68 protein-coding genes, 3 pseudogenes and 1 other annotated feature (1 of these 72 only partly in view) are annotated in these 56667 nt (G+C 38.1%); of the genes and pseudogenes, 62 read left to right on the top strand and 9 right to left on the bottom strand.

Features of this window, described 5'->3' with window-relative positions; translation table 11 throughout:
* The first annotated feature begins 108 nt into the window (after positions 1-108).
* From BLR79_RS00005 to BLR79_RS00235, 47 genes are all read left to right on the top strand, one after another.
* Positions 109-1161: an IS30 family transposase gene (locus tag BLR79_RS00005; RefSeq protein WP_092083667.1), complete on the top strand. Its 1053-nt coding sequence runs from the start codon at positions 109-111 to the stop codon at positions 1159-1161.
* A gap of 384 nt (positions 1162-1545) precedes the next feature.
* On the top strand, positions 1546-2556 hold the full coding sequence (locus BLR79_RS00010) for a bile acid:sodium symporter family protein (protein ID WP_092083669.1): 1011 nt from the start codon (positions 1546-1548) through the stop codon (positions 2554-2556).
* 23 nt (positions 2557-2579) lie between these two features.
* A complete protein-coding gene (locus tag BLR79_RS00015) occupies positions 2580-3590 on the top strand; it encodes a bile acid:sodium symporter family protein (protein ID WP_092083671.1) in 1011 nt (336 codons plus the stop codon).
* Positions 3591-3894: 304 nt separating this feature from the next.
* Positions 3895-4203: a 30S ribosomal protein S10 gene (rpsJ, locus tag BLR79_RS00020; RefSeq protein ID WP_092083672.1), complete on the top strand. Its 309-nt coding sequence runs from the start codon at positions 3895-3897 to the stop codon at positions 4201-4203.
* Between the two features lie 28 nt (positions 4204-4231).
* Complete coding sequence (rplC, locus tag BLR79_RS00025; RefSeq protein ID WP_092083673.1) at positions 4232-4858, top strand: 50S ribosomal protein L3; 627 nt, start codon at positions 4232-4234, stop codon at positions 4856-4858.
* 24 nt (positions 4859-4882) lie between these two features.
* Positions 4883-5506, top strand: a complete 624-nt coding sequence (gene rplD / locus BLR79_RS00030; RefSeq protein WP_092083674.1) for a 50S ribosomal protein L4 — start codon at positions 4883-4885, stop codon at positions 5504-5506.
* On the top strand, positions 5506-5799 hold the full coding sequence (gene rplW / locus BLR79_RS00035; protein ID WP_092083675.1) for a 50S ribosomal protein L23: 294 nt from the start codon (positions 5506-5508) through the stop codon (positions 5797-5799). Before rplD ends, rplW begins: the two co-directional genes overlap by 1 nt.
* 32 nt (positions 5800-5831) lie before the next feature.
* Entirely contained in the window at positions 5832-6662 is an 831-nt protein-coding gene (gene rplB / locus BLR79_RS00040) for a 50S ribosomal protein L2 (RefSeq protein WP_092083676.1), read from the top strand.
* A gap of 40 nt (positions 6663-6702) precedes the next feature.
* A complete protein-coding gene (gene rpsS / locus BLR79_RS00045) occupies positions 6703-6984 on the top strand; it encodes a 30S ribosomal protein S19 (RefSeq protein WP_092083677.1) in 282 nt (93 codons plus the stop codon).
* Positions 6985-7002: 18 nt separating this feature from the next.
* Positions 7003-7359: a 50S ribosomal protein L22 gene (gene rplV / locus BLR79_RS00050; protein WP_092083678.1), complete on the top strand. Its 357-nt coding sequence runs from the start codon at positions 7003-7005 to the stop codon at positions 7357-7359.
* Between the two features lie 3 nt (positions 7360-7362).
* Positions 7363-8025, top strand: a complete 663-nt coding sequence (rpsC, locus tag BLR79_RS00055; protein WP_092083679.1) for a 30S ribosomal protein S3 — start codon at positions 7363-7365, stop codon at positions 8023-8025.
* A 2-nt stretch (positions 8026-8027) separates the two neighbouring features.
* A complete protein-coding gene (gene rplP / locus BLR79_RS00060; RefSeq protein WP_092083681.1) occupies positions 8028-8462 on the top strand; it encodes a 50S ribosomal protein L16 in 435 nt (144 codons plus the stop codon).
* Positions 8452-8646, top strand: coding sequence for a 50S ribosomal protein L29 (gene rpmC / locus BLR79_RS00065; RefSeq protein WP_092083683.1), 195 nt, complete (start codon positions 8452-8454; stop codon positions 8644-8646). The genes rplP and rpmC overlap by 11 nt, the downstream gene beginning before the upstream one ends.
* A gap of 20 nt (positions 8647-8666) precedes the next feature.
* Positions 8667-8933, top strand: a complete 267-nt coding sequence (rpsQ, locus tag BLR79_RS00070) for a 30S ribosomal protein S17 (protein WP_092083684.1) — start codon at positions 8667-8669, stop codon at positions 8931-8933.
* Between the two features lie 34 nt (positions 8934-8967).
* Positions 8968-9336, top strand: coding sequence for a 50S ribosomal protein L14 (rplN, locus tag BLR79_RS00075; protein WP_092083686.1), 369 nt, complete (start codon positions 8968-8970; stop codon positions 9334-9336).
* A 28-nt stretch (positions 9337-9364) separates the two neighbouring features.
* On the top strand, positions 9365-9670 hold the full coding sequence (gene rplX / locus BLR79_RS00080; protein ID WP_092083688.1) for a 50S ribosomal protein L24: 306 nt from the start codon (positions 9365-9367) through the stop codon (positions 9668-9670).
* 24 nt (positions 9671-9694) lie between these two features.
* Complete coding sequence (rplE, locus tag BLR79_RS00085; protein WP_092083690.1) at positions 9695-10237, top strand: 50S ribosomal protein L5; 543 nt, start codon at positions 9695-9697, stop codon at positions 10235-10237.
* An 18-nt stretch (positions 10238-10255) separates the two neighbouring features.
* Positions 10256-10441, top strand: coding sequence for a type Z 30S ribosomal protein S14 (locus BLR79_RS00090; RefSeq protein ID WP_092083692.1), 186 nt, complete (start codon positions 10256-10258; stop codon positions 10439-10441).
* A gap of 27 nt (positions 10442-10468) precedes the next feature.
* On the top strand, positions 10469-10867 hold the full coding sequence (gene rpsH, locus BLR79_RS00095; RefSeq protein ID WP_092083694.1) for a 30S ribosomal protein S8: 399 nt from the start codon (positions 10469-10471) through the stop codon (positions 10865-10867).
* A gap of 29 nt (positions 10868-10896) precedes the next feature.
* On the top strand, positions 10897-11433 hold the full coding sequence (gene rplF / locus BLR79_RS00100) for a 50S ribosomal protein L6 (RefSeq protein WP_092083696.1): 537 nt from the start codon (positions 10897-10899) through the stop codon (positions 11431-11433).
* Positions 11434-11487: 54 nt separating this feature from the next.
* Positions 11488-11838, top strand: a complete 351-nt coding sequence (gene rplR, locus BLR79_RS00105) for a 50S ribosomal protein L18 (protein ID WP_092083697.1) — start codon at positions 11488-11490, stop codon at positions 11836-11838.
* A gap of 19 nt (positions 11839-11857) precedes the next feature.
* Positions 11858-12361, top strand: coding sequence for a 30S ribosomal protein S5 (gene rpsE / locus BLR79_RS00110; RefSeq protein ID WP_092083698.1), 504 nt, complete (start codon positions 11858-11860; stop codon positions 12359-12361).
* A 13-nt stretch (positions 12362-12374) separates the two neighbouring features.
* Positions 12375-12554 (top strand): 50S ribosomal protein L30, encoded by a 180-nt coding sequence (rpmD, locus tag BLR79_RS00115; RefSeq protein WP_092083699.1) that lies wholly within the window; start codon positions 12375-12377, stop codon positions 12552-12554.
* A 32-nt stretch (positions 12555-12586) separates the two neighbouring features.
* Positions 12587-13021 carry a 50S ribosomal protein L15 gene (gene rplO, locus BLR79_RS00120; RefSeq protein WP_092083700.1) on the top strand — a complete coding sequence of 145 codons (435 nt, stop codon included), beginning with the start codon at positions 12587-12589 and terminating at the stop codon, positions 13019-13021.
* Positions 13021-14310, top strand: coding sequence for a preprotein translocase subunit SecY (secY, locus tag BLR79_RS00125; RefSeq protein WP_092083701.1), 1290 nt, complete (start codon positions 13021-13023; stop codon positions 14308-14310). Before rplO ends, secY begins: the two co-directional genes overlap by 1 nt.
* Positions 14311-14341: 31 nt before the next feature.
* On the top strand, positions 14342-15013 hold the full coding sequence (locus tag BLR79_RS00130) for an adenylate kinase (RefSeq protein WP_092083702.1): 672 nt from the start codon (positions 14342-14344) through the stop codon (positions 15011-15013).
* Between the two features lie 41 nt (positions 15014-15054).
* Positions 15055-15273, top strand: a complete 219-nt coding sequence (gene infA, locus BLR79_RS00135) for a translation initiation factor IF-1 (protein WP_092083703.1) — start codon at positions 15055-15057, stop codon at positions 15271-15273.
* 30 nt (positions 15274-15303) lie between these two features.
* A complete protein-coding gene (gene rpmJ / locus BLR79_RS00140) occupies positions 15304-15417 on the top strand; it encodes a 50S ribosomal protein L36 (protein ID WP_092083705.1) in 114 nt (37 codons plus the stop codon).
* Between the two features lie 18 nt (positions 15418-15435).
* A complete protein-coding gene (gene rpsM / locus BLR79_RS00145) occupies positions 15436-15798 on the top strand; it encodes a 30S ribosomal protein S13 (RefSeq protein WP_092083706.1) in 363 nt (120 codons plus the stop codon).
* A 26-nt stretch (positions 15799-15824) separates the two neighbouring features.
* On the top strand, positions 15825-16220 hold the full coding sequence (gene rpsK, locus BLR79_RS00150) for a 30S ribosomal protein S11 (RefSeq protein WP_092083707.1): 396 nt from the start codon (positions 15825-15827) through the stop codon (positions 16218-16220).
* 75 nt (positions 16221-16295) lie between these two features.
* Positions 16296-17243 carry a DNA-directed RNA polymerase subunit alpha gene (locus BLR79_RS00155; protein WP_092083708.1) on the top strand — a complete coding sequence of 316 codons (948 nt, stop codon included), beginning with the start codon at positions 16296-16298 and terminating at the stop codon, positions 17241-17243.
* 23 nt (positions 17244-17266) lie between these two features.
* On the top strand, positions 17267-17650 hold the full coding sequence (gene rplQ / locus BLR79_RS00160; RefSeq protein ID WP_092083709.1) for a 50S ribosomal protein L17: 384 nt from the start codon (positions 17267-17269) through the stop codon (positions 17648-17650).
* A gap of 316 nt (positions 17651-17966) precedes the next feature.
* Positions 17967-18806, top strand: coding sequence for an energy-coupling factor ABC transporter ATP-binding protein (locus tag BLR79_RS00165; protein WP_092083711.1), 840 nt, complete (start codon positions 17967-17969; stop codon positions 18804-18806).
* Entirely contained in the window at positions 18776-19660 is an 885-nt protein-coding gene (locus BLR79_RS00170) for an energy-coupling factor ABC transporter ATP-binding protein (RefSeq protein WP_092083713.1), read from the top strand. Before BLR79_RS00165 ends, BLR79_RS00170 begins: the two co-directional genes overlap by 31 nt.
* Entirely contained in the window at positions 19650-20447 is a 798-nt protein-coding gene (locus tag BLR79_RS00175; protein WP_092083715.1) for an energy-coupling factor transporter transmembrane component T family protein, read from the top strand. The genes BLR79_RS00170 and BLR79_RS00175 overlap by 11 nt, the downstream gene beginning before the upstream one ends.
* A 12-nt stretch (positions 20448-20459) precedes the next feature.
* A complete protein-coding gene (gene truA / locus BLR79_RS00180; RefSeq protein ID WP_092083717.1) occupies positions 20460-21239 on the top strand; it encodes a tRNA pseudouridine(38-40) synthase TruA in 780 nt (259 codons plus the stop codon).
* Complete coding sequence (locus BLR79_RS00185) at positions 21239-21748, top strand: GNAT family N-acetyltransferase (RefSeq protein ID WP_200778850.1); 510 nt, start codon at positions 21239-21241, stop codon at positions 21746-21748. The genes truA and BLR79_RS00185 overlap by 1 nt, the downstream gene beginning before the upstream one ends.
* Positions 21745-22587, top strand: coding sequence for an aldo/keto reductase (locus BLR79_RS00190; protein ID WP_092083721.1), 843 nt, complete (start codon positions 21745-21747; stop codon positions 22585-22587). The genes BLR79_RS00185 and BLR79_RS00190 overlap by 4 nt, the downstream gene beginning before the upstream one ends.
* 321 nt (positions 22588-22908) lie before the next feature.
* The gene (locus tag BLR79_RS00195; RefSeq protein ID WP_092083723.1) at positions 22909-24069 is read left to right on the top strand and encodes an ABC transporter substrate-binding protein; all 1161 of its coding nucleotides are present in this window, start codon (positions 22909-22911) and stop codon (positions 24067-24069) included.
* A 341-nt stretch (positions 24070-24410) separates the two neighbouring features.
* Positions 24411-25565: an ABC transporter substrate-binding protein gene (locus BLR79_RS00200; RefSeq protein ID WP_092083725.1), complete on the top strand. Its 1155-nt coding sequence runs from the start codon at positions 24411-24413 to the stop codon at positions 25563-25565.
* An 81-nt stretch (positions 25566-25646) separates the two neighbouring features.
* Positions 25647-26525 (top strand): branched-chain amino acid ABC transporter permease, encoded by an 879-nt coding sequence (locus tag BLR79_RS00205; protein WP_092083726.1) that lies wholly within the window; start codon positions 25647-25649, stop codon positions 26523-26525.
* A gap of 9 nt (positions 26526-26534) precedes the next feature.
* The gene (locus BLR79_RS00210; RefSeq protein WP_092083727.1) at positions 26535-27503 is read left to right on the top strand and encodes a branched-chain amino acid ABC transporter permease; all 969 of its coding nucleotides are present in this window, start codon (positions 26535-26537) and stop codon (positions 27501-27503) included.
* Complete coding sequence (locus BLR79_RS00215; protein WP_092083728.1) at positions 27500-28276, top strand: ABC transporter ATP-binding protein; 777 nt, start codon at positions 27500-27502, stop codon at positions 28274-28276. The genes BLR79_RS00210 and BLR79_RS00215 overlap by 4 nt, the downstream gene beginning before the upstream one ends.
* Positions 28276-28980, top strand: a complete 705-nt coding sequence (locus BLR79_RS00220; RefSeq protein WP_092083729.1) for an ABC transporter ATP-binding protein — start codon at positions 28276-28278, stop codon at positions 28978-28980. The genes BLR79_RS00215 and BLR79_RS00220 overlap by 1 nt, the downstream gene beginning before the upstream one ends.
* A gap of 2 nt (positions 28981-28982) precedes the next feature.
* On the top strand, positions 28983-29645 hold the full coding sequence (locus BLR79_RS00225) for a CBS domain-containing protein (RefSeq protein WP_092083730.1): 663 nt from the start codon (positions 28983-28985) through the stop codon (positions 29643-29645).
* 155 nt (positions 29646-29800) lie between these two features.
* Complete coding sequence (locus tag BLR79_RS00230; protein ID WP_092083732.1) at positions 29801-30490, top strand: AzlC family ABC transporter permease; 690 nt, start codon at positions 29801-29803, stop codon at positions 30488-30490.
* The gene (locus BLR79_RS00235; protein ID WP_092083734.1) at positions 30487-30816 is read left to right on the top strand and encodes a branched-chain amino acid transporter permease; all 330 of its coding nucleotides are present in this window, start codon (positions 30487-30489) and stop codon (positions 30814-30816) included. The genes BLR79_RS00230 and BLR79_RS00235 overlap by 4 nt, the downstream gene beginning before the upstream one ends.
* A gap of 51 nt (positions 30817-30867) precedes the next feature.
* Here BLR79_RS00235 and BLR79_RS00240 read toward each other — a convergent pair whose 3' ends face one another.
* The 3 genes from BLR79_RS00240 to BLR79_RS00250 form a co-directional block, all read right to left on the bottom strand.
* Positions 30868-32496, bottom strand: coding sequence for an ABC-F family ATP-binding cassette domain-containing protein (locus BLR79_RS00240; RefSeq protein ID WP_092083736.1), 1629 nt, complete (start codon positions 32494-32496; stop codon positions 30868-30870).
* A 114-nt stretch (positions 32497-32610) separates the two neighbouring features.
* Entirely contained in the window at positions 32611-35064 is a 2454-nt protein-coding gene (locus tag BLR79_RS00245; RefSeq protein ID WP_092083737.1) for a heavy metal translocating P-type ATPase, read from the bottom strand.
* A gap of 15 nt (positions 35065-35079) precedes the next feature.
* The gene (locus BLR79_RS00250; RefSeq protein ID WP_092083738.1) at positions 35080-35526 is read right to left on the bottom strand and encodes a BlaI/MecI/CopY family transcriptional regulator; all 447 of its coding nucleotides are present in this window, start codon (positions 35524-35526) and stop codon (positions 35080-35082) included.
* 219 nt (positions 35527-35745) lie between these two features.
* Here BLR79_RS00250 and nrdI point away from each other — a divergent pair, with 219 nt between their 5' ends.
* The 4 genes from nrdI to pta all read left to right on the top strand — a co-directional run bounded on the left by nrdI (position 35746) and on the right by pta (position 40455).
* Positions 35746-36129, top strand: coding sequence for a class Ib ribonucleoside-diphosphate reductase assembly flavoprotein NrdI (nrdI, locus tag BLR79_RS00255; RefSeq protein WP_092083739.1), 384 nt, complete (start codon positions 35746-35748; stop codon positions 36127-36129).
* Positions 36104-38281 (top strand): class 1b ribonucleoside-diphosphate reductase subunit alpha, encoded by a 2178-nt coding sequence (gene nrdE, locus BLR79_RS00260; protein WP_092083740.1) that lies wholly within the window; start codon positions 36104-36106, stop codon positions 38279-38281. The genes nrdI and nrdE overlap by 26 nt, the downstream gene beginning before the upstream one ends.
* A 94-nt stretch (positions 38282-38375) precedes the next feature.
* The gene (gene nrdF, locus BLR79_RS00265) at positions 38376-39314 is read left to right on the top strand and encodes a class 1b ribonucleoside-diphosphate reductase subunit beta (protein ID WP_234970745.1); all 939 of its coding nucleotides are present in this window, start codon (positions 38376-38378) and stop codon (positions 39312-39314) included.
* 151 nt (positions 39315-39465) lie between these two features.
* Positions 39466-40455 carry a phosphate acetyltransferase gene (gene pta / locus BLR79_RS00270; RefSeq protein WP_092083744.1) on the top strand — a complete coding sequence of 330 codons (990 nt, stop codon included), beginning with the start codon at positions 39466-39468 and terminating at the stop codon, positions 40453-40455.
* Positions 40456-40539: 84 nt separating this feature from the next.
* Here pta and BLR79_RS00275 read toward each other — a convergent pair whose 3' ends face one another.
* Positions 40540-41223: a DUF4430 domain-containing protein gene (locus tag BLR79_RS00275; protein ID WP_092083746.1), complete on the bottom strand. Its 684-nt coding sequence runs from the start codon at positions 41221-41223 to the stop codon at positions 40540-40542.
* A gap of 125 nt (positions 41224-41348) precedes the next feature.
* On the opposite strand from BLR79_RS00275, the gene tsaE reads away from it, so the two are divergent.
* The 9 genes from tsaE (at position 41349) to BLR79_RS00320 (ending at position 48564) form a co-directional block, all read left to right on the top strand.
* Positions 41349-41828: a tRNA (adenosine(37)-N6)-threonylcarbamoyltransferase complex ATPase subunit type 1 TsaE gene (gene tsaE, locus BLR79_RS00280; protein WP_159427545.1), complete on the top strand. Its 480-nt coding sequence runs from the start codon at positions 41349-41351 to the stop codon at positions 41826-41828.
* Positions 41821-42342 (top strand): GNAT family N-acetyltransferase, encoded by a 522-nt coding sequence (locus BLR79_RS00285; protein WP_092083749.1) that lies wholly within the window; start codon positions 41821-41823, stop codon positions 42340-42342. The genes tsaE and BLR79_RS00285 overlap by 8 nt, the downstream gene beginning before the upstream one ends.
* A 19-nt stretch (positions 42343-42361) precedes the next feature.
* The gene (murB, locus tag BLR79_RS00290; RefSeq protein ID WP_092083750.1) at positions 42362-43264 is read left to right on the top strand and encodes a UDP-N-acetylmuramate dehydrogenase; all 903 of its coding nucleotides are present in this window, start codon (positions 42362-42364) and stop codon (positions 43262-43264) included.
* 132 nt (positions 43265-43396) lie between these two features.
* Positions 43397-44497 (top strand): ABC transporter ATP-binding protein, encoded by a 1101-nt coding sequence (locus BLR79_RS00295; RefSeq protein ID WP_092083751.1) that lies wholly within the window; start codon positions 43397-43399, stop codon positions 44495-44497.
* The gene (locus BLR79_RS00300) at positions 44494-45306 is read left to right on the top strand and encodes an ABC transporter permease (RefSeq protein ID WP_092083752.1); all 813 of its coding nucleotides are present in this window, start codon (positions 44494-44496) and stop codon (positions 45304-45306) included. Before BLR79_RS00295 ends, BLR79_RS00300 begins: the two co-directional genes overlap by 4 nt.
* The gene (locus BLR79_RS00305) at positions 45303-46100 is read left to right on the top strand and encodes an ABC transporter permease (protein WP_092083754.1); all 798 of its coding nucleotides are present in this window, start codon (positions 45303-45305) and stop codon (positions 46098-46100) included. Before BLR79_RS00300 ends, BLR79_RS00305 begins: the two co-directional genes overlap by 4 nt.
* Entirely contained in the window at positions 46097-47167 is a 1071-nt protein-coding gene (locus BLR79_RS00310; RefSeq protein ID WP_092083756.1) for an ABC transporter substrate-binding protein, read from the top strand. Before BLR79_RS00305 ends, BLR79_RS00310 begins: the two co-directional genes overlap by 4 nt.
* Before the next feature lie 17 nt (positions 47168-47184).
* The gene (locus tag BLR79_RS00315) at positions 47185-47577 is read left to right on the top strand and encodes a GtrA family protein (protein ID WP_092083757.1); all 393 of its coding nucleotides are present in this window, start codon (positions 47185-47187) and stop codon (positions 47575-47577) included.
* Positions 47578-47598: 21 nt separating this feature from the next.
* The gene (locus BLR79_RS00320; RefSeq protein ID WP_092083758.1) at positions 47599-48564 is read left to right on the top strand and encodes a glycosyltransferase family 2 protein; all 966 of its coding nucleotides are present in this window, start codon (positions 47599-47601) and stop codon (positions 48562-48564) included.
* Positions 48565-48595: 31 nt separating this feature from the next.
* Here BLR79_RS00320 and BLR79_RS00325 read toward each other — a convergent pair.
* Positions 48596-49497: pseudogene (locus BLR79_RS00325) on the bottom strand (1,4-dihydroxy-2-naphthoate polyprenyltransferase).
* Between the two features lie 81 nt (positions 49498-49578).
* On the opposite strand from BLR79_RS00325, the gene BLR79_RS00330 reads away from it, so the two are divergent.
* Together BLR79_RS00330 and BLR79_RS09340 are read left to right on the top strand one after the other, a co-directional pair.
* Positions 49579-50271, top strand: coding sequence for a polyprenyl synthetase family protein (locus tag BLR79_RS00330; protein WP_327020410.1), 693 nt, complete (start codon positions 49579-49581; stop codon positions 50269-50271).
* Entirely contained in the window at positions 50241-50552 is a 312-nt protein-coding gene (locus tag BLR79_RS09340; protein WP_327020411.1) for a polyprenyl synthetase family protein, read from the top strand. Before BLR79_RS00330 ends, BLR79_RS09340 begins: the two co-directional genes overlap by 31 nt.
* An 82-nt stretch (positions 50553-50634) precedes the next feature.
* Here the strand turns inward: BLR79_RS09340 and BLR79_RS00335 are convergent, their stop codons facing one another.
* From BLR79_RS00335 to cydD, 4 genes and pseudogenes are all read right to left on the bottom strand, one after another.
* Entirely contained in the window at positions 50635-51921 is a 1287-nt protein-coding gene (locus BLR79_RS00335) for an O-acetylhomoserine aminocarboxypropyltransferase/cysteine synthase family protein (protein ID WP_092083759.1), read from the bottom strand.
* Positions 51922-51941: 20 nt separating this feature from the next.
* Entirely contained in the window at positions 51942-52871 is a 930-nt protein-coding gene (locus BLR79_RS00340; protein WP_092083760.1) for a homoserine O-succinyltransferase, read from the bottom strand.
* A gap of 75 nt (positions 52872-52946) precedes the next feature.
* Positions 52947-53181 (bottom strand) — a binding site (T-box leader).
* Positions 53182-53298: 117 nt separating this feature from the next.
* Positions 53299-55067: pseudogene (gene cydC / locus BLR79_RS00345) on the bottom strand (thiol reductant ABC exporter subunit CydC).
* Positions 55051-56667 (bottom strand): annotated as a pseudogene (gene cydD, locus BLR79_RS00350) (thiol reductant ABC exporter subunit CydD); it runs 126 nt beyond the window's last position. The pseudogenes cydC and cydD overlap by 17 nt, the downstream one beginning before the upstream one ends.

The following is a 56667-nucleotide window of genomic DNA, read 5'->3' on the forward strand; positions in this document are numbered from 1 at the left end:
ATGGTGTGTTGTAAAATGAATTGCAACACTCAGTAATTTCTGAAATACAAAAAGACATGAAGATTCGTTATACTTAAATCACCACAAAATAAGCAAAGGAGAATCTTCATGTCCACAAATAATTATAACACAAATCAGAACCGATCATTTACTCATTTAGACTTTAAAGAAAGACAGCTAATAGAAAAATGGTTAAATGAAGATGTTAGTAAAGCAGAGATAGGCAGACGCCTTGGACGTAACCGCTCCACAATCCATAGAGAAATTAATCGGGGCACTGTAGAACAGATCAAGCAGATTAATGGCTATAATAAGAAAGTCTCTGTGTACTACTCAGATTCCGGTCAATCTGTTTATGAAAATAGACGTTTAAAGTGTGTCCGCAAAAAGATTGTTTCTTTCTCGAGCGCTTTCTTCTCTGCGCTGGAGGATGCCTTCACTAAAGGATTGTTTAAAGGTAAACAGCGACTCTACAACATAAAGACATTTATAGCTCTTTATAGAAAAAAGCATCCTGTAGAGAATATACCAACGTTTAAAACCGTCTATTCTTATATACGCCAAGGTCTTTTGTCTATCAAACCACATGACTTGCCTGTCATGTATCGTCTGAAACCAAGAAAAAACCAGCATAGTAACCCTAAGGGCAAAAACAAAAGAATCCTAGGTACCAGTATCACCGATCGTCCAGAGGACGTCTTATCAAGAGAAACATTTGGACACTGGGAAGCTGATCTGGTTAAAGGGAAGAAAACGAAAAATGAACCGGCAATCATTACCTTGGTAGAGAGAAAAACACGCTATGCCATTACTAAGAAAATCAGCGACTATAAAAGTCAAACGGTTAAAAATGCCTTTGAAGAGATTCTAGCAGATAACCCTAACCTATTTGCTTCAATAACTTTTGATAATGGTTCTGAATTCTCCTTAATGTCTGAACTCAATACAGACGTATATTTTTGTCATGCCTACGCATCCTGGGAACGGGGCTCAAACGAAAACTTCAATAAACTATTGAGGGAATTCATCCCTAAAGGAAAATCCATCCATCTTTTTTCAGAAATGGATATCGATCAAGCCACTCAGGCAATCAATAAAAGGATTAGAGAAGTGATAGGACTACGTTCATCAGAAGAGTATTTTCAACAATGTCGTATTTAAAATTTTTCTTCTCCTAGGGGAAGAAGTAAAGAGATTTTAAGTTCATCGAATCATGTAACAGAAAGTGTTGCATTTAACTTTACAACTCAAGAAAAGATATAAATTAAAAATAAATGAAATATTTTATTGACATTCTAATTATTTAACAGTAGAATAAGAATTAAGATTTCTTATGGAGTGATCAAGATGTTCGCATTTAACGCAATTATTATTATTAACATTAATAAGGACTTGTATTAGAGCTTAATAGCTGTAATGGAAGTCCTATTCCGGCGTTAAATGAAATAGGACTTCTAAGAAACTCTATGAGAAGAGCAGATGATTAGACTTCCTATTTCGCTATTGAAGTAGGAAGTCTATTTTTTGTTTAAAGGAGTTTTTATAATGAAGACATTTTCAACACTGAACCGTTTGTTTCAAAAATATTTGCCGGCCTTTGTTTTAGTTACAGCGGTCATTGCTTTAATTAAGCCTGGTCCATTTGTTTGGATAGCAGGTATTGTTCCTTATATGTTGCAGTTTATTATGTTTACGATGGGAATGACAATGAAGCCTAGTGACTTTAGTGAAATTTCTCGTCGACCTTGGCGTGTGTTATTAGTTACTGGTTTGCAATTTACGGTCATGCCATTGACGGCCTACTTGTTATCTATTTTATTCAAATTACCAAGCGAAATTGCTTTAGGTTTAATTTTGGTAGGTTCGGTACCTGGTGGAACTTCTTCTAATATCATGGCTTATTTGGCTAAAGGAGATGTGCCTTTATCTGTTACAGCCACTAGTGTATCAACATTATTATCGCCGTTTATGACTCCTGTTTTGTTATCATTTTACGGAGGGGCTTTTGTTCCCGTAGAGTTTTGGCCAATGTTTCTTTCGATCATCCAAATCGTTTTATTACCTATTATTGGCGGTTTAATTATCAGTCGTTTACTAGGAGCTTATACTGAGAAAATTAAAGATACATTGCCTTCTCTTTCAACATTAGCCGTTTTAGGAGTGTTAGCAGGAACAGTTTCTGTGAACCAAGAGTTATTAGTTTCTACAGGAATTGGTATTTTCTTTGTTGTTGCTCTTCATAATTTATCGGGCTATTTATTTGGCTATATCGTTTGTTACTTAACTGATCAGACTTATACTGTGACTCGTGCTGTGGCGATTGAAGTAGGAATGCAAAATACGGGATTAGCCGCTAGTTTAGGTATGCAACACTTCACGCCAGCTGCCGCTTTAGCAGGAGCTGCAGGCGTGTTGATTCATAACTTAATCGGGACACTATTTGCTAACTTTGTTAGTCGTAGAGATGTGGACTTAAATATGACTTTAAGAACTCAAACAGATGCGCAAAAAGTTCCAGCACTAACTAAAGCTTATGCTCGTCAATCAGTAAGATAATTTCACACTAAAGGAGTACTAAAATGAAAACTTTTTCTACGATGAATCAATTGTTTCAAAAATATTTACCAGTCTTTGTTTTGCTAACAGCAGCGGCACCTCTATTGAATCCTGAGCCATTTATTTGGATCGCTGGAATGGTACCTTATATGTTACAGTTTATTATGTTTACGATGGGAATGACGATGAAACCCAGCGATTTTAGTGAAATTTCTCGTCGACCTTGGCGTGTTTTATTAGTGACAGGGTTACAGTTCACTTTTATGCCTCTATCAGCCTATTTATTAGCACGAGCCTTCAACTTACCGAGTGAAATTGCTTTAGGCTTAATTTTGGTAGGGTCTGTGCCCGGAGGTACTTCTTCAAACATTATGACTTATTTAGCTCAAGGTGATGTAGCTTTATCCGTTACGGCGACCAGTGTATCTACCTTATTGTCACCTTTTATGACGCCGATATTATTATCTTTTTACGGAGAAGCCTTTGTTCCCATTGAATTTTGGCCGATGTTTGTCTCCATTATTCAAATTGTATTGTTACCTATTGTAGGTGGACTAGTAGTCAGTCATTTACTTGGAACTCATACAGAAAAAATTAAAGACCTTTTACCTTCTTTTTCAACACTAGCTGTGTTAGGTGTTTTAGCAGGGACGGTGGCGGTTAACCAAGAACTTCTATTAACAACGGGAGTGACGATCTTTTTAGCCGTTTGGTTACATAATCTTTCTGGTTATGCGATGGGCTATGCCATTTGTTATTTAACGAATCAAAGTTATGCGGTCACTCGTGCCGTCGCGATTGAAGTGGGATTACAAAACACAGGGTTAGCAGCCAGTTTAGGACTACAACATTTTTCACCAGCAGCAGCTTTAGCAGGAGCAGCGGGTGCGTTGGTTCATACGTTGTTCGGAACGTTATACGCTAACTTTGTTAGTCGTCGTAATGTCCAACCAGACGAAGCTATTAGAAAATCTACTTATTATATAGCGCCGCAACGGGTAGCAACAAGCTATGCTCGCCAGTCAAATCGATAAGTAAATTAACGACAAATCTTCTATAATATAGAAGGTTTGTTTTTATTTTTTTCATAAAACCGCTTACATCGAAAAAATCCTAAAAATCCCTTGCAATCGTTGGAAGGCTTAGGTATACTAATCATGTTGTCTTAGAAACAATGTTAGTTTCTTGCGGACAAAAATAGAACACATCTTTTACAAGTGAAGATGTGATAGCTAAGAAGCGAGAGGTTGCGACACACCCGGACGCTTTGCCACAGACGGGCGCGTCGGAAATTTTCGTGGAGCGAGTCATTTTTGAAATTGACGAGGAGGGAATACAATGGCAAATCAAAAAATTCGTATTCGCTTAAAGGCTTATGAGCACCGCGCTCTAGACCTATCAGCGATGAAGATCGTAGAATCAGCACAAAGAACAGGCGCAAAAACAGCAGGTCCAATTCCATTACCTACTGAGCGTTCACTATTTACTGTGATCCGTTCGCCTCATAAATATAAAGATTCACGTGAACAATTTGAAATGCGTACACACAAACGTTTAGTTGATATCATCGAACCCACATCTAAAACAATCGATGCTTTAATGAAACTAGACTTACCAAGTGGTGTAGACGTAGAAATTAAATTATAAAAATAAACATTAAAACGGAGGTGTACTCATGACCAAAGGAATCTTAGGAACAAAAGTCGGTATGACTCAATTCTTCACGGAAGAAGGAGAACTTATCCCTGTAACAGTTGTTGAAGCTGCTCCAAACGTTGTTTTACAAGTTAAAACAAACGAAACAGACGGTTACGAAGCTGTACAAGTAGGTTTCCAAGACAAACGTGAAGTATTAGCAAACAAACCTCATAAAGGTCATGTAGCAAAAGCAAATGCTACTCCTAAGCGCTTCATTCGCGAGTTTCGCAATGTAGAGCTTGGAGAATACGAAGTAGGACAAGAAATCACTGTTGAAACTTTCGAAGTTGGTGACATCGTCGATGTGACGGGTACATCTAAAGGTAAAGGTTTCCAAGGTGTTATCAAGCGTCACGGACAAAGTAGAGGATATATGTCTCACGGTTCACGCTTCCACCGTCGACCAGGTGCGATGGCAATGGCGGCAGACCCATCACGCGTTCTAAAAGGTAAAAAATTACCAGGACAAATGGGTGGCAACCAAGTGACAATCCAAAACTTAGAAGTGGTTTCGGTTGATGCTGAAAATAACGTTATCTTAATTAAAGGTAATGTTCCAGGACCGAAAAAATCATTAGTAACAATTAAATCATCAGTTAAATAATAATAAGAGGGGAGGAACGAAAGAATGCCAAAAGTTACTTTATTTAAACAAGATGGTTCAACAAACGGTGAAGTATCACTAAACGAAGAAATCTTCGGAATTGAGCCAAATAATTCAGTAGTCTTTGAAGCTGTTATGATGCAACGCGCAGGTATGCGTCAAGGAACTCATAAAGCAAAAACTAGAACAGAAAGACGCGGAGGTGGCCGTAAGCCATGGCGTCAAAAAGGAACTGGACGTGCTCGTGCAGGTTCTACTCGTTCACCAATTTGGGTAGGCGGAGGAATTGTCTTTGGACCAACACCGCGCTCATATGGTTACAACTTACCAAAGAAACAACGTCGTTTAGCAATTCGTTCAGTACTTTCTCAAAAAGTATTAGATGATGCATTAGTTGTTGTTGAAGGTTTAAGTTTTGACGCACCAAAAACAAAAGACTTCAAAGAAGTATTATCTAACTTAGAAGTTAACGAGAAAGTTCTTATCGTTCTAGAATCAGATAACGAAAATACTTATTTATCAGCACGTAACATTCCAAACGTTAAAGTTATTGACGAACATAACGTGAATGTTTTAGACGTAATTAATGCCGACAAAGTCTTAATTACTCAAGCTGCACTTTCAACAGTAGAGGAGGCTTTAGCATAATGCATTTATCAGAAGTTATTTTACGTCCAATCATTACAGAACAGTCTATGCTTGAAATGGACAACAAAAAGTTCACTTTTGAAGTAGACCGTCGCGCTACTAAAGGTTTAATCAGACAAGCTGTTGAAGCAATGTTTGAAGGAACTAAAGTTGCTAAAGTTAATACAATTAATGTTGACGGCAAAGCAAAACGCATGGGTCGTTATGCTGGATATACACGTAAATACAAAAAAGCAATCGTAACATTAACAGAAGATTCTAAAAACATCGAATTATTCGCTGACGCTGAATAATCTCTACAATAAAGAATAGGAGGGAATAAGTAGTGGCGATTAAACATTATAAGAGTACTACAAACGGTCGTCGTAATATGACTGGTTATGACTTTTCAGAAATTACAACAAACAAACCAGAAAAAAGCTTACTAGCTTCTAAAAAGCAAAAAGCAGGACGTAACGGCCAAGGTAAAATCACTGTTCGTCATCACGGTGGAGGACACAAACGTTCATACCGTATTATCGATTTCAAACGTAACAAAGATGGCGTTGTAGGAACAGTAGCTACAATCGAGTACGATCCAAACAGAACAGCAAACATTGCATTAGTTCACTACGAAGACGGGGTAAAAACTTATATCCTTGCACCACGTGGAATTAAGGTGGGACAAAAGATTGAATCAGGACCTGACGCAGATATCCAAGTAGGTAACGCACTACCACTTGAAAATATCCCTCAAGGTACTGTTGTTCATAACATTGAGTTAAAACCTGGTAAAGGTGGACAATTAGCTCGTTCAGCTGGAGCAAGCGCTCAAGTGTTAGGTTCAGATGGAAAATATACTTTAGTTCGTTTAACTTCAGGTGAAGTACGTATGATCTTATCAACTTGCCGCGCTACAGTCGGTACAGTAGGTAACGAACAACACGAGTTAATTAACATTGGTAAAGCAGGACGTAACCGCTGGTTATCTAAACGACCAACAGTTCGTGGTTCTGTAATGAACCCTAACGATCACCCACACGGTGGTGGTGAAGGTAAAGCACCAATCGGTATGCCAAGTCCATTATCACCATGGGGCAAACCAACACTAGGTAAGAAAACACGTCGTAAAAAGAAAAAGTCTTCTAAATTAATTATTCGCGGACGTCGTAAGTAATTAATTAGAATACGCTTATCATTCGAAGGGAGGCTACAATATGGCACGTAGTTTGAAAAAAGGACCTTTCGTCGATGCTCACTTAATGAAAAAAGTTAAGGAGCAACAAGACAGCGAAAGAAAACAAGTAATTAAAACATGGTCTCGTCGTTCAACAATTTTCCCTAATTTTATTGGGTTAACAATTGCAGTTCATGATGGACGTAAGCACGTTCCGGTGTATATTCAAGAAGATATGGTTGGACATAAATTAGGTGAATTCGTTCCAACACGTACTTTCCGTGGACATGCTGGAGACGATAAGAAAACCACTAGACGATAATTAGGGGAGGGAAATTAATTGACAGAGCAAATCACATCTGCAAAAGCGGTCGCAAGAACTGTTCGCATTGCTCCTCGTAAGGCACGTTTAGTTATTGATCTTATTAGAGGTAAGCAAGTTGGTGAGGCAATTTCAATTTTGAAATTCACACCGCGCGCAGGTTCGCCACTTATTGAAAAAGTACTTATGTCAGCTATCGCAAACGCTGAGCATAACTACGACTTAAACTTAGAGAACTTATATGTTAGTGAAGCGTATGTAAACGAAGGACCAACTATGAAACGTTACCGTCCACGCGCACGTGGTAGTGCTTCACCAATTAATAAACGTACAAGCCACATTACAATTGTGGTATCAGAAAAAGAGGAGGCATAATGAATGGGTCAAAAGATTAATCCACTAGGTCTTCGTGTCGGAGTTATCCGTGACTGGGATGCTAAATGGTATGCAGAACAACAATATGCAGACTACTTACATGAAGATTTAAAGATCCGTGAGTATTTAAACGAAAAGCTTTCTGAAGCCTCTATTTCTTCAATCGTGATTGAACGTGCAGCCAACCGCGTTATCGTATCTATTCATACTGCAAAACCAGGTATGGTTATCGGTAAAGGTGGTTCAGAAGTAGATGCACTTCGTTCTGAATTAACTGAAATGACAGGCAAGAAAGTTCACATTAATATTGTTGAAATTAAAGAGCCAAGTTTAGACGCTAAATTAGTTGCAGAAGACATTGCGCAACAATTAGAAAACCGTGTTGCATTCCGTCGTGCACAAAAGCAAGCGATTCAACGTGTAATGCGCGCTGGTGCAAAAGGAATTAAAACACAAGTTAGCGGTCGTTTAAACGGAGCAGATATGGCACGTACTGAACATTATGCAGAAGGTTCAGTTCCATTACATACTCTACGTGCTGACGTAGACTACTCATGGCAAGAAGCAGATACAACTTACGGTAAACTAGGCGTTAAAGTTTGGATTAACCGTGGTGAAGTATTGCCAGGTATGGAAGAAGAAACCACTCAGAGAGGAGGGAAATAAGCATGTTAGTACCTAGACGTGTTAAGTACCGTCGTGTATTCCGTGGTAAAATGCGCGGAGAAGCTAAAGGCGGTAAAAATATTGACTTTGGTCAATACGGACTAAGAGCAATCGATTCAGCATGGATTACAAACCGTCAAATCGAAGCAGCTCGTATTGCGATGACTCGTTATATGAAACGTGGCGGGAAAGTATGGATCAAAATTTTCCCTCACAAATCTTATACATCTAAAGCTATCGGTGTTCGTATGGGTTCTGGTAAAGGAGCTCCAGAAGGATGGGTAGCAGTAGTTCAAAAAGGAAGAATCTTATTTGAAATCGACGGTGTGTCTGAAGAAGTTGCACGCGAAGCATTACGCTTAGCTTCACATAAGCTTCCAATTAGAACTAAATTTGTAAAACGTGAAGAATATGGTGGTGAATCGAATGAAAATTAATGAAATCAGAGAATTATCCACTGCTGAAATGGTAGACAAGGAAAAAGAATTAAAACAAGAATTATTTAACCTTCGATTCCAATTAGCAACTGGACAATTAGAAAACACTGCCCGTTTACGTCAAGTACGTAAAACGATTGCTCGTATTAAAACAGTCTTGCGCGAGCAAGAATTGACTAAGTAATCATAAAGGAGGCATAACGAATGACTGAAAACCGCAATGAGCGTAAAGTTTATCAAGGGCGTGTTGTTTCAGATAAAATGGACAAAACAATTGTTGTTCAAGTTGAAACACGTAAAACACACCCTAAATACGGTAAACGTGTTAAATATTCGAAAAAGTATGTAGCACATGATGAGACAAACAAAGCCAAAGAAGGCGACATTGTGCGCGTAATGGAAACACGTCCATTATCAAAAACAAAACGCTTCCGCTTAGTAGAAATCGTAGAAGAAGCAGTTATTATCTAATCTAAAGAAGTTAACTCGGAAGGAGGACATCTGAATGATCCAACAAGAAAGTCGTTTAAAAGTTGCCGACAACTCAGGAGCACGTGAAGTACAAGCGATTAAAGTACTTGGCGGTTCAGGACGTCGATATGCGAATATCGGAGATGTGATCGTGGCAAGCGTAAAACACGCTACACCCGGTGGAGTTGTTAAAAAAGGTGACGTTGTAAAAGCAGTCATTGTTCGTTCGAAAACAGGAGCGCGCCGTAAAGATGGCTCATATATTAAGTTCGACGAGAACGCATGTGTCATTATCCGTGATGATAAGAGCCCTCGTGGTACACGTATTTTCGGACCTGTCGCACGTGAGTTACGTGATAATAACTACATGAGAATTGTCTCATTAGCTCCAGAAGTTTTATAATCTTAAAGGCGAAGGAGGAAAACCGAATATGCGTATTAAAAAAGGTGATACTGTAAAAGTTATTGCAGGTAAAGATAAAGGCAAAACTGGAACAGTTTTACGTACGATTCCTAAGACAGAACGTGTTGTTGTCGAAGGTATCAATATTGCTAAGAAACATACTCGCCCATCTCAAACTGGAACTGGTGGAATTGAAGAGTTCCCAGCAGCGATTCATGTATCTAACGTTCAGTTAGTTGATCCTAAATCAGGAGAAGCAACTCGCGTTGGTTACCGATTCGAAGATGGTAAAAAAGTACGTTTTGCGAAAAAATCAAACGAAACATTAAACTAATTATTGGAAGGAGGATCATACTGAATGGCTAACGTTTTAAAAACTAAATTTCAAGAAGAAGTAACACCTAAATTAATGGAAGAGTTCGGTTACACTTCTGTAATGCAAGTTCCATCTGTTAATAAAATCGTTATTAACATGGGTGTTGGAGATGCTGTAGCAAACGCTAAAAACCTAGAAAAAGCAGTTGATGAATTAACTGTTCTATCAGGTCAAAAGCCAATCATTACTAAAGCTAAGAAATCAATCGCTGGTTTCCGTTTACGTGATGGTATGCCAATCGGTGCTAAAGTAACTCTACGTGGCGAAAGAATGTATGACTTTTTAGACAAATTAATTAACATTTCTCTACCACGTGTACGTGACTTCCAAGGTATTTCAAACAAATCTTTTGATGGACGTGGAAACTACACGCTAGGTGTTAAAGAACAGTTAATTTTCCCTGAAGTAAACTACGATTTAGTAGATAAAGTTCGCGGTATGGATATTGTTATCGTAACAACCGCTCAAACAGACGAAGAGGCTCATGCACTACTTAAAGAATTAGGCATGCCTTTTAAAAAATAAAAAGGAGGCTAATAAACTATGGCAAGAAAAGCATTAATTGAAAAAAACAAAAAACCCGCTAAGTTTAAAGTTCAAGAGTATACACGTTGCCAACGCTGTGGACGTCCACATTCAGTGTACCGTAAATTCGGACTTTGCCGTATTTGCTTCCGTGAACTTGCGCATAAAGGTCAACTGCCTGGCGTGAAAAAAGCTAGTTGGTAATTTACTAATCGAAAAGGAGGTACACATATGGTAATGACAGATCCAATTGCAGACTTTTTAACTCGTATCCGTAACGCAAGCCGCGTAGGACACAAAACTGTATCTGCTCCTTCTTCAAACATGAAAGAAGCTATTGCAGAAATCTTAAAAAACGAAGGTTACATCAATAGCTATGAAGTAAAAGAAGATGGCAAACAAGGTGTAATCACTATTACCTTAAAATATGGTCGTAATGATGAAAGAGTTATTACAGGCTTAAAACGTATTTCTAAACCTGGCTTACGTGTTTACGTAGGTGCTGATGAACTACCGAAAGTTCTTAATGGATTAGGAATTGCAATCATTTCAACATCAACAGGCGTTGTGACAGACAAACAAGCTCGTCAACAAGGCGTTGGTGGAGAAGTACTTGCATACGTTTGGTAAGAATTAAAAATTAAAGGAGGTGCAGCCTAGTGAGCCGTATTGGTTATAAAGTAATCGAAGTTCCAGAAAACGTTACTGTAACTTTTGATAATAATGTCGTAACTGTTAAAGGACCTAAAGGTGAATTAACACGTGAATTAAATCCAGCGATTACGTTTGAACAAAAAGATAACGAAATCACATTTGAAAGACCAAATGACAACAGACACAACCGTTCATTACACGGAACAACTCGTTCTTTAGTGGCTAACATGATCGAAGGTGTAACTCAAGGATTTAAGAAAGAATTAGAATTAATTGGTGTTGGATACCGCGCGCAAAAACAAGGAAACAAGCTTGTTCTTAACGTTGGTTTATCTCATCCAGTTGAGTTTGAAGCTTTAGATAACACGACTGTTGACGCACCAGAAGCAACTAAAATTGTTGTTGAAGGAATTGACAAAGAAAAAGTTGGCGAATTAGCCGCGAATATTCGTGCTGTACGCCCACCAGAGCCTTACAAAGGTAAAGGTATTCGTTACGTTGGTGAATTTGTACAACGTAAAGAAGGTAAGACAGGTAAATAATCGCTATTTATTTATCTTTACCTTCACTTTCAAAATAAATAAGAGGTGACAATTGTGATTAACAAACCAGATAAGAATAAATTACGTAAAAAACGTCATATGCGAATTCGTAATCGCATCTCTGGTACTGCTGAGTGCCCACGCTTAAACGTATTCCGTTCGAATACTAACATCTACGCTCAACTAATTGATGACGTAGCGGGTGTGACGCTAGCAAGTGCCTCAACCGACTCTTCAGCTGAAGGAACTAAAGTAGAACAATCAGCTGCAGCAGGTAAACTAATCGCTGAACGCGCTAAAGAAGCAAACATCAAACGTGTTGTGTTTGATCGTGGTGGATACGCATATCACGGCCGTGTGAAGGCATTTGCAGAAGCTGCACGCGAGAACGGTTTAGAATTCTAGAAAAGGAGGACACCTATTCATGGTATTTATCGACCCAAACAAATTAAATAATCTTGAAGAAAGCGTCGTAACGATTAACCGCGTAACAAAAGTTGTTAAAGGTGGACGTCGTTTACGTTTTACAGCGCTTGTTGTCGTTGGGGATCGTGAAGGACATGTAGGTTTCGGAACAGGTAAAGCACAAGAAGTTCCAGAAGCTATCCGTAAAGCGATCGAAAACGCAAAAACTAACTTAATTGAAGTGCCAATGGATGGAACAACAGTTCCTCATGAAGTGATTGGTGAGTTTTGTGGTGGTAAAGTATTAATTAAACCAGCACAAGCCGGTTCTGGGGTTGCCGCAGGTGGTCCTGTTCGTGCCGTTATGGAGCTAGCAGGTGTTGCGGACGTTACAAGTAAATCATTAGGATCAAACACACCAATTAACATGGTACGTGCAACAATCGCAGGTTTACAACAATTAAAAGTTGCAGAAGAAGTTGCAGCTTTACGTGGTAAGACTGTAGAAGAAATTAAAGGTTAAGGAGGACGATTAAATGGCCAACTTAGAAATTACTTTAAAGCGTAGCTTAATTGGACGTCCTAAGAACCAAATTCAAACAGCCAAAGCCTTAGGCTTAACAAAAATCAACGCTACAGTTGTTAAACCAGAAAACGAAGCAATTCGTGGAATGGTTCGTACAATTAGCCATTTAGTAGAAGTAAAAGAAGCTTAATTTTATAATCAAAGCATAAGGAGGTGCCGCAGTTGAAATTACATACTTTACATCCAGCAGAAGGTTCACGTAAATCACGTAACCGTGTAGGACGTGGTCAAGGTTCAGGAAACGGTAAGACATCTGGACGTGGACAAAAAGGACAAAAAGCTCGTAACACAGTTCCATTAGGATTCGAAGGTGGACAAACACAATTATTCCGCCGTTTACCAAAACGTGGCTTCAATAACATTAACCGCAAAGAATATGCAGTAGTGAACGTTGAGTCATTAAACCGTTTTGAAGATGGCGCAACGGTTAATCCAGCTGCTTTAATTGAAGCCGGATTAGTTAAAAACGAAAAAGACGGAATCAAAGTGCTAGGTAATGGACAGCTAGAACGTAAATTAACTGTTCAAGCAGCTAAATTCTCTAAGAGTGCAGAAGAAGCAATTACAAATGCCGGTGGATCTGTCGAGGTGATTTAATGTTTGCCTTTATCAAAAACGCAATGGCAAGTAAAGATATACGTAAACGTATTTTGTTTACGTTATTCATCTTTGCTGTCTTTCGTTTAGGTGCACATATTCCCGTTCCTGGTGTGAATGCGGGTGCATTACAAACCGTTGCAAGTAGCGGGCTACTCGATTTATTAAATACTTTCGGTGGTGGAGCACTCAAGCGTTATTCCATTTTCGCAATGGGTGTATCTCCTTACATTACCGCTTCAATTATCGTCCAACTTTTACAAATGGATATCATTCCTAAATTAACGGAATGGGCCAAACAAGGTGAAGTGGGTCGACGTAAGTTGAACCAAACAACAACATTTGCTGCAATCGTCTTAGGATTTATTCAATCCTTAGGGGTTTCCTTTAGTTTTAACCGTTTATCTGGTTTAGGACTGATTAATAACCCAAGTGTGACAACTTACACAATTATTGCTCTCGTTTTAACTACAGGAACGATGTTTCTTGTTTGGTTAGGGGAACAAATCACCCGTAACGGAGTCGGTAATGGTGTATCGATGTTGATTTTTGCAGGTATTGTCGCGGAAGTACCTAAAGATTTTTACCGCTATTTCCAAACCAATTTAGTTGGAGCAGGAGATGCTCTGACAAGAAACTTATTAATACTAGCCGCTGTTATTTTAGTACTTGTTCTGTTAATTATTTTAGTAGTTACAATGGAACGTGCCCAAAGACGCATTCCAATTCATCACTCTAAAAAATCATCAGGCGCTAAATATACAGCTCATTTACCATTAAAGATTAACTCTGCAGGAGTTATTCCGGTAATTTTTGCTAGTTCATTTATCACAACACCACAAACCCTGATGGCTTTCTTTAATGTAAGTGCCGATTCAGGCTGGAAGTATTGGGTTAGTCGTATCTTTAATTTAAATGACCCAATCGGTGCGATATTCTATACGGTACTGTTAATTGCCTTTACTTATTTCTATTCGCTTATTCAAGTAAACCCTGAAAAAGTCGCTGAAAACTTACAAAAACAAAGCGGCTATATTCCAAGTGTTAGACCAGGTAAAGAAACTGAAATGTTCTTAACGCGTACGATTAACCGTTTAAGTGGTGTCGGTGCGTTATACTTAACAACGATTGCGATTTTACCAATCGTCGCTGGTTTTATTTGGAATATTCCAATGAACATTGCTCTTAGCGGAACAAGTTTACTAATTGTTGTCGGGGTTGCGATGGAAACGGCAAAACAAATTGAAGGTCGTATGGTTAAGCGTCGCTATCAAGGTTTTCTTCACTAATCAAAAATAGTAAAGAAGGAAGAGGGATTGTATGAATTTAATTATTATGGGCTTACCGGGTGCTGGTAAAGGAACCCAAAGTGAGCATATTGTTAAAGATTATAACGTCGTACATATTGCGACTGGAGACATCTTCAGAGAAGCAATTAAAAACGAAACTCCCCTTGGTTTAGAAGCTAAATCATACACTGATAATGGTAACTTAGTACCGGATGGAGTCACTAATGCGATTGTGCGTGAGCGTTTAGAACGTGAAGACGTGAAAGAACGCGGTTTCCTCTTAGATGGTTATCCACGTACAATTGAACAAGCCCAAGCGCTTGATCGCAACTTAGATGATTTAGGCAGTCAAATCGATGGAGTACTTTATGTTGAAGTCGATCCGGAAGTCTTAAAAGATCGTCTAAGTGGGCGAATTACATGTCGCAATTGCGGCGCAACGTACCATAAAATTTTCAATCCACCAAAAGTGGAAGGTACATGTGACGTTTGTGGACATCATGAATTCTATCAACGTGAAGATGACAAGCCTGAAAAGGTAGCACACCGTATTAATCTTCAAATGGATTCTACCCGCCCAATTTTAGATTATTATGAACAACGTAACTTATTACATCCTGTCAATGGTAACCAACCGATTGAAACAGTGTATCGTGAAATTCGTCAAGTGATCAGTCAACTTGACCCAACAGCGTTTGTATAATAGATCATTGATTGAGTAGAAGAGATAGGAGAATATACGTAATGGCTAAAGAAGATGTTATCGAAGTAGAAGGAACTGTCGTTGAGACATTGCCTAACGCAATGTTTCAAGTAGAATTAGAAAATGGACATGAAGTTCTAGCTCATGTATCAGGTAAAATTCGTATGAACTATATTCGTATTTTACCAGGAGACCGTGTAACGGTTGAGCTGTCTCCTTATGATTTGACACGAGGTAGAATTACATATCGCTTTAAATAAGCAATGTTTCAAATTTAAGGAGGGAAACCGATGAAAGTTAGAGCATCAGTAAAACCAATTTGCGAAAAATGTAAATTAATTCGCCGTAACGGACGTGTTATGGTAATTTGTCAAAACCCTAAACATAAACAACGTCAAGGTTAATTAAGGAGGTGCCTATAGATGGCTCGTATTGCAGGAGTAGATATTCCACGTAATAAACGTGTAGTTATTTCATTAACTTATATTTATGGAATTGGTAAATCAACCGCACAAAAAATCTTAAAAGAAGCAAACGTTTCTGAAGATACACGTGTACAAGATTTATCTAACGATGAATTAGAAGCAATTCGTCGCGTAGCAAACCAATATAAAACTGAAGGTGACTTACGTCGTGATGTAAGTATGGATATTGGTCGCTTGAAAGAAATTGGTTCTTACCGTGGTATTCGTCACCGTCGTAACTTACCAGTTCGCGGACAAAAGACTAAAAACAACGCGCGTACTCGTAAAGGACCAAAACGTTTAGTTGCAGGTAAACGTTAATAAAAAATAAAGGAGGTTAATGCTTCATGGCAAAAAACAGACAAGTAGCACGTCGTCGCCGTCGTGTTAGAAAAAATGTTGAGCGAGGTATCGCACATATTCGTTCAACCTTTAACAACACTATTGTTATGATCACAGATACAAATGGTAATGCGATTGCATGGTCTTCAGCAGGTTCATTAGGATTCCGTGGATCTAGAAAATCAACACCATTTGCTGCTCAAATGGCTGCAGAAGTTGCTGCAAAAGGAGCAATGGAACATGGAATGAAAACTGTAGAAGTTACAGTTAAAGGACCTGGATCAGGACGTGAATCAGCAATCCGTTCATTACAAGCAACAGGATTAGACGTAACAGCAATTCGCGATGTTACTCCAATTCCTCACAATGGTGCTCGTCCTCCAAAACGTCGCCGTGTATAATGCTTAGCTCATTTACCAGCACATTAGTATACAGTTTGTATATTAAAACTACGTTTTGAAAGGGGATATAAATCAATGATAGAGATTGAAAAACCAGAAGTTAGAACGATTGAAGTCAGTGATGACTCCAAATATGGCAGAATTGTCATTGAGCCACTAGAGCGTGGTTATGGAACTACCCTTGGAAATTCATTACGTCGTGTTTTATTATCATCTTTACCTGGTGCCGCAGCAACTAGCATTCAAATAAATGGAGTATTACACGAGTTTTCAACGATTGAAGGTGTGGTTGAAGACGTTCCAATGTTAATTCTTAACTTGAAACAATTAGCTTTGAAAAAACATACTCTCGATGATAAAGTGTTAGAACTTAATGTCACCGGACCAAAAACAGTAACCGCTGCAGATATCATGCATGACAATGAAGTACAAATCTTAAATCCTGATTTATATATTTGTACCCTTGCCGAAGGTGCCCAATTAGAAATGCAAATTAATGTCTCTAATGGTCGTGGTTATGTCAGAAGTGAGCATAATAAGCGTGATGATATGCCTATTGGAGTATTACCGATTGATTCTATTTATACTCCAGTCGAGAAAGTAAACTATCAAGTTGAAAATACTCGAATTGGCCAACAAAACGTCTTTGACAAGTTAACTTTAGATATTTGGACCGATGGATCTATTAGTCCAGAAAAATCGTTAAGTTTAGCTGCTAAAATCTTAAACGAACACTTAAATATTTTCGTTAACTTAAGCGAAGAAGCTCGCGAAGCGGAAATTATGGTGGAAAAAGAAGAAGCAGAAAAAGAAAAAGTACTCGTCATGACAATTGAAGAATTAGATCTTTCTGTTCGTTCGTATAACTGTCTCAAACGTGCAGGCATTAATACGATTCAAGAATTGACAGAAAAAACAGAAGCTGAAATGATGAAAGTACGTAACTTAGGTCGCAAGTCATTAGATGAAGTGAAAACTAAGTTAGCTAACTTAGGACTATCATTACGTTCTGAAGAAATTTAATTATATCGTAAAGGAGGACGCATATGTCATACCGTAAATTAGGGCGTACAAGCTCTCAACGTAAAGCACTTTTACGTGATTTAACAACAGATGTATTAATTAACGAGCGCATTGAAACAACTGAAGCTCGCGCTAAAGAAGTTCGTAAGTTCGTTGATAAAATGATTACTTTAGGTAAAAAAGGCGATTTAACTTCTCGTCGTCGTGCTGCATCATTTTTAAGAAATGAAATCGCTGATGCACGCATTGAAAATGACGAAGTAGTTATCGAAACAGTATTAAACCGTTTATTCGATACTTACGCAGAGCGTTTTGCAGATCGTAACGGTGGTTATACTCGTATCATTAAAAAAGGCCCACGTCGCGGAGATGCAGCGATGATGGTTGTTTTAGAATTAGTTGACTAATTTAATAATCTAATCGACAATCACTTTGATGATGGAAGAGCGTGATGATCTTTAAAGGTCTAGCTCTATAGCACGAACAACTTTGTTCAGTCGAAGGCCTATAAGCCTTCGACTCTGTGCTTTACATCGTAAGGTGTTTTTTGTCTTTAATGAGATATTTTGATATGTGACCTCTATCATAGTTTCAATAAACTGTGGTGGAGGTTTTTTGTTTATAAAACATTACAAAGTCGAAGCATGCCTTGATTTGGCTACATATGTTATAATGGTGAAAGAAATTCTACTGGTAATACTTAGTGTATAAAGGAGGGTGCGTATGAAGCGTCCTATTATTGAATTAAAAAATATTCAATTTAAATATTATGAAACAAAACAAAATGTCTTAAATAATATCTCTTTAGATATTTATCCCCAAGAATGGGTCGCTGTCATTGGACATAACGGATCAGGAAAATCAACCATGGCCAAAATTATGAATGGTTTACTCATTCCTGATGAAGGCTCTGTTGCGGTGAATGGAGTAACTCTCAATGAAGAAACAGTTTGGCAAGCGCGCCAAAGTATTGGTCTAGTTTTTCAAAATCCTGATAATCAGTTCGTTGGCGCGACTGTAGAAGACGACGTCGCTTTTGGACTAGAAAACAACGGAATTGAGCCGTTAGAGATGGCAAAGCGAGTGAATGAAGCATTAGAAGAGGTTCGAATGAGCGCTTTTAAACAAGCGGAGCCAGCTCGTTTATCTGGAGGGCAAAAACAGCGAGTAGCGTTAGCAAGTGTAATTGCTTTAAGGCCTGATGTTATTATTTTAGATGAAGCGACCGCTATGTTAGATCCACTAGGCCGTAAAGAAGTCATTGAAACGATTTACGAATTAAAAGAACGTTTTAATTTAACCGTCATTTCGATTACCCATGACTTAGATGAAGCTGCTTTAGCCGACCGAATTGTCGTTATGTCTAAAGGAGAAGTCGTCCGAGAAGGTACTCCTGAGGAAATTTTTTCTTTAGGGGACGAATTGGTCAATATCGGTTTAGATGTTCCTTTTTCGATGAAGTTAAAAAAGGAACTGGCTTCTTATGGTTTGAATGTCCCTGAAGGTTATTTAACAAGAGAGGAGTTGTTAGAGTGGCTCATATCATCTCATTTAACGATGTAAATTTTACTTATAACGTAGGAACGCCCTTTGCAACCCCGGCTTTATTCGACGTGTCCTTTTCTATTCCTAAAGGACAAGTGACAGCCATTGTCGGACACACAGGATCGGGAAAATCGACGGTTTTACAGCATTTAAATGTTTTACTTCAACCTACAAGTGGAAGTATTCAAATTATGGATGAGACGATCACCTCTCAAAAGATCAAAAAATCTCTAAAACCTTTACGTAAAGAAGTAGGGGTTGTCTTTCAGTTTCCAGAGGCCCAATTGTTTGAAGAGACCGTATTAAAAGACGTTATGTTCGGTCCTTTAAACTTTGGTAAATCCGAAGAAGAAGCGCAAACTATCGCTAAAAGAATGTTACAGCGAGTAGGTATCGGTGAAGAGCTTTATGATCGCTCACCTTTTGATTTAAGTGGCGGTCAAATGCGTCGTGTTGCAATTGCAGGTATTTTAGCAATTGAACCTTCTATTTTAGTGCTTGACGAACCAACGGCAGGACTGGATCCTTTAGGGCATAAAGAAATTATGGACATGTTTATGCACTTACAAAAAGAAGAAGAGTTAACGCTCATTTTAGTGACCCATCAAATGGAAGATGTAGCGACTTATGCCGATTATGTGATTGTAATGGAGAAAGGAACAGTTGTAGGGCAAGGAACACCGGGCGAAATATTTAGTGATATTGATTGGTTGAAAGATAAACAATTAGAACTTCCTCAATCGATGACCTTTATGTTAGAGTACTTACAAAAAACAAATCAATCCGTCGGTAAATTGCCTTACACCATTAAAGAGTTAGCTTTTGATTTGGCGAATGATCAATTAAAGGAGGGAAGACGCGATGTTAGATAAAATGTTACTCGGTCGATACATTAATATCGATTCGTGGATTCATCGTTTAGACCCTCGAACAAAGTTAGTGGCGAGCTTTTACTTTATTTTAATTATCTTTTTAGCGAATAACTGGATTACTTATGGTCTGTTAGCTTTGTTAGTTGCTTTAGCCATTGGATTGACAAATATTAATGTTATTTACTTTTTAAGAGGCGTCAAACCACTCATTTGGCTTATTTTATTTACCGTGATCTTTCAAGTGTTTTTCACGCCCGGGGAGATTGTTTATTTTAAATGGGGTATTTTTCAAGTGACCCAAGAAGGGCTGGTCAATGGGGCATTTATTTTTATGCGACTAGTTCTTATTATCTTCATGTCGACAATTTTAACCTTAAGTACATCGCCTTTAGCGTTAACTGATGGGATTGAACATCTGTTTCGTCCTTTTGCAAAAATTGGTATGCCTGTCCATGAATTAGCACTGATGTTATCAATTGCCTTAAGATATGTCCCTACGTTAATGGATGAAGCCCAAACGATTATGAATGCTCAACGGTCACGGGGAGTAGATTTTGAAGAAGGGAACTTAATGACCCGTCTAAAAGCGATGGTCCCTATATTAATTCCTCTATTTGTCAGTGCCTTTAACCGAGCTGAAGAGATGGCGACGGCGATGGAAGCAAGAGGATACCGCGGGAGTGAAGGAAGAACTAAGTACCGCCAATTGCATTATGGATGGCGAGATGGCGTAGTCTTTGTTGTTTTAGCTTTAGTAACGATCACTTTATGGTGGTTACGTACTTAGTGAGGTGAAAAAATGCAGCGATTTGCGATTCAATTACAATATGATGGAACCCCTTATGTTGGCTACCAAGTTCAAAAAAATGGTCATACTGTTCAAGCAGAACTGGAAAAAGCCCTTGCTAAAATGGCTAAACTACCTAAAGGAGAACTGATTCCCACGGTGGCTTGTGGACGAACAGATTCCGGTGTGCATGCCTTAGCTCAAATCGTTCATTTTGACTACCCTGCAGCCATTCATCCAAAAGGATTAATGAATGGTTTAAATAGTATTATGGATCCTTCGATTAGAGTCGTTAATGCAACACCTGTAGGCCCTGATTTTCACGCCCGGTATCATGTAACGCAACGGGAGTATCTTTACCGGGTAGATGTCGGACGCTATCCGGATCCTTTTAAGCGACACTATACCACTCATCATCCCTATCGTTATGATTTAAAACGTATTCAACAAGCGATTCAAACAGTGGTAGGTACTCATGATTTTACGAGCTTTTGTTCTACGAAAACGGATAAAGAAGATAAAGTTCGCACAGTCTATGAAGCCAAAGTATGGTACGATGACGAAACCAATGAACTACGCTTTTCTTTTAAAGCCAATGGCTTTTTATATAATATGATTCGTATTTTAGTAGGAACGCTATTACAAATTGGCGATGGGTTGAAGCCTGTGGAAGAAATGGAACGATTGTTACAAGTAAAAGATCGTAATGAAGCCGGACCGACCGCCCCACCTCAAGGACTGTATATGGTCAACGTTACTTATAATGAACCGATTTTTAAAGGAGGCGAATGATGAAGATTAGAAAAGCGACTTTAGATGATTTAAATACATTGGAAGCAATTTTTGAACACGGAAGACAAGTGATGCGTCAAGCTGGAAACTATGCCCAATGGGTGAATGGCTATCCTAGTCGAGAACTATTAACTCAAGATATTCAACAAGGTCATAGTTATGTTGCGATTGGTGAAAAAGACGGCGAGGAAAGAATTTATGCATCTTTTTATTTAACAACTGATCCAGATCCGACTTATCAAGTGATTGAAGGCGCTTGGTTAAATGACAAGCCCTACGCAACGATTCACCGTATTGTCTCTAGCGGTCAACGAAAAGGTGCAGGTATCGAGTGTATTCAATGGGTTCAGTCTCAGTATGATAATGTGCGCATTGATACCCATGAATCCAATAAATTGATGCAACGTATCTTAAACAAGCTAAACTTTAAAGAGTGTGGTACGATTTATGTAAGTGATGGATCGCCTCGCAAGGCATTTCATTACGCAAAAAAGGAGGAAGACAAATGAAAGAGTTAACGTTAAATAATGGTGTTAAAATTCCTCAATTAGGTTTTGGGACTTGGAAACTAGAAGATGGTAAAGAAGCTTATGAAGCAGTAGAAGCAGCTTTAAAAGCAGGTTATCGCCACATCGATACGGCACAAGTTTATCAAAACGAACGAAGTGTCGGCCAAGCGATTAAAGATAGCGGGATTGATCGAAACGATTTATTTGTGACAACTAAGTCATGGAATACTCACCAAACCTATGATGATGTCATGGCAGCTTTTGAAGAGTCGCTTGAAAAGTTACAAATGGATTACGTCGATTTATTCTTACTTCACTGGCCTACACCGGTAGATACCCGTCAAGGTGATGCGTGGAAAGAAATAAACGCAGAACGTTGGCGCGCTTTAGAAGAGTTGTATCGTTCTAATAAAGTCCGTGCAATCGGTATTTCAAACTTTATGGAAAAGCATATCGAAGTACTTAACGCTACCGCAACCGTTAAACCAATGGTCAACCAAGTGCTTCTAGCCCCAGGTGAGACACAGTCTGATTTAGTGGCTTACTGTCAAGAACAGGGCATGGTTATGGAAGCTTATAGTCCATTTGGTAGTGGCGATTTATTCTCTCACCCAGAAATTGAAAAGCTAACTGAAAAATATCATAAGAGTGCTAGCCAAATCATGTTGCGCTGGTCACTACAACATGATTTTGTTCCACTCCCTCGTTCAAGTAATCCAGCACACATTCAAGACAATTTAAATGTATTTGACTTTGAATTGTCAGTTGAAGATATGAAGCATTTAGATGAATTGGTTAGCGAAACTAAACAACGGGATCCAGAATCCGTTGATTTTTAATAAAAGTGAGAAAAGAATTAAAAAATGATTGATTTTTAATTTGAGTATGTTATACTTTAATTAAATTAAGCGAAAGAGAGGTTATTACAATGTCAATTAAAGTTAATCAATTTCATACTGTAGTAACTATTTCTTTTGCTAAGCATCAATTCAACAATTTATTATTATTAAGGTAGGGCTTCTCAACGCTTTGAGAGGTCCTATTCGCAATGGATGAAACCACTCAAAGTTGCTTTCCTTAATAATAGGTAGATCAAAGCAAGTTTGAGCAATCAAACTTGCTTTTTTTGTTGGATATATTTTAAAGGAGGAATTATTGTTATGTCGTATGGTAAATTTAAAAGAATGGTCGTAGCTGCTTGTGCAAGTATGGCCCTTTTAGGTCAAACAGCAATCGCTACAGCCCAAGAAGCGATTAAAATTGGTGGAAACTTTGAATTATCCGGTGAAGTATCAGATTACGGAAACAAAATGAACCGAGGGGTTCAATTATTCATCGACCAAGTTAACGAAAAAGGTGGCGTAAATGGTCGTCCGATCGAGTATGTCGTCTTCGATAACAAATCAGACATTAGTGAATCTGCTTCGGTTGCGAGCCGTTTAGCTTCTGAAGGGGTTGTAGGTGTTGTAGGACCGGCATTAACAGGTAACGCACAAGCACAAGCTTCTGTTTTAAATAAAGAAGGAATTCCTTATATTTTACCTGCAGCTACCGCAGAAGGTTTAACCCTAGATGATAAAGGTGAAGTCATTCCTTATATGTTTAGAGTATCCTATGAAGATACGATTCAAGCAGGTGCGGCAGGGCAATTTGCTGCTGAACATTTAAATATGAAGAAAGCTGCGGTTATTTCTGACCCAGGAACTGATTATTCAGCTGGATTAGCTAAAGTATTTAAAGAACAATTTGAAAAACTAGGTGGAGAAGTAGTCGTTGAACAATCCTTCTCAGAAGGTGATCAAGACTTCTCAGCGGTTATTTCACAACTATTAACCCAAGACATAGATGTTATTTATTTCCCAGGCTACTACACAGAGGCAGGGCAATTTATTAAACAGGCTCGCGAGATGGGCATTGAGCAACCTATTCTTGGTCCAGACGGATTCGCTAGTCCAATTTTAGTAGAATTAGCAAGTGGTCATGCAAATGACATTTACTATACTTCACACTTTACTTCCGAAGGAGCTACTGGTATTGTAGCTGATTACTTAAAAGCTTACCAAGATAAGTACAACGAAGAATCAGATACGTTCGCAGCACTGGCTTATGATGCGGTAGGACTATTAATTGCTGCTATTGAAGCTTCCGACGCAGAAGACAAAGAAGCAATTGTGAAAGCGCTAGAAGAAACAAAAGACTATGAAGGAGTGACTGGAACGTTCTCAATGGATGAAGAGCATAACCCAGTTAAACCAGCCCTTCTACTTGAATTACAAGACGGACAAGTAGTGAATACAACGTCAATTGAAGTAAAGAAATGAGCTTTTGATTAAAAACTGCTTGACATTGTCGTTTAGACTGTTAAAATATAGTTAATCAATTTTTAAAAGAAAGGAGTCATTGTCATGACTACCCCCTTAAAATCATATTCAATGGCTTCTTTAAGCTATTTAAATAATGTCGTCATTATTATTGCGAAGTAAGACTTCTTAATTTTTTTAGAGAAGTCTATTTTGAGATGAACAAACTTCTCTAGCTTCTCGCAATAATAAGCCAAGAGCAAGTTTGATAGTTCAAACTTGCTCTTTTTATTTAAGAGTATTTTAAAGATTGGCTACTTTTTGAAGGATACATATAACAATAGATAAAGGAGATAAGGAAGATGTTTAAGAAATTAAGTTTAACGGCGATGACCGTTTTAGCTTTAGGAGCTCAATTAGCCTCACCTTTTACAGCATTTGCTGAGAGCGCGTTTAAGTTAGGTGGAAACTTTGAAACAAGTGGTCCGCACGCCGCTTATGGAACACCGATGAAGAAAGCGTTTGAGTTATACTTAAAACAATATAACGAACAAGGTGGTTTTGAGGGCAAAGAGGTTGAATGGGTAGTTTATGATAACAAATCAGACATTACAGAATCGGCTTCTGTTGCCAGCCGTTTAGTTTCAGATGGTGTTGTCGGAGTTGTTGGGCCTGGTACAACAGGAAGTGTATTAGCTGAAGCCCCTGTTTTAGATCAAGCAAAAATTCCTCACGTATTGCCAGCAGCTTCAGGAGACGGTTTGACCCTGGACTCTCAAGGCGATGTTTTAGAATATTTATACCGCGTTTGTTTTGAAGACTCATACCAAGGTGCAGCGGGGGGACAATTTGCGGCTACTGAGTTAGGTAAAACAAAAGCAGCAGTTTTAGAAGATTCAGGTAACGACTTTGCTAAAGGAATTGCTGCATCATTTAAGGAAGCTTTCGAAAAAAATGGAGGCGAAGTGGTTGTCAATGAATCCTTTGCAGAAGGAGATCAAGATTTCTCAGCTATCATTTCAACTCTTTTAAGTAACGATGTGGATGTTATTTACTTTGCTGGATATTACACTGAAGGTGGTATGTTCATTAAGCAAGCTCGTGAAATGGGCTTAGATCAGCCAATCGTTTCAGGAGATGGTTTTACAAGTCCAACTTTAGTTGAACTATCTGGTGGTATGGCTGACGATATTTACTACACTTCAGGATTTTCTGAAAAGTTAGAAAGTGAAAAACTGGACGCTTTCTTAAAATCATATAAAGAAGAGTATGGTGAAGATGCGGATCAGTTTGCTGCTTTATCCTTTGATGCGACAGGTCTATTAGTTGATGCAATTGAACGTGCTGGTTCGACTGATCCAGAAGCAGTTACTAAAGCGTTAAATGAGACAAAGGATTTTGAAGGAGTGACAGGTAAATTTTCAATTGACGAATTACACAACCCACAAAAACCGGTTCTTGTTTTAGAAATGCAACAAGGTGAAGTTGTTAAAGCAACACCAGTCGAAGTGAACTAATAAACATTGATCCAAAAAGCGATGATGTTTGTCATCGCTTTTTTGAAGTTTAAATGATTTTAGATAGAAGGGATGTAAACGATGCAACTGTTTATGCAACAGATGATTAACGGTATTGCTTTAGGAAGTATTTACGCCTTAATTGCTCTGGGGTATACGATGGTTTATGGAACCATTAAATTGATTAACTTTGCCCACGGAGAAGTTTATATGCTTGGCGCTTTCATCGGTTTTTATTTAGTTCAAACCTTTGATATTAATATTTATTTAGCGATGCTCATTGCGATGGCATGTTGTGCCATTATTGGTGTGACTATTGAACGGGTCGCCTATAAGCCACTTAGAAAGTCAACACGAGTGGCTGCTTTAATTACAGCGATTGGCGTTTCTTATTTTATTCAAAACTTAATGGCTTATAAACTTGGACCAGAAGTAAGAGCTTTCCCAGCTGCGATGAAAACACAAGTGTATCGCGTTGGGGGAATTGTGATTAACTCAAAGCAATTATTTGTTTTTATTACGACGATTATTTTAATGATCGTGTTAACACTCATTGTTAACAAAACTAAAATGGGGAAAGCGATGCGTGCTGTTGCGGTAGATGCTGAAGCAGCTCAATTAATGGGAATTGATGTTAACCGCATTATTTCCTTTACTTTTGCTCTTGGTTCTGGGCTAGCAGGTATCGCGGGAGTACTAGTTGGTGTGTATTATAACTCTATCTCGCCGTTTATGGGTGTTACTTCTGGGCTGAAAGCCTTCGTTGCAGCCGTTGTCGGCGGGATTGGAAGTATTCCAGGAGCGATGGTAGGAGGTTACCTCATCGGATTACTAGAAACTCTTGTAACTTATTTAGGCTGGTCAACCTATAAAGATGCAGCGGTTTATGTATTATTAATTATTATTTTACTTGTTTTACCAGCAGGTTTGTTTGGTAAAAATGTTAGAGAGAAAGTGTAGGTGTATAACATGCAACGATTTCATAAACGTAATTTAGCGTGGTTAGGTATGGCATTGTTATGTTATGCATTAATTTGGAGCCTTGTTCATTTTGGCGTCATTACATCTTTTTATCAGCGCGCTTTAATGGATATTATGTTAAACATTATGTTCGCCGTTGGTTTGAACTTAGTTCTAGGTGTAGCAGGACAATTCTCCTTAGGACACGCAGGATTTATCGCGATCGGTGCCTATTCAGGAGCTATTATGAGTACGCGAATGGAGAACGGGACTTACGGTTTAATTTTAGGTGCTCTCGTTGGTGCGGTTATCGCAACAGTTGTCGCTCTTATTGTTGGTATTCCAACCCTTCGTTTACGTGGTGACTATTTAGCCATCGCAACGCTTGGAGTGGCTGAAATTATTCGTGTATTGATCAACAACTTAACGGATTTAACAAATGGGCCGGCGGGAATTAGTGGTATTCCAATGTTAGTGACTTGGCCACTTGTTTATGTTTGTATGGTTTTAACGTTAATGTTTACTTTAAACTATGTGTATAGTAGTGCAGGACGCGCAACTATGGCTATTCAACAAAATGAAATTGCGGCTCAAGCGATGGGAATTAACGTCACGAAATATAAAGTGATTGCTTTTGTTATTGGTGCGATTACCGCCGCGATTGCTGGAACGCTTCAAGCGAGCTATTTAGGAATTGTTGTTCCAGGCGCTTATAACTTCCAACGCTCCATTGATGTCTTAATCATTGTTGTTTTTGGAGGCATTGGAAGCTTTACCGGATCTGTTTTGGCAGCGATTGTACTGGGGATTTTAAACGTTGTTCTTCAAGACTATGGTCAATTACGCATGATTATTTATGCGGTCGCTTTAGTGTTAATTATGATCTTTAGACCACAAGGATTACTTGGCACTTGGGAATTTAAATTAGGACAACGACTATTTCCTAACAAATCATCACAAAAGGAGGCTGTATCATGAGTTTATTAGAAGTTAAAAATGTCAGTCGCTATTTTGGTGGTTTAGCAGCTGTTGCGAATGTATCCATGCATTTTGATGAAGGAGAACTAGTAGGAATTATTGGACCTAACGGAGCAGGGAAAACAACCTTTTTTAACCTAGTAACCGGTGTATATGTTCCTTCTGAAGGTAAAATAACCTTAGCTACTAAAGATGGAGTTCAAGTACTGAACGGACAAAGTCCTGATAAAATTAACGGAATGGGCGTTGCTCGTACTTTCCAAAACATTCGTTTATTTAGTACTCAAACCGTATTAGAAAACGTGATGGTAGCGATGGATCGTAAACAGGGTAATTCTTTATGGTCTTCTTTATTTAGAACAAAAGCTTACTACGATACAGAAGAAACGATGAGAATCCAAGCGTTAGAGCTATTAGAAATGTTCAGCTTAGATCATCTAGCCAACGAAAAAGCACAAAACCTCGCTTACGGGCAACAACGTCGCTTAGAAATTGTTCGTGCCTTAGCAACTGAGCCGCGTATTTTATTCTTAGACGAGCCTGCAGCAGGAATGAACCCAGCAGAAACGAAGGATTTAACGGACTTAATCGCTGAAATTCGTGAGCGTTTCGGATTAACGGTTGTTTTAATTGAACATGATATGTCGTTAGTCATGGAGATTTGTGAGCGTATTTATGTATTAGAGTACGGTCGTTTAATTGCTTCAGGAACGCCAAAAGAAATTCAACAAAATGAAGCCGTTATTCGTGCTTATTTAGGAGGAGAAGCCTAATGTTAAAAGTTCAAGATCTTGAAGTAAACTATGGCATGATTCGAGCAGTCAAAAACATTAGTTTTGAAGTGAATGAAGGCGAAATTGTCACTTTAATTGGAGCTAACGGAGCAGGGAAATCAACCATTTTAAGAACTATTTCTGGTTTAGTTAAACCAACGAGTGGTTCAGTTCAATTTTTAAATGAAGAATTAACTAAGACCTCTGCTAAAAATATTGTTCAATTAGGACTAGCTCAAGTTCCTGAAGGGCGTCATGTTTTTGCGGGGCTAACAGTACAAGAAAACTTAGATTTAGGCGCTTTTTTACGTAATGATAGCCAAGGTATTAAAGAAGATATGGAGCATGTCTTTGAACGCTTCCCTGTTTTAAAAGATCGTTTAAATCAAGATGCAGCGACTCTATCAGGGGGAGAGCAACAAATGTTAGCCATGGGACGTGCTTTAATGACCCGTCCGAAATTGTTACTGTTAGATGAACCTTCCATGGGATTAGCTCCCATTTTTATTAAAGAAATCTTCAATATTATCGAAGATATTAATCGTCAAGGTACAACGGTGTTAGTGGTGGAGCAAAACGCCAATATGGCCTTATCCATTGCTGATCGCGGGTACGTGCTTGAAACAGGAAATGTTGTTTTATCTGGAACAGGTCAAGAGTTACTTGCTAGCCCAGAAGTACAACGCGCTTATTTAGGAGGTTAAAGATGTACGTTAAAGATTATATGACAACGGATTTAATTACGATTGATCCTAAGACGACTGTATTAGAAGCGGTAGATTTAATGGCAGCTCATAATATTCGCCGTCTACCAGTCGTTGATTCCAATACCAACACGTTACTTGGTTTAGTTACTCAAGAAGTGATTGATCGTAACTCACCATCTACAGCGACGAGTTTAGATTACCATGAGCTAAACTATTTATTAAATAAAACAACAGCGGGGGATATTATGATTAAAAAGCCATCCGTTGTAACTCCTCTAGCTTTATTAGAAGAAGCAGCTGTTTTGATGCGTAATGATAAAGTAGGAGCTTTAGTCATTGTGGAAGAAGACAACCAACTTGCTGGAATTATTACTGACAAAGATATTTTCGATGCCTTTGTCGACGTCTTAGGTTATAATACGCCAGGGGTACGCATGACGGTTCAAATTCCAGCTGATGAAGATCGCAGTGGCGTTTTAGACAATATTTTAGAAGTTATGCGTAGTCAAGGCGAAGACGTGGATATTAAACAAATTGTGGTCTTTAGACGAGAAGATCATGTTGAAATTGTTTTCCACTTTGTTAGCTCTGCCGTTTCAGCTATTGAAGAGGTTTTAAACCAAGCAGGTTATACCGTCACTTCCATTATCGAAAAAGTTTAGAAATTTGAAAGTCCATCTTCTTTTTAGAAGGTGGCTTTTTTGTTAATGGAGTAATGGATTGGCTTTGCTTTTGTAAGTCAATTCTTGTAAAATGAACAAAATGAGTAAATGATTAATATATCATTAAAAATACACTTTTGAGTGGAGGTTATTTTGTGGGGCGAACGTTAAAATATGCCTTTAAATATTCATTACCGATGATGATCGGTTATATCGTTTTAGGAGTTTCCTTTGGTATTTTAATGGTGGGATTAGATTATCCTTGGTGGCTGCCGATTTTTATGAGTATTGTGATGTACGGAGGCGCGATGCAGTTTGCATCGGTTGAGCTTTTAACAGCTTCTTTTCATCCTATCAATGCGATCGTGTTGACTCTTTTAGTCAATGCTCGACTTCTTTTTTATGGTCTTTCAATGTTAGATAAATACCAAACGTCCATGCCTAAAAAAGCTTTACTTGCTTTTGGATTGACTGATGAGACATTTGCCTTGAACGTTAGTTTACAAGTGCCCCAATCTCTTGATCCGATTCAAGTCTATTTAGGTGTCACTTATTTTGATTATTTTTATTGGGTAGCCGGAACTGTTTTAGGAGTTGCTGCCGGTCAAGCTTTGCCGATCGATTATACAGGAATTGAGTTTTCATTATCCGCACTTTTTATTATTAATTTTTTTGAACAGATGATAGAAACGAAAGGCTACTTTGCAGGAGCAGTTGGCATAACGATTCCTTTAATTTCACTACTGGTGCTAGGCGCCGATCATTTTATGATTCCAGCGATGACAGGAATTATTTTGACATTTGCTTGGCGTTTTTGGCATAAAAGTAAGGAGGGTGTCCGGTGACAACATCACAAATTATTATTACGATTTTAATTATCGCTGTAGTCACTTATGGTCTACGTTTGGGTCCTTTTTTACTGTTTCCAGGTGATCAATTACCTCCCCGCTTTATTCGCTATTTAGGTCAAGTGTTACCCCCGGCTTCGATGGGACTTTTAGTTGTATTTGTTTTTAAAGATTCAATTGCGACGAACCCCATGCAGTTGATTCCTGAAATGTTAGCTACGGTACTCATTCTTTGTCTCCACTTGTGGAAGCGAAATTTTCTATTAAGTATTGTAGCTGGGACCGTTTTTTATATGGTGCTCGTTCAACAAGTGTTTATCTAAAGCAAAAAGCTCAGCTCATTTTTTTGAGCCGGGCTTTATTTGTTGGTTGGATTAATCTTCGTACATTTGATCTAGCTGCTGTTGAATATCAGGATTATGTAAGTATTCTTCATAAGTTGTGCTCAAGCGGTCGATAATACCTTTTGGTGTTAACTCAATGATTCGGTTACAAGTTGTATTTAATACTTCATAGTCATGAGAAGCTAGAAGAATAACACCTTTAAACTTAATCAGTCCTTCGTTAAGCGAAGTGATGGATTCTAAGTCTAAGTGGTTTGTTGGTTGATCTAAAATTAAGACGTTCGCTTTCGATAACATCATTTTAGATAACATAACACGAACCTTTTCCCCACCGGAAAGAACGTCCACTTCTTTCATAACGTCTTCACCGGTAAATAACATACGACCTAAAAAGCTTCTTAAGAACGTATTATCTTGTTCTTCTTTTTCGGCAAATTGGCGTAACCATTCTAAAATGGACTCTTTATTGCCTTGGAATTCGTCGGTATTGTCTAAAGGTAAGTAAGTTTGGCTAGTTGTCACACCCCATTCAAACGTTCCGCTATCGGGCTCCATATTACCCATTAAAATTTCAAACAAAGTAGTGACCGCAATATCGTTGCGACTTAAGAAAGCAACTTTATCTTCACGGCTTAAAGTAAAGGTGACATTGTCTAACACTTTTTCGCCATCAATCGTTTTAGAAAGATTTTCTACTCGTAAGACGTCGTTACCAATCTCGCGCTCTGGGGAGAAGCCAACATAAGGGTAGCGACGGGATGAAGGTTGAATATCATCTAAGGTGATCTTTTCAAGTAAACGGCGACGAGAAGTAGCCTGTCTAGACTTTGAGGCGTTCGCTGAGAATCGTGCGATAAAGGCTTGTAGCTCTTTAATTTGTTCTTCTTTTTTCGCATTTTGATCAGCTGCCATTTTAGCAGCTAGTTGGCTAGACTGTAACCAGAAGTCGTAGTTTCCTACGTATAATTGGATTTTACCAAAGTCTACGTCTGCCATATGAGTACAGACCGTGTTTAAGAAGTGACGGTCGTGGGAGACGACAATAACCGTATTAGGAAAATCTAAAATAAAGTCACTTAACCAGTCAATCGCTTTAGCGTCGAGTCCGTTCGTCGGCTCGTCTAAAAGTAAGTTGTCGGGACGACTAAATAATGCTTGGGCTAGTAAAACTTTAATTTTATCTGGCTCAGGCAAATCTTTCATCAACGCGTGGTGTAATTCCGTCGGAATACCTAAACCTTGTAGCATGTTACTTGCATCAGATTCAGCTTCCCATCCGCCCATTTCTGCAAAGGCTGCTTCTAATTCACCAGCGCGAACGCCATCTTCTTCACTGAAATCTTCTTTCATATAGATTGCGTCTTTTTCTTTCATAATGTCATATAATTTTTTATGTCCCGTTAAGACCGTATCCATGACTGAATAGTCTTCAAATCCGAAGTGGTCCTGGCTTAAAACAGCTAAGCGCTCATTAGGGTCCATCGTCACTGTTCCTGTGGAAGGTTGAATTTCACCGGATAAAATTTTTAAAAAAGTAGATTTTCCTGCACCGTTAGCGCCGATGACACCGTAACAGTTTCCAGGAGTAAAAGTAATATTTACATCTTCAAATAGTTTGCGATCAGCAAAGTGCAAACTTACGTTCGATACATTAATCAAAGTATCAAAACCTCCTCATTGATAAACTTCTTACCGATCATAGCACAAATAAGTAAGGTTTAATACACAAAAATCCCTTTCATTTTAGAATAACGAAAGGGATCTTATAAAGTCTTATTTATTACGTAATCTTAAAGCGTTGAGTAGAACTGAGACTGAACTAAAACTCATTGCTAAAGCAGCAATCATTGGGTTAAGCAATGGGCCGTTAAAGAACAGATAAAATAATCCCATTGCAAACGGAATTCCAATCGCATTGTATCCAAAAGCCCAAAACAAGTTTTGTTTAATATTAGCAATGGTTGCTTTACTTAAATGAATTGCTTGGGGCACACTTGTTAATTGTCCATTCATTAAAACGGCATCCGCTGATTCAATCGCAATATCCGTTCCATTCCCAATAGCCATACCAATATCAGCTTGAACAAGGGCCGGTGCATCGTTAATTCCGTCTCCAACCATAATGACTTTTTTACCTTCTTGTTGAAGTTCTTTAACGATCGATGATTTATCTTCTGGTAAAACTTCACTAAATACTCGTTGAATGCCTACTTGATCAGCAATAGCGTGAGCAGTTTGTTCATGATCTCCTGTTACCATTACCACTTCACGGTTTAAATCAGTCATCTTTCTAATAGCGACTAAACTATTTTCTTTAACCGGATCACTTACGGCAATAATTCCAACAACTTGATCATCTAAAGCAATTAGCATAGGTGTTTTACTTTGCTTTGCTAAGGTATGCAGATCTTTTAATAGAGTACTATCCATATGGATGTCTTTCATTAACTTTTGGTTGCCAATACGTAAAGTATGCCCTTCTATCTCTGCTTCTAATCCTTGTCCGGTAATACTATCAAAAGAAGTAGGAGTCGTTAAAGTAATGTTTTTTTCTTTCGCGTATTGAACAATAGCAGTGCCTAAAGGGTGTTCGGATGCATCTTCAGCACTAGCCACTAAATAGAGAATCCGCTCTTCATTATAATCAGGAAGAACAGTAAAATCAGTGACGATAGGTTGCCCTTTTGTAATCGTTCCTGTTTTATCTAATAGAACAACATCTGCATCATGAATTGTTTGTAGAGCGGCTCCTGATTTAATTAAAATACCTTTACTTGCGCCATTTCCCGTTGCAACCATAATCGATGTCGGTGTCGCTAGTCCTAAAGCACATGGACAAGCAATGATTAATACACTAATGAAAATGTTTAATGCAAAACCAAGGCCGTGATCACTAAAGAAGTACCAACCCAGTCCTGAAAGAATCGCTAATACAATAACGGTCGGTACAAAATAGCCAGAAATAACATCTGCCAATTGAGCGATTGGGGCTTTTGTTCCTTGAGCCTCTTGAACCATTTGGACGATTTTACTTAACATCGTATCAGCGCCCACATGGGTTGCTTCATAAATAAATGAGCCAGTTTTGTTAACACTTGCGCCGGTGACCGTGTCTCCGACATTTTTTTCAACTGGCACACTTTCGCCGGTTAACATGGATTCATCAATGGCGGAGCGTCCCTCAATAATAACCCCATCTACAGGAAGGCTTTCTCCAGGTCTAATTTGAATTTTATCTCCCACTTGAACAGAAGCGACATCTATTTCTTGAAGAGAACCATCCTTTTGCACTACTCGAGCAACAGGAGGGGTTAAATCCATCAGTGCTTTAACAGCGGCTGACGTTTTTCCTTTAGCGATCTCTTCCATATAGCGCCCAGCATGCATTAGCGTTAAAATCACTGCGACGGATTCAAAATAAACGTGTAAATGGGATGAACCTCCGATTTGTTGAGTCATCACTTGATAAGTAACATATAAACCTTGTAAAAAGGCGGCGGTCGTTCCAATCGCAACTAATGCATCCATATTTGGGTGGCCTTTAAAAAGAGTTTTAAACCCTCGAGAATACATTTGATGACCTAAAGCCATCACGGGTACCGTTAAAGCTAATTGCACTAAAGCGTTATTTAATGGATGAATGGCGGGGTTGATAATAGAGGGTAAAGGCATGCCGATCATCGGTCCCATTGTTAAAATAAATAGAGGCACGGTAAAAACGGCCATCCATATCAGTTGTTGTTTCATTTGTTGCAAACGATTTTGTTTACGAGCTTGTTCTTCTTCATATTGAAGACGAGCATCTTGTTGTAGGCTTGCTTTGTATCCAGCGTCTTTGACGGTTTGAATGATTAAATTCCCTTGGGGCGTATGTTTCCAATCAACGGTAAGTGTTTCATTCGCTAAATTGACTTGAGCTAAAGCGACCTCTTCTAATTGATTGACCGCTTTTTCAACGGTTTGCGCACAACTAGCACAGGTCATTCCTTCAATGGAATAAGTTTGATGGGATGCCCCTTCTTCAAGCTCCATGGAATAACCCGCTTCTTTGACCACTTGTTGTAATGTTTCTTCATTAATTTCTTTTGGATTATAGGTCACGCTGGCTTTTTCAGTAGTTAAATTGACACTAGCGGATTCTACACCCGGCTGATCGTTTAAAGCTCTTTCGATTGTTTGAGCGCAACTGGCACAATTCATGCCGTGAATAACAAATGTTTGTTTCATTGTAAAATTCCTCCTTTAGTTGAGATGACAAGTACATTGACCTTCAGGACAGGTACAAAGTACTTCATCAGGGGCGTTTAGCTTTTGTTGCTTAAGTTGATCTGTCAGTATTTGAATATCGTCTTTCGATAAAGACATCATATCCATTAAGTGACTTAAAAGAGATACGTGTTTTTTATGACAAGTCCGTTGGATTAAATGATCAAGAGTCGCATTTAAAGCATCTTGTTCAGAAATGGCTGCGTTAAATGTATAAGGTCTTTGGGTCGTATCTTTAATGAGCAGCTCTTTTTTCTCTAAACGACTAATGAGTGACTTAATCGTTCCTTCTTTCCATGAAGTAAGATTTAAAACAGTATCAATAATTTCACGACTTGTACAAAAAGGGTGAGCCCAAACGGTTCGCATAATAAGCCACTCGCTTGGGGTAATATCTAAAGCAATGGATTGAATTTGAGACATAATAGATCCTCCTCACACCTTAAGTTTACATGTGTAAACTAATTAAGTCAACTATATTAATAACCCTTCACAAGATTGATATACCACTACATCTACTTAAGGCGAAAATTTGTTCGCACAACATATCGGTTTTAAGTCTTGAACTTCCTAAAAGAGACTGTTATAGTTTAGTAGCGACTGAATGTCGAAGAAAAGAATAATAAGAAAAGAGGTTAGATCATGCTTGTTGTATACATGACGATGACGGGACAAACCCGTCGTTTTGTTAATAAATTAGACTTGCCCTCTTTAGAGATTACACAAGAAAATATGTATACAGAAATCAATAAGCCATTTATTATCATTGTTCCGACTTATCAAGGCGAAGCAACTGATATTATGTATGATTTGTTAGAAACAGGGAATAATGCAGCTTATTTTAAAGGTGTAGCCGGTGGAGGCAATTTAAACTTTGGGACTTTATTTTGTTACACAGCTAAAGATATTGCCCGAGATTTTAATGTTCCTTTACTTCATATGTTTGAGTTTCAAGGAAATGATAAAGATGTCAAAATTATAAAGGAGAAGGTGCAAGAAATTGGATCAACCAGTATTGAAAAGTAAACCAACCGAAGTAACTTATTTTAAATTAAATAACGAATTAAACCGCCCGATTGATAATAAAATTCCTCTTCATAAAGACCAAGAAGCAGTGAGAGCTTTCTTCTTAGAACACGTCAACCCTAACACTGTCTTTTTCTATACATTGGACGAGAAGTTAGACTATTTAATTGATAATGATTTTTTAGAAGAAGAGTTTTTAAATAAATATGACCGTGAATTTGTTAAAGAATTGATGAAGTCGACTTACGATAAGAAGTTCCGTTTCCGCTCCTTTATGGGTGCGTTTAAGTTTTATCAACAATACGCCATGAAGACAAACGACAACCAACGTTATTTAGAGCGTTTCGAAGACCGTGTTGTATTTAATGCGCTCTTTTTAGCAAACGGAGACGAAGAATTAGCGATAGCCATTCGCGACGAAATGATTTCTCAACGTTACCAACCAGCCACTCCTACCTTCTTAAACGCTGGTCGTAAGCGCCGTGGAGAGTTAGTGTCTTGTTTCTTAATTGAAGTAACAGACGATATGAACAGTATTGGTCGTGCGATCAACTCTGCACTCCAATTATCAAGAATTGGTGGCGGTGTGGGGGTCAACTTATCGAATATTCGTGCTGCGGGAGATCCAATTAAACAAATCGAGAACGCTTCAAGTGGTGTTGTTCCTGTAATGAAGTTATTAGAAGATAGTTTCAGTTACTCTAACCAATTGGGTCAACGTAACGGAGCAGGAGCTGTTTATATTAACATCTTCCACCCAGATATTGTTGCTTTCCTATCAACGAAGAAAGAAAACGCTGATGAAAAGATTCGTGTAAAAACTCTCTCTCTAGGACTTGTTGTGCCGGATAAGTTTTACGAATTAGTTCGCAAAAATGAAAACATGTATCTATTTAGTCCATATGACGTAGAACGTGTCTACGGTAAGCCGTTTTCTTATGTAGATATTACAAAAGAATATGACAACATGGTCAACAACCCTGAAATTAAAAAGACGAAAGTCTCAGCTCGCGAACTAGAAGATGAAATTAGTAAACTACAACAAGAATCAGGTTATCCATATATTATGAACGTGGATACCGCTAACCGCACGAACCCAATTGATGGAACGATCATTATGAGTAACTTATGTAGCGAAATCTTACAAGTTCAAACGCCTTCAGTTATCAATGACCGTCAAGAATATGAAGTGATGGGAACAGATATTAGTTGTAACTTAGGATCGACAAACATTCCTAACATGGTACAATCTCCGGATTTTGCTAAATCTGTTGAAGTGGCAGTTCGTGCTTTGACTTATGTTACTGATCATTCGTCCATTGAAGCAGTCTCAACAATTAAAAAAGGAAACGATTTATACCATACAATTGGTTTAGGCGGTATGGGACTTCATACCTTATTTGCCTTAAATCAAATGGAGTATGGTTCGCCAGAATCCATTGAATTAACAGAAGCTTATTTCTATGCGTTAAACTACTACAGCCTAAAAGCGTCAAATAAAATCGCTAAAGAACGTGGCGAAACGTTCCATGACTTTGAAAAATCTGACTACGCTAACGGAACTTATTTTGATCCGTACATTGAATCACCTTTAACCTTAACTTTTGATAAAGTAAAAGAGGTTCTCAAAAATGTTCCCTTACCAACTAAGGAAGATTGGCAAGCGCTAAAAGAAGCGGTTCAACAAGACGGATTATATCACCAATACCGTATGGCCATTGCACCAACAGGGTCAATTAGTTATGTCAACGAAACAAGCGCAAGTTTACATCCAATTACCCAATTAGTTGAAGAACGTCAAGAAAAAACCATTGGAAAAGCGTATTACCCAGCGCCTTATTTATCCAATGATACGATTGGCTATTATAAGTCAGCTTATGACATTGACCAACGTCTCATTATTGACGTTTACGCTGCTGCTCAAAAGCATATCGATCAAGGAATGTCTTTAACATTATTTATGCGTTCTGAACTTCCTGAAGGAATGTATCCATGGAAAGAAGGACGTACAAATAAGATGACAACCCGAGACTTAAACTTACTGCGTCACTACGCTTGGAATAAAGGAATTAAATCACTTTATTACGTTAGAACCTATACTCAAGACGGCGAGACCGTTGGAAGCAACTCTTGCGAGAGCTGTACTATTTAATGAAGAAAGGATCGATAACATGTCAAACGACTATATCCGTAAAGCTCGTTTAACCCATAGCGATTATTTACAAGATGATGGGACTTATAAAGCAATGAACTGGAACGATGTAGAAGACATTATTGATAAATTAACTTGGGAGAAGTTAATTGAACAATTTTGGGTGGATACACGGGTTCCTTTATCAAACGATTTAGACGATTGGCGTACTCTTTCTGATGAAGAAAAAGACGTCGTCGAAAAAGTATTCGGTGGACTCACATTACTTGATACAATGCAAGGAGAAACGGGAGTCAGCCGTTTAAGAGAAACCGTTCGTACCCAAATGGAAGATGCGGTATTATCAAACATTGAATTTATGGAAAACTTACACGCTAAAAGTTATTCATCTATTTTCAGTACATTAAACACGCCTGCCGAAATTGATGAAATTTTCCGTTGGACAAATAGTAATAAATACTTACAAAAGAAAGCCCAAACAGCGATTGATGTGTATGATAACGGAACACCACTGCAAGCTAAAGCAATGAGCGTAATGTTAGAATCTTTCTTATTCTATTCAGGGTTTTACGCCCCTCTACACTTTTTAGGTACAAACCGTTTACCTAACGTAGCGGAAATTATTAAATTAATTATTCGTGATGAGTCGGTTCACGGGACGTATATTGGTTATAAATTCCAATTAGGAATGAATGAATTACCGGAAGAAGAACAAGAAGAATTGAAACAATGGGTTTATGACCAAGTGTATGCTTTTTATTTAAACGAAGAAAAGTATACGGAATTAATTTATGATCAAGTCGGTTGGACGGAAGACGTGAAAATCTTCGTTCGTTATAACGCTAATAAGGCGCTACAAAACTTAGGGCTGGATCCGCTATTCCCTGATACGGCAGACGACGTTAACCCAATTATTATGAACGGTATTTCTACCGGATCATCAAACCATGACTTCTTCTCTCAAGTAGGAAACAGCTACTTAGTTGGACAAGTAGAAGCGATGTCTGATGATGACTATTTAAATTTTACTTAAAAATAAGGCTCGCCTTGCGGCGAGCTTTTTTGTGTATTGTAAACCATTAATTGTCACAAATTATAAAATTAGTTAATAAAAGTTTATTGTGAAGGATAAATGGGGTAAACTGAATACTGTAAGCGTTTAAATTACCAGGGGAGGAATAAAAATGAACGTTTTTGAAAGAGTTGAACAATCAGTACGAGGTAAAGGAGTACGCATTGTATTTCCTGAGCCGACGGATGCGCGTATTTTAAGAGCTGCGGTTCGTTTACAATATGATCAAATTGTTGAGCCGGTTTTAGTAGGCGATAAAGAGGAAACAATTGCTTTAGCTAAAGAATTAGATTTAGATATTTCTAGCTTAGAATTAATCGATCCGGCAGATTATCCAGAAGATAAAGCACAAGCAATGGTCGAAGAGTTTGTTCTTCGCCGTAAGGGTAAAGCAACTCCGGAACAAGCAAGAGAAGCGATTAAGGACCCAATGTACTTTGGAACGATGCTAGTTCAACTAGATATTGCCGATGGATTAGTGGCGGGTGCTGCAACATCTACAGGAGATGTGGTTCGTCCAGCTCTACAAATCATTAAAACAGCGCCAGGATCTTCAATTATGAGTGGTTGTTTTGTGATGGTCCCTCCAAGTGAAGAAGCACGAACATTAGTATTTGCTGACTGCGCGATTAATATTAATCCAACTGCTGAACAATTAGCTGATATCGCTCAACAAACTGTGCGTACGGGTAAAATCTTTGGCGTTGATCCAAAAGTAGCGATGTTAAGTTTTTCAACTAGAGGATCTGCTAGCTCACCGGAAGTAGATAAAGTAGTTGAAGCAACTCGTATTTTAAAAGAAACATCACCTGAATTAGATGTTGATGGTGAATTGCAATTTGATGCAGCTTACAGTCCTATCGTAGCTCGTCAAAAAGTATCGGACTCTACTGTAGCAGGAGAAGCGACAATTTTCGTCTTCCCAGACTTAGAAGCGGGAAATATTGGTTACAAAATTGCTCAACGTTTAGGGAGTTATGACGCGGTCGGTCCTATTTTACAAGGAATGGCTAAGCCGGTGTGTGACTTATCCCGTGGATGTAACGAAGACGATATTTATCGCGTAGCGATGATTACTGCCTTAGATGCTTTAACAGATTAATAGAACAAAAACCAGGAACGGCGGTTCCTGGTTTTATTTATAAATAAAAAATCCCCACCGAGGTGAGGATTCAATCGATATTAATTATTCACCAGCATCTTGTGCATCGACATCTGTTTCTTCTTCATGATCGACAGCGTCAACATCTTCTGCATCAGCGTCAGCATCTGTCATGTCGGCATCTTCTACGGGTTCTTCATAAGTACCGTCTTCTTGAATGATCGCAGTTGGAATGTCATCCACTGTACCGAAATACCACTCGACTAATTCGCCACCTTCAAGGGTTTGAGAAACAACACCTAGTTCAGCAAATTGTTTGTCTAATAAGTAAGTCCAATAAATGGCTTCGGCAGGATCAATCGCATGGCCTTCAATTTCAGAAATAATTCCTTCTTCTTGGTCAAAAGTAAAGGTTACTTTGTCTTGAGATTCTAAAACTTCTAAAATAGATTTACCGGCCACATCTTTAGCTGTAAAGTGAGCAATTTGTTCTTCACCTACATAGAAGCGGAAAACAGCTTCATCGGCTGCAGGTGTTTCATCACCAGTTGTTTCATCAGCTTCTTTAGTTTCGTCCGCTTGACTTTCGTTCTTATCTTGACTAGTTGCGTCAGTTGATTCAGCTGATTCTGAAGATTCTAGTTGTGATTCTACGCTCGATTCTGATACACTTTCAGTAGCAGGTTCTGTGGCAGTATCTTGTTTATTTCCACAAGCAACCAATACTAAGGATAGAAAAGAAAGAGCAATTAACTTTGCTTTATTCATAATTATCAAGGCCTCCTTATAATATGCGTCCTTTATTAGTAAATGTACCAATTTATCTAGTGTAAGTCAATGGAAAACGCTTTAGGCCCTGTTTAAAATTGAAAATAATTAAAGGAATGAACACAATGGTTTTTAAAATAAAAAGTACCAGTCCTGAAACAACCCAGCATATCGCTCAAGCATTTATTAAGTTATTGCCTCAAGGAAGTGTCGTTTTACTCGAAGGAAATTTAGGAAGTGGTAAGACAACCTTTACTAAAGGGATTGGCGCAGGTTTAAATATTAAACGTGCGATTAAAAGTCCTACTTATACAGTCATTAAAGAGTACTCTCTAGAAACAGGGGGGTTATTGGTGCATGTTGATGCTTATCGTTTAGAAGAAGGTGGCGAAGAGACGGTTGATCTTTTATACTATTTAACAGATCAAAACTACCTTTTTATCGAATGGTCGCAATTTTTAGAAGATTCTTTACCTAATGATTATTTAAAAGTACGTTTTACACCGCAAGAGTCCTTTAACGAGCGACTAATTGAATTTGAATCTCATGGGGATCAATATGACGAAGTCCTCCGGCAATTACAAGAGGTGTTAGCCGATGAATGAAACAGCTCAACTGACCATTAGACAAGCGCATCCAACTGATTTAGAACCATTAGTTGAATTATATGAGCAACTAGCTACTGAAACGGCCTTTTTAACGGATGACCAGGTCAATAAATCAAAGACAAAGCGCACTTACCAAATGACGCAACAAATAGATCAATATAGTCGCAGTCTCACCTCGATTATGCTTGTAGTAGAGCTACAAGAAGAGATTATCGCTCTTGGAACATTGGCTACCTTACCCGGATCGAGACAATCCCATGTCGCTGAAGTGGGGATTGGTGTGTTAAAAGATTATTGGGCAAACGGCATTGCTTCTATTTTATTAGAGGAATTATTATACTTTGCCAAAGAGACAGCGCTTAAAGTGATTACTTTAGAAGTGGTTCAAGAAAATAAACGAGCTATCGCTTTATATAAAAAGTTTGGTTTTAAGATCGTCGGCTCTTTATCCCAACGCCTACAAGCCGATCAAATATATTACGACACTTATATGATGGAATACTTATTATAAACAGTAAAGGAAGAAACGAATGTACTATTTACAATTACTTACAATTAACGCTGATTTAAATATTAAATTGAACGAACCTTTAGCTCCTTACACTTACACTAAAGTGGGTGGGGCAGCCGATGCACTTATTTTCCCTAAAACGTTGGAAGAAGTGAAGCAAGTGGTTGATTGGGTAAAAGAAAAGCAAGTTCCTTTAACGGTACTGGGTAATGCCAGTAATTTGATTGTTCGTGATGGTGGATTGCGTGGGGTTGTTATGATGTTGACAGACCTTCGCGATATTACCATCGATCAAGAAACAGTCACAGCACTGGCAGGAGATAGTTTAATTGAAACAACTCAACTGGCAAAAAAAGCTCACTTAACCGGGTTAGAATTTGCCTGTGGTATACCTGGCAGTATCGGCGGAGCAGTTTATATGAACGCGGGCGCTTATGGAGGCGAAGTTAAAGATGTCATTCACACAGTGGATGTTTTGACCCGTGAAGGAGAGTTTAAAACTTATACGAATGAAGAGATGGCATTTACTTACCGAAATAGTTTCATTCAACAAACAGGAGATATCGTCTTATCGACTACCTTTATATTAGAAAAAGGTGACTATGACGCTATTAACGAACGCATGGTTGAGTTAACGGAGCTAAGGACATCACGACAACCTTTAGAATATCCATCCTGTGGTAGTGTGTTTAAACGACCTGAAGGGCACTTTGTCGGACCGATGATTCGTGAAGCCGGTCTGCAAGGTTTCCAAATAGGTGGCGCACAAGTATCAATGAAACACGCTGGGTTTATTGTCAATAAAGGTGGCGCAACGGCTACTGATTACATTCAACTCATTCGACATATTCAAGAAGTGATCGATGAAAAATTTCAAATTAAACTAGAACCAGAAGTAAGAATTATTGGCGAAGAGGGTTAACTTTATATTGTACCGATAAGAAGAGATTGTTATAATACTTAAAACCTTTAATCATTAGACATCGTCGGACACAAGGGGTCGCGATGTCTAATTTTATGCGATCAATCATCGAAATAGAAAGTAGGCGATAAAATGAAGCCAACGTTAGCAGTTGAATTAAAAAATGTTTATCAAGAATATAATGGTGACACGGTCTTAAGTGGTATCGATATGGCGTTAGAAAAAGGAAAATTTTACACATTGCTCGGCCCTTCCGGGTGCGGAAAGACGACGTTACTTCGTATTATCGCCGGCTTTTTAAAACCAACAGCAGGGGAGATTTATTTAAATAATCAAAAAATTACCCACTTGCCCGCAAATCGACGTCAAGTAAATACGGTTTTTCAAGATTATGCGCTATTTCCTCATTTAACCGTGGAAGAAAATATTGCCTTTGGGTTAGAAGTTAAAGGGGTCGATAAAAAAACGATTGCCCAAAAAGTAGACGAAGTCCTTGAAATGGTTCGGTTAACAGGCTTTAAAAAACGTAATATTCAAGCCCTTTCTGGAGGGCAACGTCAACGCATTGCGATTGCCCGAGCTTTGGTGAATGAACCTAAAGTATTACTGTTAGACGAACCTTTAAGTGCTTTGGACCATAAACTAAGAACTCAAATGCAGTATGAATTGCGAAGAATTCAACAAAAGTTAGGCATTACGTTTGTTTTTGTTACCCACGATCAAGAAGAAGCTTTAGCCTTGTCTGATTGGATTTTCGTCATGGATCAAGGAAAAATTGTCCAATCCGGTTCGCCCGTTGATATTTATGACGAACCCATCAATCGATATGTTGCTAATTTTATTGGTGAGAGTAATATTTTACCCGGTGTGATGATTGATGATTATAAAGTGAAGTTTTTAGACCATCTTTTTGAATGTGAGGACGGTGGGATTGCGTCAGGCGAAGAGATTGAAGTGGTCCTTCGTCCGGAAGATATTAAATTGTCTGTCGATCGACCGAGTGTCATAAAAGGTGTTATTCGTTCTGTTTTATTTAGAGGCGTCTTTAATGAATTGATGGTGGAAGTCACTCCTCAAGTGCGTTTGATGGTTCATACAACTCAAAAGATGGAAGAAGGCCAATCTGTCTTTATTCACATTCAACCTAGTGCGATTCATGTTATGCGCTTTAATGAAACAGAAGAAGACTTTGATGCGCGGATTGAAACTTATGACGTGGAGGAAAACTCATGAAATCTCGGATCCATTTACTTTTAGCGTTACCTTATTACGCTTGGTTATTATTTTTTGTGGTGACTCCTTTAGGGCTTATTTTTTATCGTTCTTTTTTTGATCATCATGGGCAACTGACCTTAGCAAACTATCTTCACTTTTTTACTCGCTTTGAGTATTTAATGATGACTTTTAATTCGTTTTTAGTAGCAGGTAGTGTTACGTTGATTACTTTGCTGATTGCTTACCCTACCGCTTACTTTCTATCTAAGTCAGTTCATAAGGAATTAGGTCTATTGTTAATTATTATTCCTACATGGATTAATTTATTGTTGAAATCCTATGCATTTATTGGCATTTTAAGTCATAATGGCGTGATCAATCAATGGCTCAGCTGGTTAGGGATTGGGCCGTTAAAGCTTTTATTTACAAAGCCGGCTTTTATTTTGGTGGCGAGTTATATTGAGCTTCCGTTTATGGTGTTACCTATTTATAACGCTTTAGATGATATCCCCATTTCTTTATCAGAAGCAAGTTTTGATTTAGGCGCGACTACTTGGCAAACGATTCGTAAAATTTTAATCCCTCTTTCTCTACCCGGTGTTCGTAGCGGAGTTCAAGCGGTGTTTATTCCGACGCTGTCACTATTTATGATCGCTCGTTTAATTGGCGGTAATCGTATTATTACGCTGGGAACAGCGATTGAGCAACATTTTCTAACCACTCAAAATTGGGGAATGGGTTCAGCTATCGGCGTTATTTTAACGCTATTAATGTTTTTAGTTATGTATTTAACGAAAGAACGACCAAAAGGAGGTCGGTCTTTATGAAAGACTCTTTCAGCCGCTTATATTTAGGATTGGTATTAATAATTTTATATTTTCCATTAGTTTTTTTAGCGGTTTATTCTTTTAACCAAGCAGGAACGATGAATCAATTTGAAGGTTGGACGATGGAGCATTACATAAATCTGTTGGCCGATCAGCGGTTATGGTTGTTTGTTTTAAATACCTTTATTGTTGCTTTAATAGCAGCGACGATTGCGACAATCATCGGAACTTTTGGAGCAATTTATATTCATTATTTAAAAAAGAAAAACCATCAATCCATCCTTTTACAATTAAACAATGTCCTTTTAGTGACACCAGATGTTTTAATGGGCGCAAGTTTTTTAGTGTTATTTTCGACTGTTATTCCTTTAACTTTAGGCTTTGGAACGGTAGTTTTAGCCCATATCGCTTTTAGTGTACCCATCGTTGTGTTAATCGTTTTGCCTCGCTTAAAAGAACTGCCCGATTCGTTAATTGATGCCGCCCTTGATTTAGGAGCCAGTTATCCTCAAGCCTTATGGCGCATTGTTCTTCCAAGTATTGCTAAAGGAATTAGAGCTGGCTTTTTTATGGCTCTTACTTATTCACTGGATGATTTTGCGGTGACTTTCTTTGTGACAGGAAATGGCTTTAGTACGTTATCTGTGGAGATTTATTCTCGAGCAAGACAAGGGGTTAGTTTAGAAATTAATGCTTTAAGTACTTTAATTTTTTTAGTAACTTTATGCCTTGTTTTAGGCTATTATTTCCTTGAAACGAGTCGAATAAAAAGAAAGGAGGGCTTGATTAAATGAAACGTTTAATAGGAGCCTTTCTAGGTATATGCGCTTTAGTCGTCCTTTTAACATCAGCTAAGTACGTGTTGGAACATGGAAAGAAAGCCAGTGGTGAAGATGTGGTGACTCTTTATAATTGGGGAGACTATATTGATCCGGATTTAATTACTCAATTTGAAGAAGAAACAGGCTACCAAATAGAGTATGAAACTTTTGACTCTAATGAGGCAATGCTGGCTAAAATTGAACAAGTAGGCACTTCCTTTGATTTAGCTGTTCCTAGTGACTATATGATTGAGTTAATGATTCAAAAGGAGATGTTACTTCCTTTAGATCATAAGAAAATTCAAGGCATGGAGCATTTAGATAAACGCTTTTTAGACTTACCCTTTGATCCGAATAATCGCTATTCAATTCCATACTTTTGGGGAACTTTAGGTATTCTTGCTAACGAGCAATTGGTTGATGTGAGTCAACTTACTTCTTGGCAAGATTTATGGAAAGAAGAATTTAAAGATAATTTGTTACTTTATGATGGAGCAAGAGAAGTGTTAGGATTTGCTCTTCAAGCAAAGAGGCGTAGTTTAAATGATCGTAATATCGCTCATTTAAAGGAAGCTCGAGATGATATTTGGCGTTTATTACCGAATGTGCGCGGGTTTGTTGCGGATGAAATTAAAATGTATATGGTCCAAGAAGAAGCTGCATTGGCAGTGACCTTTTCCGGTGAAGCCAGTGCTGCGATGGAAGAAAGTGACTATTTAGTGTATATTATCCCCCAAGAAGGATCGAATATATGGTTTGATAATTTAGTTATCCCCAAAACAGCACGAAATTTAGAAGGGGTTTACGCTTTTATTAACTTCATGTTGCGACCCGAAGTGGCTGCTCAAAATTCAGAATACATTGGTTATTCTACGCCTAATAAAGAAGCGTTGAATTATATTGATCCTGAGTTATTGAATAATCCAGCTTTTTATCCCGATGAAGCGGTCATAGAAGAGTTGGAGATGTATTTAAATTTAGGTCAAGAGATTCTTATTCAATATAATAATTTATATTTAGAAGCAAAAATGGGACGTTAAAAGAGGAGGTATTATAGATGATGCATACGCTTTACCAATTGATTCGTTTTTCAATTGTTGGCGTGGTGGTAACGTTAGCCGACTTTATTGTCTTCACGCTCCTTATTAAAGGGTTACACGTTGAATATTTATGGGCGCAAGGCATTGCGTTTATCGCAGCGACGGTTTTAAATTATGTTTTAAGTATGCGCTACGTATTTAAAAGTAAATCCATCACTCATCGTGAAAAAATAAACGAATTACTAATCTTTTTCCTATTAAGTATTATCGGTGGCGGCTTAAATATGTTATTATTATATTTAAGTGTTGAAAAGATTCAATTATCCCTTTGGGTATCAAAAATACTCGTAACAGGAATTGTGATGCTATTTAACTTTATTTCCAGAAAACTAATTTTAGATCAATCATAAAAAGTAGAAAGGGCTAGGTGTATGAACCATCAACCAATCTTAAGTATTGTTGTACCATGTCATAACGAAGAAGAAACACTTCATCCATTTTTAGATGAAGTATTGAAAATTAAGGATCAACTTGCCCAAGTGCAATTTGAAGTGTTATTTATTAATGATGGTTCAACAGACCGAACCCTAGAAGTAATGAAAGAATTACACGATCGCTATCCGCAACTGGTTTATTATTTATCTTTTTCTAGAAACTTTGGTAAAGAAGCTGGGATTATCGCAGGTCTCGAGCATGTAAGCGGAGATTATGTGGCGATTATGGATGCAGACTTACAAGATCCGCCTTCGATGTTAGTGGAGATGTATGAAGGAATTACTAAAGAAGGGTACGACGTGGTCGCTACTCGCCGAGTGGATCGTCAAGGAGAGCCACCGATTCGTTCTTTTTTCGCGAATGCTTATTATAAGATTAATAACTTCATCTCTGATGTTCACTTAGAAGAAGGGGCCCGAGACTTTCGCTTAATGACCCGCCAAGTTGTGGACGCAGTGTTAGCTCTTCCAGAACGTAACCGCTTTTCAAAAGGAATTTTTAGTTGGGTTGGCTTTGACGTTAAGTATCTCGACTACGAAAATGTGGAACGGGTTGCAGGAGAGACTTCTTGGTCGTTCTTTTCCTTATTTAAGTATGCTTTAGAAGGTATTGTAAACTTTTCTGACTTCCCGCTAAATTTAGCTTCTTGGGTGGGAATGATTACCTTCCTAGGTGCCATTATTTACGGAATTTACATTATTATTCATACGCTTACTTTCAAAACAAACCCACCTGGATGGCCTACTTTAGCTGTATTGGTCGTTGGAATGGGAGGGTTACAGCTGTTTTGTTTGGGCATTGTCGGTAAATATATTGCCAAAATTTTCATTGAAGGAAAGCAACGTCCTCTTTATTTAACAAAAGAAGCTAAACTACCTTATAGAGAAAAAGAAAACGTGTAAAGGCATGTCGCTTTTACACGTTTTTTTCAGTTTAAAAGAGAAGTCCGATCCCGAAGCCAATGACTTGTGCTAAGGAGGTGACAATTAAAATACGCACGGAACAAATAAAAGTTTTGGTTTTAACTTGTTGCTTTTGAAATATTCGGTGTTGTTTTAAAACAAAGGGAATCGTAAGTAACGTCAATGCGTAAGTCCAAGGAGCGATCTTTAGTAGAACACTTATGATAATCGCACCATAAGCAATGAGATGATTCAAACCAAATAATTGAACCGCTCGTTTTTGACCAATATAAGAGACTAACGTATGTCGGTTGTTTAAAAGATCTTCTTCTAAATCGCACGTATTATTCGCAAGCATCACATTGGCAATCCATAGGACTAAGGGCAAACTTAATATAAAAATAGATAAAACCGTGTTAGTTTTCCAAATAAAATAAGGATGAAGGTTGATACGAACAACTATTAAAGGAATCAAAAGCCCATGGATAGACCACTAGCGACTTCTCCTACGGGTAAGCTGTTTAAAGGACGCGGTCCCCAAGAATAAAAAATACCAATAGAAAAACTAAGTAATCCTAAGAAAAAAACGTCCCAACCAACATGCCAAGATAGAAATAGTCCCACTAAAAAAGAACTTGTTAAAAAGAAACGTAATAAATTTCTAATAAAGGGGAGGGGAATATTTTCACGACCAATAATATTGGTCATTTTTTTATAGTCATCTGTCGCATGAATATTTGTATAGTCGCTATAGTTATTTAACGTATCCACCGCAAAGTTAAATAAAATCATCGCAATAAAAAATAAAAAGATTAAAAACCCATTGATTTGTTTGAAGTGATACCAACTAAAGCAAAGGCCTATTAAAAAAGGAAAAATACTAGCAGCTTTTGCTTTAGCTTCAATGAGTTCTAAAAAAACAGAAAGTTTCATAGAAGTCTCCTTTACATATATATTATCTTGCTCTTTCATAGTAAACTAGATTCACTATGAAAAACAAGGAGGAAGATAGGAATGTTTGAACTGTGGTCGCAGTTTCCTAATATTGCCGCTCAGCTTAAAGAGGTTCATACCTTAATGCAAGAGCGTTTAACAATGAAAAGTGGACCTTTACAAGCAATTTTAGACGAGTTGTTAGCTACTCGCGGTAAATTGTTACGTCCTGGGTTGTTCCTCTTGTTTTCTAATCTTAACACTTCTTCCAGTTTGAAAGCTAATAATGAATCTGAAATAAAAATCGCTGCTTCTTTAGAACTGTTACATATGGCGACACTCGTTCACGATGATATTATTGATGATTCACCTCTTAGAAGAGGAAAGCAGACCGTTCAGTCAAAGTATGGTAAAGATATTGCTGTTTATACGGGAGACCTGCTTTTTACCGTCATGTTTGATTTAGTGGTCGAAGCTTTTAACGGGACACCTTATGTACAGCGAAACGTTAAAGTGATGCGTGAACTTTTAATTGGCGAACTTGACCAAATGACCCACCGCTATAATTTAAACGTCACAGTAGATGATTATCTATTCAACGCCCAACATAAAACAGCTGCTTTATTTCAATTAGCCTGTGAAGAAGGCGCTTATTTAGCTGGCTTAAATGAAACCCAAATTTATGACGCTTCTCAAGTAGGGCGCTATATGGGAATTGCTTTTTTCAAATATATGACGATATTTTGGACTACACAAGTAGCGAAGAGGTATTGAATAAGCCTGTTTTAGAAGATTTATCTCAAGGCGTTTATACGTTGCCTTTACTTTTAGCCCGCCAAGAGCACAAATCTTTATTTGATCCTTATTTACTCAAGAAAGATCAATTGACAGAACAAGAAGCACAAGAAGTGAATCGCTATGTTTTAAAATACGAAGGAGTTAAAAAAGCTAACAAGTGGCAGAGCATTATACTCAAAAAGCATTGGATCATTTACACCAATTGCCTGATACGCCTACCCGCCAAGGTATTGAATCTATTATTTTATTATTATTAGAGCGCAAACAATAAAATGTACTGTTCTTTTCTACTTACATTGAAAGGAACAGTACATTTTTAATTAAGGAGGAATTGAAGGTTTATGACTCGATATTGTCGAGTGCTTGAGTTAAGTCGGCGATTAAATCTTCCACATTTTCTAAACCGATCGATAGACGGATTAAATCAGGTTTTACTCCGGCTGCTAATTGTTCTTCATCTGATAGTTGCGAGTGAGTTGTACTTGCCGGGTGAATGACTAAAGATTTCGCATCAGCTACGTTAGCCACATTTTTAAAAAGAGTTAAATGGTTCGCAAAAGCTTCCCCTGCTTTACGTCCGCCAGCCGTTCCAAAGGAAAGAATAGCGCCCGCTCCGCGAGGAAAATATTTTTTAGCTAAATCATAATAAGGACTATCAGGTAGTTCTGGATAATCAACCCAACTTACTTTAGGATGATCTTTTAAAAATTGTGCAATTTTACGAGCATTTTCAACGTGGCGTTCGACGCGTAAACTTAACGTGGTTAGTCCTTGAATTTGTAAAAAGGCGTTAAAAGGGCTTAAAGTAGCGCCGGTATCACGTAACAATTGAGCTCGAATTTTAGTCGTAAAGGCTGCTTCCTTTAAGTCATTAAAAACTAGACCATTATAACTTTCATCAGGGGTTGTAAAGTCAGGGAACTTATCATTTTGAGCCCAGTCAAATTGACCATTTTCAATAACGACACCCCCTAACGAAGTTCCGTGGCCATCGATATATTTAGTCGTTGAATGAATGACAACATCCGCTCCGTGTTTAAGAGGTTGTAATAAATAGGGGGTCGCAAAGGTGCTGTCAACAAATAAAGGAATTCCGTGTTCATGGGCTTTATCGGCGGCTTTTTCGATATCAATTAAATTAAGGCCAGGGTTTCCAATGGATTCAATAAACACGGCCTTAGTGTTATCTTGAATCGCATTAGACCAAGAGTCGATATCGTCTGGATCGACAAAAGTCGTTGTAACACCTAATTTAGGTAACGTATTATTGAACAGTTGGTAAGTACCGCCGTAAAGTGTACTTGCAGCAATAATATGATCTCCCGAGTTACAAACGTTTAAAATAGAATAAGTAATGGCGGCCGTACCACTTGCTGTAGCTACAGCACTGGTTCCGCCTTCTAAAGCTGCTAAACGCTGTTCTAACACACTAACAGTTGGGTTTCCTAAGCGGGAATAAATAAACCCTTCATCCCTTAAAGCAAAGCGATCAGCTGCATGTTCACAGTCATCGAATACGTAAGCTGCTGTTTGATAAATGGGCGTTGCACAAGTATTGGGCGCATTAGCAATTTCTCCAGCGTGAAGTTGTTGTGTTTCGAAATATGGTGTAATATTTTTAGTCATGGTAATGTTCCTTTCTCTATCTATAAATTAATCGGTAAAAGTTGGTCTAAATGATAAGGGGTATTTTGGTACACTTGGTTAATCCAATTGTTAAATAAAAGATGAGCGCTAGATGTCCACTGAGCAATAATTTCTTGCGTTGGATCATCATCTTTAAAGTAATTAACTGGTAATTGGGGGTTTTTATTTACTTGAGCGTCTCTTTCATATTCTTTTTTGAGTGTGTGACGATCATATTCTGCATGTCCTAACATATAAGTTTGCCGTCCGTCTCTTCGTGAGATAATCGAAGGGCCTGTTTCTTCTCCTGTGACTAAAACTTCTAGAAGAGAGTAGTCTTTTAATTTCTCTTCATCAATTCCTGTATAACGAGAATGAGGGATAGTAAAAGAGCTATCTAATCCTCTAAGGAGTCCTACCGGGCGATTTGTACAAATATGTTGACGAAAAACGCCAGTCAATTTAGTGTCATAAAGCACTTTGTTAATATCATAATGATGATACAGTCCCGCTTGAGCGCCCCAACAAATATGCAAAGTGGCATATACGTTTGTTAAACTCCACTCGAGAATTTGCTCAATTTCTTGCCAATAGTCCACTTCCTCAAAAGATAAATGTTCGACTGGTGCTCCTGTTACGATAAGGCCATCATAATATTGATCTTTAACTTCTTTAAAGGTTGTATAAAAATCACTCAAATGGGCTTTTGATGTGTTTTTAGCTTCATAACTATCAGTAGTCAAAAAGGTCACTTGAACTTGTAGTGGGGTATTACTCAATAGTCTTGTTAATTGAGTTTCTGTTTCAACTTTAGTGGGCATTAAATTTAAAATAATTATCTTTAAAGGACGAATTTCTTGAACACTTGCCCGTTCTGGGCTCATCGCAAAAATTCCTTCGCGCTTTAAAGAATCGATGGCTGGCAAATCTTTAGGCAATAGAATAGGCATTTTGTCACTCCTTATAAAATTCATCAATAAAAAAGTCCCTACAGAACCGATCGCTTAACAGCAATCATTATATTCTGTAGGGACGAGAATTATTTTTCACGTGGTACCACCCAAATTCGTATAGACAAGCTATACCTCAACAAGTACAAACATACTTTGGCTGTGATAACGTGTGCTCACACGGACTAGCTTTTTATTCCGCTAGCCAACTCCGAGGTCATTTTCAGATCGTGCATGAATGCTTCTTTCCACCTAGTTCGAAGCTCTCTGGATTTCAATTCAGACTTACTTTCCTCATCTCAGTTGTTCATCGATGTTTCATTTGACTGTTAGTCTACTCTAATCATTTACTCATGTCAACCTCATTTTACAAAAATAGATACTTTAACTAAAAAATGTCCCTATTAAATAAATAGAGACATATCAATTATTTTGTTAATGAATGAGTAGAATATCCGCGGTCAATGGCTAGTAGTTGTTGGTAATAAGCGTTTGTTTCTTCTAATTCTTCTGGAGACCCATCGATCACAATCTGTCCTTCATCGATAAAAATAACTCGGTCCATCGCATGCACTCCTTGCAAGTGATGAGTGATCCAAATAATGGTTTTATTTTCTAATTCCTTAAAAAAGGTCGTGATTAACGCTTGTTCGGTTATGGGGTCTAAACCAACCGTTGGTTCGTCCAGTAAAATAATAGGAGGATCCTTAATTAATAAACGAGCTAAAGCTAAACGATGACGTTCGCCACCGGAAAATCGTAACCCAGCCTCATCTACCATCGTATTCAATTGCTCAGGTAATTGTTGAATCATTTCTTTTAAGCCGACCCGTTCTAAAACACGCCAGGCTTCTTCTTCGCTAACTTCATCTTTAGCAATTTTCAAATTATCTAAAATGGTCATATTAAATAAATAAGGCTGTTGTTGAATGACGCCAATGTAATCACTCATTGAATCCCCAAATTGATGAGTAGGGATATCATTTAAAGTAACCACCCCTTGAGTCGGCGTTAGGTCACCTCGTAGAAGGTGGGCTAATGTACTTTTTCCTGCGCCGCTTCGACCTAAAATCGCGATCTTTTGATGAGAAGGAATGGTTAAATTTAAATCCTTTAAGATGAAGCGGTCGGTTTGAGAGTAAGAAAAACTAACCTGCTGGACGTCAAATGTATATTGGTTACTGGCTAAATGAACGGCTAAATCTTGTTGAGATGCATCGGGGAGTTGATTCAAACGCTCCACCGCATCAAAATGTTCGCTTGCTTCTTCAATCGCTTCAGGTAAGGAACTAAAAGCATCAATTAAAGGGAAAATACTTAAACAAAAAGCGGCAATCCAATTGGCAGGACCTCCATAGTTTCCAGGAAACTGTTGACTACTCCATAAAAGGGTGGCAACTAGGAGAAGACCCATCATTAATTGAAGTAAAAAGTCTTGCTTACGATGTTGTTTTTGAATCGATTTTTCAACGTGATGAAGGGCGGCTTCTTTTTCTTCATAACGATTGACAAAAACCTCACCGCGCTGGCTTGAAATCCAATCACCAGCACCTAAAACATTATCTGTTAGTTCATTGTAAAGTAAATGACGAGCTTGTTTTTGTTTTTCTAACCGAGCACCGTTAATAAGAAGGGCCCATAATGGAATCCCCACAAGGGTTCCGGCTAAAATAACTAAAACCGCTAAAGCAAACCAAAGATCAAAAAACCAAGTCCAATGATGATGGCGATATATAATAAATAAGCAGTCACACTGGGAAAAAGTGTTCTTAAATAAAGGTTTTGAATATGGTTAATGTCATCAGCTAAAATACCTAAAATATCACCGGTACTTCGTTTATTTTTTAGAAAAATAGCGTCTTTTTCTAAAGCGTTGTAAAGTTTCAATCGGATTTTAGAAGTCATTTTAAAGACCCAGTTATGGCTAACGAGTCGTTCAAAATATCTAAATAAAGGACGTCCTAATCCAAAGGCTCTTGTTAACACAATGGGAATATAAACGAGTAAAATGTTTTCCGGTCTATCAGCAGATTTGCTAATTAAATAACCTGAGTTAAACATTAAAGCGGTGGCGCTAAAAACAGTGAGAAATCCTAAAAGTAACGCTAAAAAGAGTGCTTTTTTGTAGTAAGTAAAAAAGGGTTTAACCCAAGTGTCTCTTTTAAATAATGCTTTATAATCATCTAAACGATTCATCTAAGGATACTCCTTTCAATAGGGAGACAAAAGCTCCTTGACGTTCTATTAATGATTCATAGGTTCCTTCTTCAACAATTTGACCATTATCAAAGACTAAAATATAGTCCATCTCATTCATCCAATGTAAACGGTGAGTAGCAAAAAAGACTAAGCGATCTTCAAGTAAAGGCATCATCGCTTTTTTAATTTCTAATTCCGTTTCAATGTCCAAATGAGCCGTTGGTTCATCGAATAATAATATGCGCCGTTTATTATCTAAAAACGCACGCGCTAGCGCAATTCGGTGAGCTTGCCCACCACTGACTCGGCGTCCTCCTTCACCCATTAATGTATCTAAACCATGAGGAAGTTGAGTGATCAATTCATTCAATCCAGCTAGTGTCACCGCTTTTTCAATCGCTTCTTGACTCGCGTTTGGTGTGTAGAATGTAATGTTATCTTTTAAGCTCATATTAAAAATATAAGGAGACTGAGGCATATAAATCAGTTGTTCTTGCCAAGAGGGTAAATTGAAAGAATGAACGGTTTGATCTTCACGTTGAGGGTTTTTAAAGGAAATATCGCCTTGCTGGGGCTCTAGGAATCCATTAAGTAACTGAATAAAGGTGGATTTACCTGACCCGCTCATCCCGATAATCCCAACTTTTTGATAGCCTTTAAGAGACAAATGAATATTTTGTAACGTCAAACGATGTTCGTCATAGGAAAAGGCTAAATCTTTAATAAGCAATTGGCTGGTCTCTTGCCACGGTTCGACTAGAGCCGTTTCTTTTTTTATTTCTTCAAAGTTTAATATTTGTTGAATATTACTGAACGCATTTTTACCGTCTAACGTGGCGTGATAGTTATCTGCGAATTCACGAATGGGTAAAAAGTACTCGGGCGACAAAATTAAAACAGTTAAAGCGAATAAAAAGTCTCCTTGACCTTCGATGAGACGAAGCCCTAAAAGAACCGCTACAATAGCGACAGAAAGCGTCGTTAAAAAGTCTAAGGCAAAACTCGATAAAATAGCAACTTTTAATGTGTCGATAGTGCGAATCCGAAAACTCTCGCTCGATTGATAAATGTCTTCAGCATGGGATTTACTTTTACCAAAGAGTTTTAACGTGTCAATTCCTCGAAGAGAATCGATGAAATGATTGGATAAACGTTGATAACTGGCGTACTGTCTTTCGGCTTTTGCTTGGGCAGCGTAGCCTAAAATAACCATAAATAAAATAATTAACGGATAAATAAAAATTAAAACAACGCCAGATTTCCAATCAAAGTAAAAAACGCTGGCTAAAATAATCCAAGGAATTAAAGCGATCCCCATTACTTTTTATAAGATGAGTTTAATATAATCTTCTACTTGAGTAATGCCATCTAACGTCATTGTCGTCACATGCCCCGTTCCTAATTGTTGAACAGCGCTTGGTCCTAGACGAAAGAGTTTTGATAGGAGTTGCTCTCTAATGTTTTTCGCTTGTTGATAGGCATAGTGATCTAATAATTTAGTTCGGTAACGGTTAATACCTAATCTTAGAACATAACAGCTAATAAATAACCCAATAAAAAGCCAGAGATTATTTAAGGGCTGTCCTTGCCATAAGCC

It is taken from the genome of Dolosicoccus paucivorans, from assembly GCF_900100125.1.
In the GTDB taxonomy this organism is placed as follows: Bacteria; Bacillota; Bacilli; order Lactobacillales; family Aerococcaceae; genus Dolosicoccus; species Dolosicoccus paucivorans.

Coding starts and splice junctions, on each gene's coding strand:
- nrdF (WP_234970745.1), top strand. CDS start 38,376: ATGAACTGGAACGATGTAGAAGACATTATTGATAAATTAACTTGGGAG.
- secY (WP_092083701.1), top strand. CDS start 13,021: ATGTTTGCCTTTATCAAAAACGCAATGGCAAGTAAAGATATACGTAAA.
- tsaE (WP_159427545.1), top strand. CDS start 41,349: ATGGTTTTTAAAATAAAAAGTACCAGTCCTGAAACAACCCAGCATATC.
- BLR79_RS00310 (WP_092083756.1), top strand. CDS start 46,097: ATGAAACGTTTAATAGGAGCCTTTCTAGGTATATGCGCTTTAGTCGTC.
- BLR79_RS00275 (WP_092083746.1), bottom strand. CDS start 41,223: ATGAATAAAGCAAAGTTAATTGCTCTTTCTTTTCTATCCTTAGTATTG.
- BLR79_RS00215 (WP_092083728.1), top strand. CDS start 27,500: ATGAGTTTATTAGAAGTTAAAAATGTCAGTCGCTATTTTGGTGGTTTA.
- rplN (WP_092083686.1), top strand. CDS start 8,968: ATGATCCAACAAGAAAGTCGTTTAAAAGTTGCCGACAACTCAGGAGCA.
- rpsE (WP_092083698.1), top strand. CDS start 11,858: ATGGTATTTATCGACCCAAACAAATTAAATAATCTTGAAGAAAGCGTC.
- BLR79_RS00015 (WP_092083671.1), top strand. CDS start 2,580: ATGAAAACTTTTTCTACGATGAATCAATTGTTTCAAAAATATTTACCA.
- BLR79_RS00330 (WP_327020410.1), top strand. CDS start 49,579: ATGTTTGAACTGTGGTCGCAGTTTCCTAATATTGCCGCTCAGCTTAAA.
- BLR79_RS00300 (WP_092083752.1), top strand. CDS start 44,494: ATGAAATCTCGGATCCATTTACTTTTAGCGTTACCTTATTACGCTTGG.
- BLR79_RS00315 (WP_092083757.1), top strand. CDS start 47,185: ATGATGCATACGCTTTACCAATTGATTCGTTTTTCAATTGTTGGCGTG.
- rpmJ (WP_092083705.1), top strand. CDS start 15,304: ATGAAAGTTAGAGCATCAGTAAAACCAATTTGCGAAAAATGTAAATTA.
- rpsC (WP_092083679.1), top strand. CDS start 7,363: ATGGGTCAAAAGATTAATCCACTAGGTCTTCGTGTCGGAGTTATCCGT.
- pta (WP_092083744.1), top strand. CDS start 39,466: ATGAACGTTTTTGAAAGAGTTGAACAATCAGTACGAGGTAAAGGAGTA.
- BLR79_RS00010 (WP_092083669.1), top strand. CDS start 1,546: ATGAAGACATTTTCAACACTGAACCGTTTGTTTCAAAAATATTTGCCG.
- rplQ (WP_092083709.1), top strand. CDS start 17,267: ATGTCATACCGTAAATTAGGGCGTACAAGCTCTCAACGTAAAGCACTT.
- BLR79_RS00305 (WP_092083754.1), top strand. CDS start 45,303: ATGAAAGACTCTTTCAGCCGCTTATATTTAGGATTGGTATTAATAATT.
- BLR79_RS00195 (WP_092083723.1), top strand. CDS start 22,909: ATGTCGTATGGTAAATTTAAAAGAATGGTCGTAGCTGCTTGTGCAAGT.
- rplP (WP_092083681.1), top strand. CDS start 8,028: ATGTTAGTACCTAGACGTGTTAAGTACCGTCGTGTATTCCGTGGTAAA.
- rpsS (WP_092083677.1), top strand. CDS start 6,703: ATGGCACGTAGTTTGAAAAAAGGACCTTTCGTCGATGCTCACTTAATG.
- BLR79_RS00245 (WP_092083737.1), bottom strand. CDS start 35,064: ATGAAACAAACATTTGTTATTCACGGCATGAATTGTGCCAGTTGCGCT.
- BLR79_RS00155 (WP_092083708.1), top strand. CDS start 16,296: ATGATAGAGATTGAAAAACCAGAAGTTAGAACGATTGAAGTCAGTGAT.
- BLR79_RS00190 (WP_092083721.1), top strand. CDS start 21,745: ATGAAAGAGTTAACGTTAAATAATGGTGTTAAAATTCCTCAATTAGGT.
- rpsM (WP_092083706.1), top strand. CDS start 15,436: ATGGCTCGTATTGCAGGAGTAGATATTCCACGTAATAAACGTGTAGTT.
- rplD (WP_092083674.1), top strand. CDS start 4,883: ATGCCAAAAGTTACTTTATTTAAACAAGATGGTTCAACAAACGGTGAA.
- rplX (WP_092083688.1), top strand. CDS start 9,365: ATGCGTATTAAAAAAGGTGATACTGTAAAAGTTATTGCAGGTAAAGAT.
- rpsH (WP_092083694.1), top strand. CDS start 10,469: ATGGTAATGACAGATCCAATTGCAGACTTTTTAACTCGTATCCGTAAC.
- BLR79_RS00250 (WP_092083738.1), bottom strand. CDS start 35,526: ATGTCTCAAATTCAATCCATTGCTTTAGATATTACCCCAAGCGAGTGG.
- truA (WP_092083717.1), top strand. CDS start 20,460: ATGCAGCGATTTGCGATTCAATTACAATATGATGGAACCCCTTATGTT.
- BLR79_RS00130 (WP_092083702.1), top strand. CDS start 14,342: ATGAATTTAATTATTATGGGCTTACCGGGTGCTGGTAAAGGAACCCAA.
- rpsK (WP_092083707.1), top strand. CDS start 15,825: ATGGCAAAAAACAGACAAGTAGCACGTCGTCGCCGTCGTGTTAGAAAA.
- BLR79_RS00340 (WP_092083760.1), bottom strand. CDS start 52,871: ATGCCTATTCTATTGCCTAAAGATTTGCCAGCCATCGATTCTTTAAAG.
- nrdI (WP_092083739.1), top strand. CDS start 35,746: ATGCTTGTTGTATACATGACGATGACGGGACAAACCCGTCGTTTTGTT.
- BLR79_RS00320 (WP_092083758.1), top strand. CDS start 47,599: ATGAACCATCAACCAATCTTAAGTATTGTTGTACCATGTCATAACGAA.
- BLR79_RS00090 (WP_092083692.1), top strand. CDS start 10,256: ATGGCAAGAAAAGCATTAATTGAAAAAAACAAAAAACCCGCTAAGTTT.
- BLR79_RS00285 (WP_092083749.1), top strand. CDS start 41,821: ATGAATGAAACAGCTCAACTGACCATTAGACAAGCGCATCCAACTGAT.
- rpmC (WP_092083683.1), top strand. CDS start 8,452: ATGAAAATTAATGAAATCAGAGAATTATCCACTGCTGAAATGGTAGAC.
- BLR79_RS00335 (WP_092083759.1), bottom strand. CDS start 51,921: ATGACTAAAAATATTACACCATATTTCGAAACACAACAACTTCACGCT.
- rpmD (WP_092083699.1), top strand. CDS start 12,375: ATGGCCAACTTAGAAATTACTTTAAAGCGTAGCTTAATTGGACGTCCT.
- BLR79_RS00175 (WP_092083715.1), top strand. CDS start 19,650: ATGTTAGATAAAATGTTACTCGGTCGATACATTAATATCGATTCGTGG.
- murB (WP_092083750.1), top strand. CDS start 42,362: ATGTACTATTTACAATTACTTACAATTAACGCTGATTTAAATATTAAA.
- BLR79_RS00205 (WP_092083726.1), top strand. CDS start 25,647: ATGCAACTGTTTATGCAACAGATGATTAACGGTATTGCTTTAGGAAGT.
- rpsQ (WP_092083684.1), top strand. CDS start 8,667: ATGACTGAAAACCGCAATGAGCGTAAAGTTTATCAAGGGCGTGTTGTT.
- rplW (WP_092083675.1), top strand. CDS start 5,506: ATGCATTTATCAGAAGTTATTTTACGTCCAATCATTACAGAACAGTCT.
- infA (WP_092083703.1), top strand. CDS start 15,055: ATGGCTAAAGAAGATGTTATCGAAGTAGAAGGAACTGTCGTTGAGACA.
- rplC (WP_092083673.1), top strand. CDS start 4,232: ATGACCAAAGGAATCTTAGGAACAAAAGTCGGTATGACTCAATTCTTC.
- rpsJ (WP_092083672.1), top strand. CDS start 3,895: ATGGCAAATCAAAAAATTCGTATTCGCTTAAAGGCTTATGAGCACCGC.
- rplE (WP_092083690.1), top strand. CDS start 9,695: ATGGCTAACGTTTTAAAAACTAAATTTCAAGAAGAAGTAACACCTAAA.
- BLR79_RS00210 (WP_092083727.1), top strand. CDS start 26,535: ATGCAACGATTTCATAAACGTAATTTAGCGTGGTTAGGTATGGCATTG.
- BLR79_RS00005 (WP_092083667.1), top strand. CDS start 109: ATGTCCACAAATAATTATAACACAAATCAGAACCGATCATTTACTCAT.
- BLR79_RS00165 (WP_092083711.1), top strand. CDS start 17,967: ATGAAGCGTCCTATTATTGAATTAAAAAATATTCAATTTAAATATTAT.
- BLR79_RS00200 (WP_092083725.1), top strand. CDS start 24,411: ATGTTTAAGAAATTAAGTTTAACGGCGATGACCGTTTTAGCTTTAGGA.
- BLR79_RS00295 (WP_092083751.1), top strand. CDS start 43,397: ATGAAGCCAACGTTAGCAGTTGAATTAAAAAATGTTTATCAAGAATAT.
- BLR79_RS00225 (WP_092083730.1), top strand. CDS start 28,983: ATGTACGTTAAAGATTATATGACAACGGATTTAATTACGATTGATCCT.
- BLR79_RS00220 (WP_092083729.1), top strand. CDS start 28,276: ATGTTAAAAGTTCAAGATCTTGAAGTAAACTATGGCATGATTCGAGCA.
- BLR79_RS00185 (WP_200778850.1), top strand. CDS start 21,239: ATGAAGATTAGAAAAGCGACTTTAGATGATTTAAATACATTGGAAGCA.